The sequence below is a fragment of the Kaistella sp. CFF1-2 genome, assembly GCF_059509915.1.
On sequence record NZ_JCAKLF010000001.1, the window covers coordinates 806,944 to 864,614 of the forward strand.

53 protein-coding genes and 4 tRNA genes (2 of these 57 only partly in view) are annotated in these 57,671 nt (G+C 36.6%); 32 read left to right on the forward strand and 25 right to left on the reverse strand.

Features of this window, described 5'->3' with window-relative positions:
• Both AC5XHR_RS03750 and AC5XHR_RS03755 read right to left on the reverse strand, forming a co-directional pair.
• Positions 1-934: the 5' portion of an OmpP1/FadL family transporter gene (locus AC5XHR_RS03750; protein ID WP_495949438.1), read on the reverse strand. It extends 473 nt beyond the left edge of the window; the window shows 934 of its 1,407 coding nt (coding positions 1-934); it begins with the start codon at positions 932-934; the stop codon falls past the left edge of the window.
• A 34-nt stretch (positions 935-968) separates the two neighbouring features.
• A complete protein-coding gene (locus tag AC5XHR_RS03755; protein ID WP_495949439.1) occupies positions 969-2,012 on the reverse strand; it encodes a prolyl-tRNA synthetase in 1,044 nt (347 codons plus the stop codon).
• Between the two features lie 135 nt (positions 2,013-2,147).
• On the opposite strand from AC5XHR_RS03755, the gene proS reads away from it, so the two are divergent.
• The 5 genes from proS to dnaJ all read left to right on the forward strand — a co-directional run bounded on the left by proS (position 2,148) and on the right by dnaJ (position 8,245).
• Positions 2,148-3,623 carry a proline--tRNA ligase gene (gene proS, locus AC5XHR_RS03760; RefSeq protein WP_495949440.1) on the forward strand — a complete coding sequence of 492 codons (1,476 nt, stop codon included), beginning with the start codon at positions 2,148-2,150 and terminating at the stop codon, positions 3,621-3,623.
• Positions 3,624-3,708: 85 nt separating this feature from the next.
• Positions 3,709-5,031 carry a DUF937 domain-containing protein gene (locus AC5XHR_RS03765; RefSeq protein WP_495949441.1) on the forward strand — a complete coding sequence of 441 codons (1,323 nt, stop codon included), beginning with the start codon at positions 3,709-3,711 and terminating at the stop codon, positions 5,029-5,031.
• A 120-nt stretch (positions 5,032-5,151) separates the two neighbouring features.
• Entirely contained in the window at positions 5,152-6,471 is a 1,320-nt protein-coding gene (locus AC5XHR_RS03770) for an Nramp family divalent metal transporter (protein WP_495949442.1), read from the forward strand.
• Between the two features lie 73 nt (positions 6,472-6,544).
• Positions 6,545-7,084, forward strand: coding sequence for a nucleotide exchange factor GrpE (locus AC5XHR_RS03775; RefSeq protein WP_495949443.1), 540 nt, complete (start codon positions 6,545-6,547; stop codon positions 7,082-7,084).
• Between the two features lie 30 nt (positions 7,085-7,114).
• The gene (dnaJ, locus tag AC5XHR_RS03780; RefSeq protein WP_495949444.1) at positions 7,115-8,245 is read left to right on the forward strand and encodes a molecular chaperone DnaJ; all 1,131 of its coding nucleotides are present in this window, start codon (positions 7,115-7,117) and stop codon (positions 8,243-8,245) included.
• 93 nt (positions 8,246-8,338) lie between these two features.
• Here the strand turns inward: dnaJ and clpP are convergent, their stop codons facing one another.
• Together clpP and dnaG are read right to left on the reverse strand one after the other, a co-directional pair.
• The gene (gene clpP, locus AC5XHR_RS03785) at positions 8,339-9,016 is read right to left on the reverse strand and encodes an ATP-dependent Clp endopeptidase proteolytic subunit ClpP (protein ID WP_495949445.1); all 678 of its coding nucleotides are present in this window, start codon (positions 9,014-9,016) and stop codon (positions 8,339-8,341) included.
• A gap of 71 nt (positions 9,017-9,087) precedes the next feature.
• Positions 9,088-11,013 (reverse strand): DNA primase, encoded by a 1,926-nt coding sequence (gene dnaG, locus AC5XHR_RS03790; protein WP_495949446.1) that lies wholly within the window; start codon positions 11,011-11,013, stop codon positions 9,088-9,090.
• Between the two features lie 53 nt (positions 11,014-11,066).
• On the opposite strand from dnaG, the gene AC5XHR_RS03795 reads away from it, so the two are divergent.
• Positions 11,067-11,303, forward strand: coding sequence for a hypothetical protein (locus AC5XHR_RS03795; protein ID WP_495949447.1), 237 nt, complete (start codon positions 11,067-11,069; stop codon positions 11,301-11,303).
• Here the strand turns inward: AC5XHR_RS03795 and folP are convergent.
• A complete protein-coding gene (gene folP / locus AC5XHR_RS03800; RefSeq protein ID WP_495949448.1) occupies positions 11,300-12,157 on the reverse strand; it encodes a dihydropteroate synthase in 858 nt (285 codons plus the stop codon). The two genes, AC5XHR_RS03795 and folP, sit on opposite strands and share 4 nt — an antisense overlap.
• Positions 12,158-12,256: 99 nt before the next feature.
• Between folP and AC5XHR_RS03805 the strand changes: the two genes are divergently transcribed.
• The 7 genes from AC5XHR_RS03805 to AC5XHR_RS03835 all read left to right on the forward strand — a co-directional run bounded on the left by AC5XHR_RS03805 (position 12,257) and on the right by AC5XHR_RS03835 (position 17,940).
• Positions 12,257-12,796: a DUF1599 domain-containing protein gene (locus AC5XHR_RS03805; protein ID WP_495949449.1), complete on the forward strand. Its 540-nt coding sequence runs from the start codon at positions 12,257-12,259 to the stop codon at positions 12,794-12,796.
• A 5-nt stretch (positions 12,797-12,801) separates the two neighbouring features.
• Positions 12,802-13,869 (forward strand): sulfatase-like hydrolase/transferase, encoded by a 1,068-nt coding sequence (locus AC5XHR_RS03810; RefSeq protein WP_495949450.1) that lies wholly within the window; start codon positions 12,802-12,804, stop codon positions 13,867-13,869.
• Entirely contained in the window at positions 13,866-14,951 is a 1,086-nt protein-coding gene (locus AC5XHR_RS03815; RefSeq protein WP_495949451.1) for a BT_3928 family protein, read from the forward strand. Before AC5XHR_RS03810 ends, AC5XHR_RS03815 begins: the two co-directional genes overlap by 4 nt.
• A 30-nt stretch (positions 14,952-14,981) precedes the next feature.
• Positions 14,982-15,329, forward strand: coding sequence for a tellurite resistance TerB family protein (locus AC5XHR_RS03820; protein ID WP_495949452.1), 348 nt, complete (start codon positions 14,982-14,984; stop codon positions 15,327-15,329).
• 55 nt (positions 15,330-15,384) lie between these two features.
• Complete coding sequence (gene tpiA / locus AC5XHR_RS03825) at positions 15,385-16,143, forward strand: triose-phosphate isomerase (RefSeq protein WP_495949453.1); 759 nt, start codon at positions 15,385-15,387, stop codon at positions 16,141-16,143.
• Between the two features lie 113 nt (positions 16,144-16,256).
• Positions 16,257-17,084, forward strand: a complete 828-nt coding sequence (gene prmA / locus AC5XHR_RS03830) for a 50S ribosomal protein L11 methyltransferase (RefSeq protein WP_495949454.1) — start codon at positions 16,257-16,259, stop codon at positions 17,082-17,084.
• A 4-nt stretch (positions 17,085-17,088) separates the two neighbouring features.
• A complete protein-coding gene (locus AC5XHR_RS03835; RefSeq protein WP_495949455.1) occupies positions 17,089-17,940 on the forward strand; it encodes an SH3 domain-containing protein in 852 nt (283 codons plus the stop codon).
• Between the two features lie 24 nt (positions 17,941-17,964).
• On the opposite strand, the gene AC5XHR_RS03840 is transcribed toward AC5XHR_RS03835, so the two are convergent.
• The 4 genes from AC5XHR_RS03840 to AC5XHR_RS03855 form a co-directional block, all read right to left on the reverse strand.
• Positions 17,965-19,167 (reverse strand): glycosyltransferase, encoded by a 1,203-nt coding sequence (locus AC5XHR_RS03840; RefSeq protein WP_495949456.1) that lies wholly within the window; start codon positions 19,165-19,167, stop codon positions 17,965-17,967.
• Between the two features lie 61 nt (positions 19,168-19,228).
• A tRNA-Arg gene (locus AC5XHR_RS03845) sits at positions 19,229-19,302 on the reverse strand.
• Between the two features lie 45 nt (positions 19,303-19,347).
• Positions 19,348-19,422, reverse strand: a tRNA-Pro gene (locus tag AC5XHR_RS03850).
• 13 nt (positions 19,423-19,435) lie between these two features.
• Positions 19,436-19,520, reverse strand: a tRNA-Ser gene (locus tag AC5XHR_RS03855).
• A 126-nt stretch (positions 19,521-19,646) separates the two neighbouring features.
• On the opposite strand from AC5XHR_RS03855, the gene AC5XHR_RS03860 reads away from it, so the two are divergent.
• From AC5XHR_RS03860 to AC5XHR_RS03870, 3 genes are all read left to right on the forward strand, one after another.
• Complete coding sequence (locus AC5XHR_RS03860) at positions 19,647-20,678, forward strand: N-acetylmuramoyl-L-alanine amidase (RefSeq protein WP_495949457.1); 1,032 nt, start codon at positions 19,647-19,649, stop codon at positions 20,676-20,678.
• An 80-nt stretch (positions 20,679-20,758) separates the two neighbouring features.
• The gene (gene aspA, locus AC5XHR_RS03865; RefSeq protein ID WP_495949458.1) at positions 20,759-22,162 is read left to right on the forward strand and encodes an aspartate ammonia-lyase; all 1,404 of its coding nucleotides are present in this window, start codon (positions 20,759-20,761) and stop codon (positions 22,160-22,162) included.
• A gap of 61 nt (positions 22,163-22,223) precedes the next feature.
• Entirely contained in the window at positions 22,224-23,117 is an 894-nt protein-coding gene (locus AC5XHR_RS03870) for a glycosyltransferase family 2 protein (protein WP_495949459.1), read from the forward strand.
• Positions 23,118-23,120: 3 nt separating this feature from the next.
• On the opposite strand, the gene AC5XHR_RS03875 is transcribed toward AC5XHR_RS03870, so the two are convergent.
• The gene (locus AC5XHR_RS03875) at positions 23,121-23,849 is read right to left on the reverse strand and encodes a class I SAM-dependent methyltransferase (protein ID WP_495949460.1); all 729 of its coding nucleotides are present in this window, start codon (positions 23,847-23,849) and stop codon (positions 23,121-23,123) included.
• Between the two features lie 42 nt (positions 23,850-23,891).
• On the opposite strand from AC5XHR_RS03875, the gene AC5XHR_RS03880 reads away from it, so the two are divergent.
• Complete coding sequence (locus AC5XHR_RS03880; RefSeq protein WP_495949461.1) at positions 23,892-25,049, forward strand: THUMP domain-containing class I SAM-dependent RNA methyltransferase; 1,158 nt, start codon at positions 23,892-23,894, stop codon at positions 25,047-25,049.
• Between the two features lie 56 nt (positions 25,050-25,105).
• Positions 25,106-26,110 (forward strand): glycosyltransferase family 2 protein, encoded by a 1,005-nt coding sequence (locus AC5XHR_RS03885; protein ID WP_495949462.1) that lies wholly within the window; start codon positions 25,106-25,108, stop codon positions 26,108-26,110.
• A gap of 62 nt (positions 26,111-26,172) precedes the next feature.
• On the opposite strand, the gene AC5XHR_RS03890 is transcribed toward AC5XHR_RS03885, so the two are convergent.
• From AC5XHR_RS03890 to AC5XHR_RS03900, 3 genes are all read right to left on the reverse strand, one after another.
• Positions 26,173-26,619 carry a VOC family protein gene (locus AC5XHR_RS03890; RefSeq protein ID WP_495949463.1) on the reverse strand — a complete coding sequence of 149 codons (447 nt, stop codon included), beginning with the start codon at positions 26,617-26,619 and terminating at the stop codon, positions 26,173-26,175.
• A gap of 29 nt (positions 26,620-26,648) precedes the next feature.
• The gene (locus AC5XHR_RS03895) at positions 26,649-27,119 is read right to left on the reverse strand and encodes a hypothetical protein (RefSeq protein WP_495949464.1); all 471 of its coding nucleotides are present in this window, start codon (positions 27,117-27,119) and stop codon (positions 26,649-26,651) included.
• Between the two features lie 97 nt (positions 27,120-27,216).
• Complete coding sequence (locus tag AC5XHR_RS03900) at positions 27,217-33,072, reverse strand: alpha-2-macroglobulin family protein (RefSeq protein ID WP_495949465.1); 5,856 nt, start codon at positions 33,070-33,072, stop codon at positions 27,217-27,219.
• 58 nt (positions 33,073-33,130) lie between these two features.
• Between AC5XHR_RS03900 and AC5XHR_RS03905 the strand changes: the two genes are divergently transcribed.
• The 3 genes from AC5XHR_RS03905 to AC5XHR_RS03915 are packed head-to-tail and all read left to right on the forward strand — an operon-like array spanning position 33,131 to position 35,269.
• On the forward strand, positions 33,131-33,886 hold the full coding sequence (locus tag AC5XHR_RS03905) for a UbiA prenyltransferase family protein (protein WP_495949466.1): 756 nt from the start codon (positions 33,131-33,133) through the stop codon (positions 33,884-33,886).
• A gap of 3 nt (positions 33,887-33,889) precedes the next feature.
• Positions 33,890-34,969, forward strand: a complete 1,080-nt coding sequence (gene recF, locus AC5XHR_RS03910) for a DNA replication/repair protein RecF (protein WP_495949467.1) — start codon at positions 33,890-33,892, stop codon at positions 34,967-34,969.
• 3 nt (positions 34,970-34,972) lie between these two features.
• Positions 34,973-35,269 carry a hypothetical protein gene (locus AC5XHR_RS03915; RefSeq protein WP_495949468.1) on the forward strand — a complete coding sequence of 99 codons (297 nt, stop codon included), beginning with the start codon at positions 34,973-34,975 and terminating at the stop codon, positions 35,267-35,269.
• On the opposite strand, the gene AC5XHR_RS03920 is transcribed toward AC5XHR_RS03915, so the two are convergent.
• The 3 genes from AC5XHR_RS03920 to AC5XHR_RS03930 form a co-directional block, all read right to left on the reverse strand.
• Complete coding sequence (locus AC5XHR_RS03920) at positions 35,259-37,280, reverse strand: transporter-like protein (protein ID WP_495949469.1); 2,022 nt, start codon at positions 37,278-37,280, stop codon at positions 35,259-35,261. The two genes, AC5XHR_RS03915 and AC5XHR_RS03920, sit on opposite strands and share 11 nt — an antisense overlap.
• A gap of 18 nt (positions 37,281-37,298) precedes the next feature.
• On the reverse strand, positions 37,299-37,943 hold the full coding sequence (gene mtgA / locus AC5XHR_RS03925) for a monofunctional biosynthetic peptidoglycan transglycosylase (RefSeq protein WP_495949470.1): 645 nt from the start codon (positions 37,941-37,943) through the stop codon (positions 37,299-37,301).
• 81 nt (positions 37,944-38,024) lie between these two features.
• A complete protein-coding gene (locus AC5XHR_RS03930; RefSeq protein ID WP_495949471.1) occupies positions 38,025-39,071 on the reverse strand; it encodes an ABC transporter substrate-binding protein in 1,047 nt (348 codons plus the stop codon).
• Positions 39,072-39,116: 45 nt separating this feature from the next.
• Between AC5XHR_RS03930 and AC5XHR_RS03935 the strand changes: the two genes are divergently transcribed.
• Positions 39,117-39,190: transfer RNA gene (locus AC5XHR_RS03935), tRNA-Arg, on the forward strand.
• A gap of 59 nt (positions 39,191-39,249) precedes the next feature.
• A complete protein-coding gene (locus AC5XHR_RS03940; protein ID WP_495949472.1) occupies positions 39,250-39,945 on the forward strand; it encodes an ABC transporter ATP-binding protein in 696 nt (231 codons plus the stop codon).
• Positions 39,946-39,991: 46 nt separating this feature from the next.
• On the opposite strand, the gene AC5XHR_RS03945 is transcribed toward AC5XHR_RS03940, so the two are convergent.
• The 6 genes from AC5XHR_RS03945 to AC5XHR_RS03970 form a co-directional block, all read right to left on the reverse strand.
• Positions 39,992-40,324: a hypothetical protein gene (locus AC5XHR_RS03945; RefSeq protein ID WP_495949473.1), complete on the reverse strand. Its 333-nt coding sequence runs from the start codon at positions 40,322-40,324 to the stop codon at positions 39,992-39,994.
• A gap of 63 nt (positions 40,325-40,387) precedes the next feature.
• Positions 40,388-43,537: an efflux RND transporter permease subunit gene (locus AC5XHR_RS03950; protein ID WP_495949474.1), complete on the reverse strand. Its 3,150-nt coding sequence runs from the start codon at positions 43,535-43,537 to the stop codon at positions 40,388-40,390.
• A gap of 19 nt (positions 43,538-43,556) precedes the next feature.
• Positions 43,557-44,609: an efflux RND transporter periplasmic adaptor subunit gene (locus tag AC5XHR_RS03955; RefSeq protein WP_495949475.1), complete on the reverse strand. Its 1,053-nt coding sequence runs from the start codon at positions 44,607-44,609 to the stop codon at positions 43,557-43,559.
• 1 nt (position 44,610) lies between these two features.
• The gene (locus tag AC5XHR_RS03960; protein ID WP_495949476.1) at positions 44,611-45,957 is read right to left on the reverse strand and encodes a TolC family protein; all 1,347 of its coding nucleotides are present in this window, start codon (positions 45,955-45,957) and stop codon (positions 44,611-44,613) included.
• Positions 45,941-46,552 (reverse strand): TetR/AcrR family transcriptional regulator, encoded by a 612-nt coding sequence (locus AC5XHR_RS03965; RefSeq protein WP_495949477.1) that lies wholly within the window; start codon positions 46,550-46,552, stop codon positions 45,941-45,943. The genes AC5XHR_RS03960 and AC5XHR_RS03965 overlap by 17 nt, the downstream gene beginning before the upstream one ends.
• Positions 46,553-46,721: 169 nt before the next feature.
• Positions 46,722-47,345 carry an HdeD family acid-resistance protein gene (locus AC5XHR_RS03970; RefSeq protein ID WP_495949478.1) on the reverse strand — a complete coding sequence of 208 codons (624 nt, stop codon included), beginning with the start codon at positions 47,343-47,345 and terminating at the stop codon, positions 46,722-46,724.
• A gap of 235 nt (positions 47,346-47,580) precedes the next feature.
• Here AC5XHR_RS03970 and AC5XHR_RS03975 point away from each other — a divergent pair, with 235 nt between their 5' ends.
• The 7 genes from AC5XHR_RS03975 (at position 47,581) to AC5XHR_RS04005 (ending at position 52,955) form a co-directional block, all read left to right on the forward strand.
• Complete coding sequence (locus tag AC5XHR_RS03975) at positions 47,581-48,405, forward strand: hypothetical protein (protein WP_495949479.1); 825 nt, start codon at positions 47,581-47,583, stop codon at positions 48,403-48,405.
• Positions 48,406-48,491: 86 nt separating this feature from the next.
• A complete protein-coding gene (locus tag AC5XHR_RS03980) occupies positions 48,492-48,896 on the forward strand; it encodes a hypothetical protein (RefSeq protein ID WP_495949480.1) in 405 nt (134 codons plus the stop codon).
• A gap of 10 nt (positions 48,897-48,906) precedes the next feature.
• A complete protein-coding gene (gene csgH / locus AC5XHR_RS03985) occupies positions 48,907-49,332 on the forward strand; it encodes a curli-like amyloid fiber formation chaperone CsgH (RefSeq protein ID WP_495949481.1) in 426 nt (141 codons plus the stop codon).
• Positions 49,333-49,343: 11 nt separating this feature from the next.
• Complete coding sequence (locus tag AC5XHR_RS03990; RefSeq protein WP_495949711.1) at positions 49,344-49,631, forward strand: CsgE family curli-type amyloid fiber assembly protein; 288 nt, start codon at positions 49,344-49,346, stop codon at positions 49,629-49,631.
• An 11-nt stretch (positions 49,632-49,642) separates the two neighbouring features.
• Positions 49,643-50,044: a curli production assembly/transport component CsgF gene (locus tag AC5XHR_RS03995; RefSeq protein ID WP_495949482.1), complete on the forward strand. Its 402-nt coding sequence runs from the start codon at positions 49,643-49,645 to the stop codon at positions 50,042-50,044.
• Positions 50,045-50,052: 8 nt separating this feature from the next.
• Positions 50,053-51,450, forward strand: coding sequence for a CsgG/HfaB family protein (locus tag AC5XHR_RS04000; protein WP_495949483.1), 1,398 nt, complete (start codon positions 50,053-50,055; stop codon positions 51,448-51,450).
• A complete protein-coding gene (locus tag AC5XHR_RS04005) occupies positions 51,447-52,955 on the forward strand; it encodes a carboxypeptidase-like regulatory domain-containing protein (protein WP_495949484.1) in 1,509 nt (502 codons plus the stop codon). Before AC5XHR_RS04000 ends, AC5XHR_RS04005 begins: the two co-directional genes overlap by 4 nt.
• Positions 52,956-52,980: 25 nt before the next feature.
• Here the strand turns inward: AC5XHR_RS04005 and AC5XHR_RS04010 are convergent, their stop codons facing one another.
• Positions 52,981-53,625: a response regulator transcription factor gene (locus AC5XHR_RS04010; protein ID WP_495949485.1), complete on the reverse strand. Its 645-nt coding sequence runs from the start codon at positions 53,623-53,625 to the stop codon at positions 52,981-52,983.
• Between the two features lie 227 nt (positions 53,626-53,852).
• A complete protein-coding gene (hutU, locus tag AC5XHR_RS04015; RefSeq protein WP_495949486.1) occupies positions 53,853-55,856 on the reverse strand; it encodes a urocanate hydratase in 2,004 nt (667 codons plus the stop codon).
• A gap of 148 nt (positions 55,857-56,004) precedes the next feature.
• Between hutU and AC5XHR_RS04020 the strand changes: the two genes are divergently transcribed.
• Entirely contained in the window at positions 56,005-56,568 is a 564-nt protein-coding gene (locus tag AC5XHR_RS04020) for a hypothetical protein (protein WP_495949487.1), read from the forward strand.
• Positions 56,569-56,822: 254 nt separating this feature from the next.
• Positions 56,823-57,212 carry an acyl-CoA thioesterase gene (locus AC5XHR_RS04025; RefSeq protein ID WP_495949488.1) on the forward strand — a complete coding sequence of 130 codons (390 nt, stop codon included), beginning with the start codon at positions 56,823-56,825 and terminating at the stop codon, positions 57,210-57,212.
• 36 nt (positions 57,213-57,248) lie between these two features.
• On the opposite strand, the gene AC5XHR_RS04030 is transcribed toward AC5XHR_RS04025, so the two are convergent.
• A protein-coding gene (locus tag AC5XHR_RS04030) for a RagB/SusD family nutrient uptake outer membrane protein (protein WP_495949489.1) crosses the window boundary here: on the reverse strand, positions 57,249-57,671 show its 3' portion. It continues 1,248 nt past the right edge of the window; the window shows 423 of its 1,671 coding nt (coding positions 1,249-1,671); its start codon lies beyond the right edge, outside the window; it ends in the stop codon at positions 57,249-57,251.

A 57,671-nucleotide genomic window follows, 5' to 3' on the forward strand; every position in this document is an offset into this window, starting at 1 on the left:
CCAATGAATAATCAACATTTAACGCAAAATTCTTATTTGGAACGTAAGCAGCACTTACGGTTGCTTTAAAAGGCGATCTGAAATTACGAGATTCCGAATATTCGGTATCACCATTAACATCATAATACATATAAGCACGATCCATTTGCCACCAAGTTGGTGTTTCAATAGCAGCTCCCAAACGGAATTGATTATTCACTTTTCCAATAACCCCGATATTTGCAGAAAATCCCGAAGCATCTTCTAAATACGGTGTATATTGTTTTGAGAATTTTTCAGAAAAATTAGAGAAACCTGCATCTGAGGAACGGTGCGTCAATAAGGCTGTATCGTATTGATTTAACGAAGAAGAATAAACATTTACACCTGCTCCTACATAAAATCTATTGTCATAATTACCACCTACAGCAATACTCATTTTCGACATATCACCGTAACGATCGTATGCATGACCATCTAAAGTCACATATTCTGTCGAATTAACATCGTACGCAATATTCTGATTTCCTGGACTTTCAACGTAGTTTTCTAGAGATTTGGTTGCGAAGTTCACTCCAACATTCACAAATTTCCATGGAGATCTTCCATTCAATTCAAAAACAGCTACACCACCAACTTGACCTAACGTCGTTTGATTGGTTTTATATGAAATCGAATTTCCAAAAAGGTTACTTGTGTTCTTGTTATCCGTTATTGAAAGCGATCCCGAAATATCACTTGCAATAAAAACCCCAATTCCTGCTGGGTTGCTGTTGATTACGGATACATCACCGCCCAAAGCTCCCATAGAGCCAGCCATTGAATTGTATTTAGAAGAACCTCCTAAATCTGTATTGGAATAAACATCAATTGAATTTTTGATTCCAGATACATCTTGGGCTTGCGCAAAATACATTGCTGCAAGACCCAATATGCTTAACGATTTTTTTATCATTTCTTATTTGTAAAATAAACTTGTTATGTCAAAATTATCTACCACCACCGGTTCTCATACCGCCGCCACCTCTTGAGCCGCCGCCTGAGCTACCACCAGAGAATCCGCCACCGCTAGAACGGAATCCGCCACTTGAAGAGTTTTGGAAACTTCCAGAATTATTTCGGCTAGATTCATATGAATTGTTTCTAGGTGCTTGGTTAGAACGGTTGTTATTGTAGTTGTAATTATTTGTTCGGTTACCAACATTCGGGTTGTATTGACCATTTCTAGCAGATGGCTGCGTTCTATATTGCCCGTTCGGATTCATAGTTCCCATTCTGTTTGACTGTTGCGCAGGAACGCGATTGGTTGGTGTAAATCCAGGTCCTCTATTGGTATTGTAGTTTCTGCTGCTATAGTTGGAATTTCCATTAGATCCCATATAGTTTGGTCCAGAAGGTCTAGATGGCAAATAATGGTATGGTCTAGTGTAGCCATAATAACCGCCACCATACCACGGATTGTAATATCCGCCATACCATGGGCTATAATAACCACCACCGTACCAAGGACTTCCCCAACCCCAGTTGCTCCATCCCCAATTCCAGCTAAGACCCATATTCCAGCCCCATGATGATCCCCATCCCATGTTCCAACCATAGTAAGGCATTCCCCAACCGTAATATCCTCCATAATAACCGCCCCATGTTCTATAGAATCCCATATCCCAGTAGCCATTATCGGTATAATACGTTTCCGATCCAGAATACGTTCCAAAGTCAGATGTTGTCGATTTGGAGTCATTTTGCCAGTTCGAACCGTAGTAACGATTTTCACTTTCTGCTTGGTTTTGTTTATTCTTTTCAATGATCCCTGTATCTCGGTAATCATAATACTCGCCAACTTGGTTTTCAGAGTAATTTCCGTAGCCTTGCGGAAGCGTATCTTTATTAGGATCATAATAGACACCATCTGTCTCGCTATAACCTCCTGTGTAAACCACACACGATGTTAAAAGTAATGATGCTGACAAAGCCATTACAGCTGCTTTTACAGGTAGCATTCCTAAAACTTTTTTGTGTATATTTCTTTTCATGATGAATGAATAAAATTATATTTAAATTATATTTGCACTTTATACCAAAATTATACCATCAAAAAGGGTAAATCAGTGTATAAAATTACATCTTTTTTAATTAGATAAAAGTTTACATTAAAAGTTAAATCAAAAATGGCAAAATTAACATCAAGAAGTGAAGATTACAGCAAATGGTACAATGAACTTGTTGTAAAAGCAGACTTGGCAGAGAATTCGGGGGTACGTGGAAGCATGGTTATCAAACCCTACGGATATGCTATCTGGGAAAAAATGCGTGATGAGATGGATCGCAAATTCAAAGAAACGGGTCACGTAAATGCTTATTTTCCACTTTTTGTACCCAAAAGCCTTTTTGAAGCAGAAGAAAAAAATGCAGAAGGTTTTGCAAAAGAATGTGCCGTAGTTACTCACTATCGCCTAAAAACCGACCCGGACAATCCTCATAAATTAATCGTTGACCCAGAAGCGAAATTGGAAGAAGAACTTATCGTTCGTCCAACTTCAGAAGCTATTATTTGGAATACCTATAAAAGTTGGATTCAATCTTACAGAGATTTACCAATTTTGATTAACCAATGGGCGAACGTTGTTCGTTGGGAAATGAGAACAAGATTATTCCTTAGAACTTCAGAATTTTTATGGCAAGAAGGACATACTGCGCATGCAACACGTGATGAAGCCGTTGAAGAAACAGAAAAAATGCTAGAAGTTTATGCAGATTTTGCTGAAAACTTTATGGCTATTCCTGTCATTAAAGGAATAAAATCAGCATCTGAGCGTTTTGCTGGCGCTGATGAAACCTACTGTATTGAAGCATTAATGCAAGATGGAAAAGCGTTACAAGCGGGAACTTCTCACTTTTTAGGTCAGAATTTCGCAAAAGCATTTGATGTAAAATTCACCAACCGTGAAGGGAAAATGGAATACGCCTGGGCGACTTCTTGGGGAACATCAACTCGATTGATGGGTGCTTTAATTATGACGCATTCAGATGATTTAGGATTGGTATTACCTCCAACGTTGGCTCCAATTCAAGTGGTAATTGTTCCAATTTTCAAAGGCGAAGAGCAATTGCTAGAAATTAGCGGTGTTGCCAATCAAATCGTTGATAAATTAAAAGCGAAAGGAATTTCGGTAAAATTCGATAACGACACCCAAAACAAACCAGGTTGGAAATTCGCAGAATACGAATTAAAAGGAGTTCCATTGCGAATTGCGATTGGTCCAAAAGATTTAGAAAACGGAACGGTCGAAATCGCACGTCGAGATAATTTAACAAAAGAAACACAACCTATTGAAGGGGTTGAAAACTATATTGAAAACCTTTTAGCGGAAATGCAAAAAGCAATTTTCGAAAAAGCATTGAATTATAGAGACACACATATCACGAAGGTAGATTCGTACGATGAGTTCAAGAAAGTTTTAGAAGAAAAAGGCGGATTTATTTCAGCGCATTGGGACGGTACAGAAGAGGAAGAAGAGCAAATTAAAAACGAAACTAAAGCGACAATTCGTTGTATTCCTTTGAATAATGAATTGGAAGAAGGTGTTTCTTTAATCACTGGAAAACCATCCAAACAAAGAGTGGTATTTGCAAAATCTTATTAATTTCTTTTAAAATTTCACAATTTTGAATAGGATATAGTATTAATTTATATATTTGTTTGACACAAATCTTAAAAAATAAACTATTATGTCTTTGAACTTAATCGACCTTATTAAGGGGCAACTTGGTCCAGCCTTAGTTTCTCAAGCATCTGCTCAGTTGGGTGAAAATGAATCAGGAGTACAGAAAGCAATTTCTGGCTTACTTCCTGCGGTAATTGGTGGTTTAGCAAATAATGCTGACAATCCAAGTGTATTAAACTCTATTACAGGAGCTGCTTCATCCGGATTGTTGAGTAATCTTTTAGGAGGTTCTTCAAACAATTCAATGATTACAACCTTATTACAAAGTCTTTTTGGAGATAAAATTGGAGGATTAGTTAATTCCGTTGCAGGTTTTGCAGGAATTAGCAATAATTCAACAAACTCTATCTTAAACTTAGTAACAGGAGCTACTTTAGGTTCAGTTGGTAAATATGCAGCTGATAACAACCTTGATTCTAATGGAATCAGTAACTTATTAACAAGCCAAAAAGGAATTCTTTCTTCTTTACTTCCTGCAGGATTATCGCTAGCCTCTTTAGGTTTAGATTTCGATAACTGGTTTGGAAAAGCAAAAGAAGATGTTTCTTCAAGAGTTTCTACAGCTAAAGACAACTTCGCAGAAGATGTTGCTGTTGCTAAGGAAAAAATTGAAACAAAAACAACTGAAATCAGAAATGACATCAGAGAAGATAACAACGGCGGTGGCGGTGGATCTATCTGGAAATGGTTATTACCACTTCTTCTGGTTTGTCTTCTTGGATGGTTCCTATGGAAGCAATGCAGTAAAGAAACAACAGATTCTGCAGCAGGTACCGATACAATCACAGTAGTTGATGATTCTGTAAATGTAAACGCTCCTGGAGATACTACGGTTACCACAACAGTAACAAAAGTTGATTCTGACATCGACTTAAATGGAGTGAATCTTAAAGGATACAAAGGAGGTCTTGAAGATAGAATGATTACATTCTTGAAAACAGACGGTTATAAAAATGCAGCTAATGACGATGCTTTAAAAACAGTTTGGTACGACTTCGATAAAGTAAACTTCAAAATGGGTAGCAATAAAGAGTTAGAAGCTGGTTCTCAAGCACAGTTAGATAACTTAGTAGCTATTTTGAAAGCGTTCCCAGATGCTAAAATCAAAGTGGGTGGTTACACGGATAAAGTGGGTAACGAAGCTGCAAACAAAAAACTTTCTGGAGAAAGAGCAGTTTTCATCAAAGATTACTTAGCTAAAGCAGGTGTTGGTGCACAAGTAATAGGAGCTGACGGTTACGGAAGCGAATTTGCAACGCAACCAGCTGATGCTTCAGATGCACAAAGAGCAGTTGACAGAAAAATGGCTGTTCGTTTCGCAAAATAATTTCTATAAATTAGAGATATCAACCGCTTCCTAGGAAGCGGTTTTTTAATTTCAATTTCAAAAGATTAAGTTTATTCAAAAATATTTGTTAGTTCAAACTAACATTGATACATTTGTTCTATGAAACCAGCTTGGAGAAGAATAAAAAATAACAATTCCTTACCCGAAGTTCACGCATCCATCCCGATTCCTAAAAACGCAAGCGCTTGGAAAAAGTTCTTAGCCTTTTCAGGTCCTGGATTGTTAATTGCAGTGGGTTATATGGATCCCGGAAACTGGGCGACTGATATTGCAGGTGGTTCCGAATTTGGTTATACCCTACTTTCGGTTATTCTTATTTCCAATCTGTTTGCTATGGTTTTGCAACACCTTTCGTTAAAGCTAGGTATTGCTACGGAACGAGATTTAGCTCAAGCTTGTCGCGATCATTACAAGCCAAGAACCAATTTCATTCTATGGGTTCTTTGTGAAATAGCCATCGCCGCCTGCGATCTTGCGGAAGTTTTAGGCGCAGCCATTGCTTTGAATTTATTATTTGGAATTCCATTGACTTGGGGAATTGTCATTACTGTAATTGACGTCATGTTAATTTTACTCCTCCAGTCCAAAGGTTTTCGTTGGCTAGAAAGTATCATTGGAGCTTTAATGATCATCATTATCGGATGTTTTGCTTATGATATTATCTTAAGTAAACCCGAAATCTTCCCAATTATAAGTGGACTGCTTCCACAAAAAGAAATTGTGACCAATCCCGCAATGCTCTACATCGCGATTGGAATATTGGGCGCTACGGTAATGCCCCATAATTTGTATTTACACAGCAGTATCGTGCAAACTCGTGCTTACGAACGAACAGATGAAGGAAAAAAAGAAGCCATTAAATTTGCAACTTTAGATAGTACGCTTTCTTTACTAATAGCATTTTTCATTAATGCGGCTATCTTAATTGTTTCCGCAGCGACATTTCACTACAACGGCCATCATGATGTTGCCGATATTCATGATGCATACGAACTTCTTGCACCAATTCTAGGAACAACTTTAGCAAGTATTGTCTTTGGAGTTGCTTTGTTAGCTTCTGGTCAAAATTCAACAATTACAGGAACTTTAGCTGGACAAATCGTTATGGAAGGTTTTCTACACATTCGATTGAAACCTTGGTTACGAAGATTAATTACTCGATTAATCGCTGTTATTCCCGCCCTAATTGTTACCATATTATATGGTGAAAAAGGAACTTCAGATCTTTTGGTTTTTAGCCAAGTTATCCTTTCCATGCAATTAAGTTTTGCCGTGGTTCCACTTGTTATATTTACCAATGACAAAACGAAAATGGGAAAATTTGCTAATTCACTTTTGCTAAAAACCATCGCTTGGCTTATCGCCATAATCATCATGGTTCTAAACATCTACTTACTGTACCGAACATTCACCGACTAAAGTATCTGCCCATTTGTCCGTTTCTTGACCTTGGCAAAAGATTTGCGAATTAAAGTGAAAAATAAGTACTATTATGTCTGAAAATCACGATAAACACGAAGAAAATTTTGATTTCGAGCAGGAGAACGCGCAAGAAAATGCAGCAGAATCTAATCAAAATGTGACAAACGAAAAATCTGCAGAAGACCTTTTGGCAGAAGAAAAAGATCGTTATATCAGGTTGTATGCCGAATTCGAAAACTACAAAAAAAGAACTTCACGAGAAAAAATGGAGTTTTTTCAATATGCCAATCAAGATTTAATGATTTCATTATTAGCCGTTCTAGATGATTTTGAACGTGCGCTAAAAGAAATCGCTAAAAACGGAAACGAAGCCGATTTACGAGGTGTTGAATTAATCTATCAAAAGTTAAAATCAAAGCTTGAAGAAAAAGGATTGAATGTAATTCAAGTTCAACAAGGAGATGATTTTAATGTAGATTTCCACGAAGCAGTAACTCAAATTCCTGCTCCATCACCAGAATTAAAAGGAAAAGTGGTTGATGTGATTGAAAATGGATATCAACTTCACGATCGCGTTATTCGTTTCGCAAAAGTGGTTACTGGAAACTAATTCCCGATTGGTTCTTTACAAGAAATTACTATGACAAAGAGAGATTACTACGAAGTATTAGAAATAACCAAAACGGCTAGTACGGAAGAGATTAAGAAAGCCTATAGAAAAATGGCCATCAAATATCACCCAGATAAAAATCCAGGTGATAAATCTGCAGAAGACAAGTTTAAAGAAGCTGCAGAAGCATACGAAATCCTTAGTGACGACAACAAACGGGCTCGTTACGACCAATTCGGTCATGCCGGAGTAAGTGGTAACGGAGGATTCGGCGGTGGCGGCGGATTTGGTGGCGGAATGAGCATGGAAGATATTTTCTCCCAATTTGGAGATATTTTCGGTGGTCAATTTGGTGGCGGATTCGGTGGTTTTGGTGGCGGCGGAGGTCGTCAACAAGCGCGTGGTTCTAATTTAAGAGTTCGCATCAAGCTAAATCTTGAAGAAATGGTGAACGGAACGCAAAAAACCATCAAGGTTAAGAAGATGAAAGCTGCAGAAGGCGCAACTTCGAAAACCTGTCCTACATGTAACGGTACCGGAGCTCAAATTAAAGTGATGAATACCGTTTTCGGACAAATGCAATCTCAAACCACGTGTGGAACTTGTCAAGGTATCGGAAAAGTAGCCGATCATATTCCGGCAGGTGCAAATTCACAAGGTTTAATCAAGGATGACGAAGAAGTAACGATCAATATTCCAGCTGGTGCACGTGAAGGAATTCAGCTAAGTGTACGTGGAAAAGGAAACGACGCTCCTTTTGGAGGCGTTCCTGGAGATTTATTGGTTGTTGTTGAAGAGGAAGAAGATAAAACAATCAAGCGTGAAGGTGATAATCTTCACCAAGAATTATATATTTCATTTGCGGAAGCAGCTTTAGGAGCGAAAAAAGAAGTTCCTACCGTTGGTGGAAAAGTAAAAATCACGATTGATGAAGGAACGCAAAGCGGAAAAATCCTTCGTCTAGCAGGAAAAGGACTTCCAAGTCTTGATAGTTATGGTAAAGGTGATATGTTTATTCATATTAATGTTTGGACGCCTACGCATCTTACACCAGAGCAAAAAGAATTCTTCGAAAAGCAAATGAACAGCGGCGAAATGAACGCTGAACCTTCTGGAAAAGAAAAAACATTCTTTGAAAAAGTAAAAGATTTGTTTAGCTAAATAGAAAAGAGACCGATTAATTTTGGTCTCTTTTTTTTGTAATAAAATAAAGGCTGAATTTCTTCAGCCTTTATTTTATTCTTTAGTTTGGGATTATGATTTTTTCTCTAAAACCTCATCAACCATTCCATAGCTCTTCGCTTCTTCTGAAGTCATCCAGTAATCACGATCTGATGATTTCTCAACCCATTCGTAGTCTTGTCCAGAATGCAATGCGATAATTTCGTACAATTCTTTCTTCAATTTCAACATCTCTCTTAAGTTGATTTCCATATCCGAAGCAACACCTTGTGCTCCTCCAGATGGTTGGTGGATCATCACTCGAGAATGTTTCAAAGCAGAACGCTTTCCTTTTTCACCTGCAACAAGTAAAACTGCACCCATAGACGCTGCCATACCTGTACAAATTGTTGCAACATCAGGCTTGATAATTTGCATTGTATCGTAGATTCCTAAACCTGCGTAAACACTTCCACCAGGAGAGTTAATGTAAATTTGAATGTCTTTAGAAGGATCTGCACTTTCTAAGAAAAGCAACTGCGCCGTAACGATATTTGCTACTTGATCGTCGATTCCTGTTCCCAAAAAGATAATTCTATCCATCATCAAACGTGAGAAAACGTCCATTTGCGCCACGTTCATACGTCTTTCTTCCATAATGTACGGCGTCAAGTTGGTTGGGTTAAACGTTCCCATATATTGATCGGTAGCCAAACCACTGTTTCCCATATGCTTTACCGAAAAATCTCTAAATTCTTTGTTAATATCCATATTCTATATTTGCTTTAATTATGTGTTTGTAATTTTCAAAAACTGTTCCCATCTCAAATGTAGCCAATTTGTCATAAAACCCGATGCAATTCTTTGTCTATTTGGTTACGAATTTGGGTTAATTTAATTATCGTTAAGTAATTTTCATCGTTTGATTCTGCTTCACCAAGTTTTTTCTTGATATCTTCGATAAGCTTCATGATGTATTCTCGTTTGTGACGGAAAATAATGTCATTCACCAGTTTCGGAACAACTTGTTCTTCTGTTTTGAAGAAAATATTGTGTTTTCCCCAATCACTCGTATGATATTTTTCAACCAAAACATCAGCAATCTTTCCAGAAATTTCTTCATCCATCAATTTAACAAAGAAATTTTCCGTTCGCAATTCGCCCATTTCTAGACCGTCACGAATTTCTTTAACAATTGTGCCATTGATTGGCGAAAGCATCTGATACTCGTCTTCTAAGAAATAAGCTGATATTTCTTCGGCAACTGTTACTTGGAAAGGCGTTTTGTCATCCGCAACGCGATCAAGGACAAAATCTCCGTATTTCAAAAGCAATTCAACCAATTTTTCTTCTAAAACCAAAAGCGGATCCACCGAAAACTCTTGCGTTTCAGTAACAACTTGAAGTTTTACAGGCGCTTCCGCTTTCGTTCTATCAATCGGTTTTTGACCTGATAAAATTTGTTTCTGAACATTTAATTCATTGAACAAACTCTGCTCGCTAATTCCGAATTTATTAGAAACTTCTTTCAAATAAACTTCCTGTTTTAGGGCATTTTCAACATTCGCAACCGATTTTACAATATCGCGAATCGCTTCCGCCTTTTTAATCGGATCATTTTGCGCTTCTTTTAAAAGAATTTCGGCTTTAAAATCAATAAAATCTTGAGATTCGTTGGCAATAAATTCTTCAACATAGTCTTGTGGATGCTTTCTAGAAAAACTATCAGGATCGTCACCATCAGGAAAAAGCAAAACGCGAATATTCATCCCTTCGGAAAGAAGCATGTCAATACTTCTGAAACTCGCTTTAATTCCTGCTTTATCGCCATCGAACAAGATAATCACATTCTCCGTCAAACGACGGATCAATCGAATTTGTTCCACCGTTAAAGCCGTTCCAGAACTGGAAACCACGTTTTCAATTCCTGCTTGATGAAGCGAAATAACGTCCATATACCCTTCCACCAACAAGCACGAATCCTTCCTCGAAATCGCTTGCTTTCCTTGGTTTAAACCATAAAGAACATTGGACTTATGGTAAATTTCGGTTTCTGGCGAGTTTAAATACTTCGCTGTTTTAACATTCGATTTCAGAATTCGAGCTCCAAAACCTAAAACGCGACCCGAAAAACTATGAATCGGAAAAATCACCCGTTCCCGAAAACGATCGAGACCGTTTGGTGCACTTTCTGGAAAAATAGATAAGCCGGATTTCAACAAAATATCACTCGAATAGCCTTTATCTAAAGCGTATTCCGTAAAAGCGTTTTTCTTTTCAGGAGAGTATCCTAATTGAAATTTCTTGATGACGTGATCTTTCAGTTCACGTTCCTTGAAATACGAAAGTCCAATAAGTCTCCCTTCTTCTCCTTCCCACAACTGATCCTGAAAGAAATCATTCGCAACTTCATGAATCTTGTACAAAAGATCGCGTTCACTTTGTTGCTGCTTTTGCTCTTCGGAATAGACTTTTTTGTCTTCTTCAATTTCAATTCCGTATTTTTTTGCGGCGTGACGAAGCGCTTCTGGATAGGTAAAACCTTCCAACTCCATCAAAAACGAAATCGCCGTCCCACCCTTTCCAGACGAGAAATCTTTCCAAATTTGCTTACTAGGAGAAACCACAAAACTAGGCGACTTTTCATCCTGAAACGGACTTAAACCTTTCAGATTGGTTCCAGCGCGTTTCAGTTGAACATATTCGCCAACAATATCCTCAATTCGAACAATTGAGAAAATTTTGTCTATCGTTTCTTGTGAAATCATTCTGTAAAAATAAAGAAGTTTCGAGGATTAATAAAATGATTATTTTTGCAATTATGAAATCAGTACAAATTAAAGCTCAAGATTTTTTCGAAATTCTAAAATTACGCGACGCCTCCATGTGGGATATTTTCGCACAAATGATTGATGGTGAGGAGAAAGAACTTATTTTCCTTGATGAAGAGGAAAAAATTTTGTTCAACTACCGACTTCCAAAAACAATTGAGCAAATGCACGAAGATAAAAAAGTTTTCACAGAAGAATACACAGAAAAACTAAAAAACTTGAATTAATTTTTGTCTTCTAAGAATTTTTCAATCGTTCTTTTTGTAGAAGCGACGTCATGAACGCGTAGGACTTTCGATCCTTTTTCTAGAACTTTCAAATGCAATTTTTGCGTTAAATCATCAATTTCTGTTGGAAGCTTTCCTAATGGTTTATAGATAAATGATTTTCTCGAAATCCCGATTAACAAAGGAAGTTTTCCAAATCCAAAATATTGGCAATTATCCAACATAAAATGCTGCTGCTCTGTAGTTTTTCCAAATCCAAAACCCGGATCTAAAATCACATCGTTGACACCAAGTTGCTTTAAAACCTGCAATTTCTTTGAAAAATAACAATTAATTTCAACAACCATATCTCCTTGTACTTCTTTTTCATGCATCGTTTCGTAGGTTGGATTGATATGCATCAACACGTATGGAAGTTGCAGTTCTGCGACTGTAGGAAACATTTTTTCATCAAATTGACCTCCAGAAATATCGTTCACCAAATCCATTCCTTCATCAAATCCAAAACGAACCACTTCTGAATAAAACGTATCAACTGAAATCAACACTTCGGGAAACTCTTTTTTAATCAACGAAATAACATTTCCTAACCTTTGCATTTCACCTTCCGCAGAGATTTTTTCTGCATTGGGCCTCGTTGATTGCGCTCCAATATCTAAAATATCAGCACCTTCATTAACTAAACGTTCTATATGTTTTAAAGCCTCCGTTTCAGAAAAAAAATGACCGCCATCCGAGAAAGAATCAGGTGTCATATTCAGAATTCCCATGATTTTCGGTTTGCTTAAATCAACCAAACGACCGTGACAATTCAGCGATGGAAAATTAGTGGCTTCTAGTGAAAACGTATTCATAAAACAAAGGTAAAAATTGACATCAACATCCCAAAACCGAAACGCCCAAACTTAGCCTTTTTAGAGATTTTTCTTATCTTTGAGACAGTATAGCATGATATGAGAAATACCTCAGAACAATTTGAGAACGTTATTGCGCAGTGTCGCGATTTATTTGCAAAAAAAATGAAAGATTACGGAGCAGCATGGCGCGTTTTGCGACCAAGTTCCATCACCGATCAAATTTATATAAAAGTTAATCGTATTCGTACGCTGCAAATGGCGGAAGTTCGCATGGTTGATGAAAGTGAAGATGATGAATTTATCGCAATCGTAAACTACTCTATTATTGGACTGATCCAATTGCAGAAAGGCTTAACCGATGATCTCAACGAAAACGAAGAAGAAATCTTAAAACTTTACGATCATTTTGCAACCGAAGCTCGCTTGTTAATGGAAAAGAAAAACCATGATTACGGCGAAGCTTGGCGCGAAATGCGCATTTCTTCAATCACGGATTTAATCTATCAAAAAGTATTGCGCACGAAACAAATTGAGGACAATCAAGGAAAAACAATCGTTTCGGAAGGTTTGGACGCAAATTATTTTGACATGTTGAATTACGCCGTTTTCTGTTTGATAAAAATTTCTGAAAACTAAGTTCTATGAAAAAAATCGGCGCTTTTTTTCAAATTTTAGGATTCGTTTTATGTTCAACTTTGGTTTTTGGACAAAATAAAAAGCCCGAAAGATTGATCATTGTTACCATTGATGGTTTACGTTGGCAAGAGTTTTTTAAAGGATTGGATGATGAAATTATCGCAAATCCAGATACCAAAGGAAATCTAAAAAACATCAAAACGCTGTATCCAAATCGAGAAGCCATGATGCCTTTTTTCTGGAACGAACTTTCTAAAAAAGCGGCTTTATATGGAAATCGAGACAAGCAAAGCGACGTCAAAGTAGCGAATCCTTATCATTTTTCATATCCCGGTTATGCCGAACTACTTTCGGGTTGGGTTGATGAAAAAGTGAATTCCAACAACTATCCAGAAAATACAAATTTGAATATTTTGGATGTACTTCAATCCAAAAAATCATACGAAAACCAAGTGGTCGCTTTTGGCGCGTGGAATGCGTTCGCTAGAATTTTTCATAAATCAACAGCAAAATTTCCTGTTTTTGAAGCATTTTCAACCTACAAAAATGATAAAAGTCCAAACGTTGATTTGCTAAATACCATGCTGAAAAACTCGCACAAACCTTGGTATGGAAACGAAGCTTTGGATATTTTCACGCACACGATGGCGATGGATTATCTGAAAACGAAAAAACCAAAAATAGCCTTTATTAGTTACGGCGAAACCGATGAATGGGCACATTCGGAGAACTATCGTTACTATTTGGATGCGATGAAAAATACCGATCAATTTCTATCTGAAATCTGGAATTTCATTCAAACAACACCAGAATATAAAGACAATACGATTTTGTTAATTACGACCGATCATGGACGTGGTTCGGTAAAATCTTGGGGCGATCATGGAAATGATGTACCCGGAGCCGATGAAATTTGGTTTGCTTTGTATTATCCTAAACTAAAAGCAACAGGAGAAATTAAAACATCGAAAACCATTTATTTAAAGGAACTTGCTCCTACTTTATTAAAATTGATGGGAATCGGTCCAAAGGAACTTTCTCCAAAAACTGAATTTGTAAAAGAACTATTATGATAAAAGCTGTTTTAAGAATTGTAATTGCCCTTATTTTTATTGCTTCGGGCTTTGTAAAAGCGGTCGACCCGATTGGGTTTTCTTTTAAATTGGAAGAGTATTTCTCCGCGGGCGTTTTTAATATGCCTTTTTTAGAGCCATTTGCTTTACCAATTTCCATTTTTGTTGTGGCTTTGGAACTTATTTTAGGAGTTGCTCTTCTGTTTAACATCAAAACGAAAAAAGTGCTTGCTGTTCTTATTGCGTTATGCGTTTTCTTTGCGTTTTTAACGTTTTACTCAGCGTATTTTAATAAAGTAACCGATTGCGGATGTTTTGGTGACGCGATTAAATTCACGCCATGGCAAAGCTTTATTAAAGATATTATTTTACTTGTTGGACTTCTGATACTATGGGCTTTGTATAAAAAAGAATCCGCTGCACAGAAATCAAGTGGAATTCAAAAAATAGCTTTACTTTTTTCGATCTTTTTTACAGGATTTATCTTGGTTTATGGAATTATTCGAGAACCATTGATCGATTTCAGAAGCTATAAAATCGGAACGAATATGAAGGTTGAGCAACAAAAAATTGCACAAGACCCATCCGTTTACAAAGTGTTTTACACGGCTAAAAATGAAAAAACAGGTGAAGAAAAATCGTTGGATCAAGACGAATATGTGAATAACAAAATCTATTGGGAAGAAGGTTCGCCTTGGAAACTTTTAGATGACAAAACGGAATCCAAATTGGTGAAAGAAGGCTATAAATCGGAAATCAGCAAGTTTAAGTTAGACGGTCAAGATGGTTCAGATTGGACGCAGAAAGTTATTGCAGCGCCAAAAGCGATTGTGATTTTCAGTTATCACCCGAATTTGGCTGACAAAGCAGTGATTCAAAAAGCGCAAGAAAAAGCAAAAAAATCAGGAAACACTTTGGTTTTAGGCGTAGCACCCAATTTTGGAGTTTATCAAACAATTCCTGCGGCGACGATGGACGGAACCGCCATTAAAACCATTGCTAGAAGTAATCCATCAGTTTTAATTTTAGAAAACGGAACGATTGTAGATAAAGTCCCTGGACATGTTTTTGTTGAGAATTAATCGTACCTTTGACTAGCTAAAAAAGTTATAATGCAAAAATCAAATAAACCGATTGCCGGTTATCATTTATTAATGCTATTGGCAGCCGTTGACGGAGAAGTTGCTCCTGCCGAAGGTGTAAAAATCACAGAATATCTTAGAAATGAATTTCCATTCCGTATTAATTTGGATAACGAATTGGACGTAATTATCAACCTTCAACCGGAAGATTGGAAAGATCATTTTGAATTTCATGCAAGATGTTTCTTAGATGATTCAACAGAAAAAGAGAGAAAAGAGTTTGTGAAGTTTGCAAAATCTTTGATTAAAGCAGACGAAACAGTTTCTGATGAAGAACACCGTTTTTACAAGCTTCTTAAAAACCTTTGGAGTTTCTAATTCCAAACCTTGAATTCATTCACTAAATAAAAAATCAACAATACGACCTTAAATCATGAGAAAAAAAATCGTTGCCGGAAATTGGAAGATGAACAAAACCGCATCAGAAGCCGAATCTTTGATGCAACAATTAGCAGAATACAAGAAAAATAACACAACCAATTGTGAAATTTATATTGCGCCACCAGCGTTGTATTTAACGATGGCGGAATCTATTTTTCCAAATAAGGAAGTTGGTGTTTACGCTCAGGATGTTTCCGAATACGCTTCTGGAGCATATACCGGTGAAATTTCTGTAGACATGATTAAGGCTATTAACGTTGATGGTAGTTTGGTTTCTCATTCGGAACGAAGACAATATCACGGCGAAACGGATAGCCATGCAAACAAAAAGGTAAAAGCATTATTAGATGCTGGTTTAACGCCGATTTATTGCAACGGTGAAACAATAGATCAGAGAAAATCGGGTCAGCATTTCGAAGTGGTAAAAAACCAAACGGAAACGGCTCTTTTCACCCTTTCAGCTGATGAAATTAAAAAAGTAGTAATTGCCTATGAGCCGGTTTGGGCTATTGGAACGGGAGAAACGGCATCGCCAGAACAAGCACAAGAAATTCACTCACATATTCGTAGTTTGATCGCTGCTAAATACGGTCAAGAGGTTGCTGATGAAGTTTCTATCTTATACGGAGGTTCTGTAAAACCAGACAACGCGAAAGAAATTTTTTCGCAGCCTGATATCGATGGTGGTTTAATCGGTGGAGCCGCATTAAAACTAGAAGATTTCTCAAAAATTATCGAAGCTTTTAATTAAAATTAAAATGCATATAAATAAAAGTCCGCTCTTTTTGCGGACTTTTTTTATTGAAAACCGCCACAACCTTTTTCAAAATTGTAATTTTGTCGTATTCATAAAACAGAAAATTCATGACACCTTATTTGGAATTCAACTTTAAGATAAATCCACTTCAACCTTGGAACGAAATATTAATGGCCGAACTTATCGAAATTGGTTTTGATAGTTTCACCGAAGAGCACGACGGCATTTTAGGCTATATTCCGACAAACCTTTTTGACGAAAGCGCGTTGAAAGAGCTGCCTTTACTAAACAGTTCGGAAGTTTCCATTACATATACATTCGCAGAAATGCCAATTATTAATTGGAATGAAGAATGGGAAAAGAATTTCTCTCCGATTAATGTGGAAGATAAAGTGCTTATTCGTGCGGAATTCCATGAATCAAATCCAGAAATGCACGAAATTATTATTCAACCCAAAATGTCGTTCGGTACAGGACATCACCCAACAACGCATTTGATGATTCAGCAGATGTTGCATATGAATTTCGATGGCGAAACCGTTTTAGATATGGGTTGTGGAACGTCTGTATTGGCGATTTACGCAAAACAAAGAGGCGCAAAAGAAGTTGTTGCAATTGATATTGACGAGTGGTCTGTAGAAAATTCCATTGAAAATGCTGCTCGAAATCAAGTAGAACTTAAAATTTCCCAAGGAACAGCCGACAATCTTGGTGACCAGAATTTCGATACCATTTTAGCGAATATCAATAGAAACATTTTAATTTCGGATATTCCGACGTACGTTTCGGTACTAAATCAGGGAGGTTCGTTGCTGTTGTCTGGACTTTGCTTCTTTGATGTTGACGATATTTTGGAGGTTTGCACAGAGCAAAATTTAACCTTAGAAAGAAAACTTCAACGCGAAGAATGGGTAAGTTTATTACTAAAAAAATAATCTCATGAGAATTGTATTAGTGCTTTTCAGTCTTTTTACCATGCAATTTGGGATGGCTCAAGAATCGGGAGATTACGCTTACGGTATTTTCAATTTTGATGGAAAAAAAGCTGAAAAAATCTTCACCAACGATACCAGAATTCGGGAAACACCGAGTATTTCTGGAAAAATTTTAGATTCGCTAGCTGCAAATTCTTCCATACTAATTGTTAGTCAAAGTTCAGTGATTACAAGACTTGGTGAACGATCTGCAAATTGGTATAAAATATCCTATACGAAGAACAACACCGTTGGTGAAGGTTTCGTGTGGGGCGGAAATTTAGCCATCAAGTATTTGTCCAAAAGCGGACTTGACTTCCTATTTGGAATGCAAAAAAGCGGAAAAGAATGGGACCAAGAATCCCAAATGGACGTACCCGTGAATTACGCAGCAGTAAAAGCGTTCAACGGAAATGAATTGGTGAGCGAAGCCATATTTAAAAGCGGTATCGGCGAAAGCTTATCGTATGCTGATTTCGAAATTGAAGACAATCGAAAACTAAAAAACGTCGATTTCATTCTTAAATCGTTGGTATCTGGAGAAGCGTGCGGAATTCCATCCTATGAGCAAAGACTGTTATTCGCTAATAATGAATTGGTTCATTTACCGCTTCAAATGAGTATTGGTGATGCGGATATGTTCTATCATTCTGAAGATTTGGTCTTTCCAAATGATAAAGGCGGAAAACCCAATACCATCTTCTTAAAAATGGAAGAAATGGAAAAAGATGAAAAGGATAAAGAGCACTTTAAACGAAGACAAGACGAGTATCGATGGGACGGCAAAGTTCTTTCCCAAATACTTACATTAAAATAAAAAAGCCTCCGTTTGGAGGCTTTTTTACTTCTTATTTTTGGCCTCAATCCATTTCGACATGAATTTTGTCGAATTCAACGAGTGATGCTGTAAAATCTGTCCTAAAAAGTTCGCTTGACGATGCTTTTGTAAATCCTCGAATAGCGAATCAACTTTTTCCTCGAATTGCGTTTCGAAAGTCTCCCAATCAAACTGCTTCTTTGCAATTTCATATCCATTTTCTTGCGCTTGATTCCAATCTGATTCGGAAGTATATAATTGAACCGCTTTTTCTGTAAAATCCTCATCCGAATTAACTACAAAACCGTTCCACAAACCATTCCATTGCATACCTTCGGCGCCAACTTCTGTAGTAACATTCGGCAAACCATACAACATACTTTCCCAAAGTTTTCCTTTCAAACCAGCACCAAAAGGAATTGGAGCCAATAAAACGCGCGTCGAATTAAAAACATCGGTTACATTTTCAGCTCTACCTTTGATTAAAAAACCTTCTTTATCGTTATGCAACTGAAATACTTTTTCACTCGCATACGCACCGTAAATATGCATTTCCGCATCAGATAGTTGCTTTCGAATCGATTTCCACAATGATTTCAATTTCAAAACCGTTTGCCAATTAGGTTCGTGCAAGAAATTTCCAATGCTCATAAAGTTTTTTCTTTCGCTAAAACCAATCGTAGAAGGAATGACTTCACGATTCAAAAATGGTATGTACAAAAGATTTTGAGGTGCAATTTGAAAGGTTTCCGTCAAAAGTTGATATTCATACTGCGAAATAATCAAAGAAAGATCACAACGCAGGATTGAAGCTAGTTCACGTTTAAAAACCGTATTGATATAGTCGGAATATTCTAATTCTCGATTTTCTTTAAATGCAATTTGACGAGCGGTTCTTAAAAAATGCAGATCTTCGGTATCTAAAATCCGAATTACATTCGGACAATTCTCGGAAACGCGCCATCCAAACTGTTCTTCCGTAACGTACCGATCAAATAAAACAACATCCGGGGCAAGCTCTTTAATTCGCTCATCAAATGACGAGTCATTCATTTGAATCGTTTCAACATCCATCGTTGAAGAGAAATCTGAAGGTTGTGCCGAAGTTAAAAAAGTAATCTGATAATCCCAAGAACGAAACATTTCCAAAAGTTGCAGCATACGATGTCCAGCCGCCGTAGAAGCCGGTTCCGGAACCACCATACCAATAATTACAAGATGTTTCATAGTATAAAGATGAGAATATTAAAGCAAAAAAGAGAAACCAATAAATTGATTTCTCTTTTTGTGAGCGCGACAGGATTCGAACCTGTGACCGTCTGCTTAGAAGGCAGATGCTCTATCCAGCTGAGCTACGCACCCTAAAAAAAATGTGTAAAAAAAAATTCCCGAAGGAATTTTCTTTTGTCGGGGTGGCAGGATTCGAACCTGCGACCTCCTGGTCCCAAACCAGGCGCGATGACCGGACTACGCTACACCCCGTGTTTACCGGTTGCGGAGGGTGTGGGATTCGAACCCACGCGACACTTTCGCGTCGACAGTTTAGCAAACTGCTCCGTTAACCACTCCGGCAACCCTCCTTATGCAATATTTTTAAGAGCTTCTGTTCCGTAATTGCGAGTGCAAATATAGAACGTATTTTCGAAACCTCCAAATCTTTTTGAAAAAAAAAATGAGTATTTTTGGTGCCTAATTAACACGACACTATGAAGATTAACCCTAAAATCTTATACCTCACATCTTTAGCCTTAACATTAAGTTCATGTGCTACTCAAAAAAAAGTAACTCCGGTAAAACCAACTGCGCCTAAACCGGCTCAACCAACGGCACAAACTCCAAAACCAACGACTCCGGTACAAACAAAACCGCAAGTAAATCATATCGGAAATAATGATTTTTTTACAACCAATATTGCCGATGCTAGTAAAAATGACAACACCATTAGTTACGGTTCTATCGTTTCGGCGAAACCAAACGGCTATACGGTTACTAAAAATTACTTCCCTGCCGTTGCCCAAAACTTTAGACAACGTTTCATTATTCTTCACTATACGGCATTAAATAATGAAAAATCCATTTCGGTTCTTACGCAACAAAGTGTGAGTGCTCATTATCTAGTAAACGACACCAACGATCAAGAAATTTATCAGTTGGTTGACGAAAATAAACGTTCGTATCACGCAGGAATAAGTCATTGGAGAGGTTTTGAACAGTTAAATGACACTTCTATTGGAATTGAAATCGTAAACGCAGGCTACTCCACAATTGATGGGAAAAAAGTGTTTGTTGAGTTTCCAGACTGGCAGATTAAAAAAGTAGCTGCTTTGGTGAAAGACCTAGCTAATCGTTACCAAGTTCCACCAACGTACATTTTGGCGCATTCGGATATTGCTCCTACAAGAAAACAAGATCCAGGATCTACATTTCCTTGGAAAAGATTGTATGACGAATATCAAATCGGAATGTGGTATGATGAAGCAACCAAACAAAGCTTTGTAAACCAAACTCTTCCTGATGAATTTGCGATGCAAGTGAACACGTCACCATTTATCTTTAAAATCCAATCTATGTTAAAGAATTTCGGATACGGAATTGAACCATCGGGAACGTATGATGACGCTACGAAAAAAACAATTGAAGCCTTCCAATATCACTTCCGACCTCAATTATGTGACGGAATAATGGATGTAGAAACCTACGCAATTCTTCAAGCTTTACTTCAGAAATACCCTAAGTAACACCATTTAAGAATACATCTTCGGATGTATTTTTTTTTATGCCTTTTATTTTTACCTTTAACCTCAAAAAAAAGACAACTATGCAAGGCTACAGAATAGAAGCAGATTTGTTGGGCGAACTTCAAGTTCCAGAAAACGCGTATTACGGTGTACAAACGCAAAGAGCAATTAATAATTTCAAGATTTCGGGTCAGTTACTTTCCTCGTATCCAAGATTTATTCGTGGATTGGCGTTGGTAAAGAAAGCAGCTGCGAAAACCAATTATCAATTGGGATTTTTAGATGAGCAATTGTATTTTAAAATTGCAGAAGCGTGTGACGAAGTTGCGGCTGGAAAATTCAATGATCAGTTTCCTATCGACATGATTCAAGGAGGTGCAGGAACTTCAGTAAACATGAATGCTAACGAAGTTATTGCGAATATCGTTCTTGAAAAATTAGGAAAAGCAAAAGGAGATTATCAGTATTGTTCTCCGAATGACCATATCAACCTTTCACAATCTACGAACGACGCCTACCCTACGAGTATCAAAATTGCGTTGTTGCAATTGAACGATCATTTGGTAGAAAAATTAAAACTAATTGTAGCGGCATTTCGTGCAAAGGGCGTAGAATTCAACGATGTTCTTAAAATGGGAAGAACGCAGCTTCAGGATGCGGTTCCGATGACTTTAGGACAAGAGTTCGAAGCATATGCAGCAAATTTGGAAGAAGATCTTTCGAAATTAAATAATAACGCCAACCTTTTTGTTGAAGTAAATATGGGTGCAACGGCGATTGGAACAGGAATCAATGCGCCAGTTGGCTACGCAAATTTATGTGCTAAAAACCTTGCTGAAATTTCGGGATATCCAATTATTTCGGCTCCAAATTTAGTTGAAGCAACTCCTGATACAGGTTCGTACGTGATTTATTCATCTGTGATGAAGCGTCTTGCAGTGAAGCTTTCTAAAATTTGTAATGATTTGCGTTTGCTTTCATCAGGTCCACGCGCAGGTTTCTTTGAAATCAACCTTCCGCCAATGCAACCGGGATCGTCTATTATGCCTGGAAAAGTAAACCCTGTAGTTCCTGAAGTGGTGAACCAAGTTTGCTACAAAGTTATTGGGAACGACCTTACCGTAACTTTCGCTGCCGAAGCTGGACAATTGCAATTAAACGTGATGGAACCAGTACTTTCGCACGCAATTATGGAAAATGTACATTTCCTTTGCAACGCGATGGATACGCTTCGTGAAAAGTGCGTTACAGGCATTACCGCCAACCGTGAAGTATGTTTAAACATGGTGAAAAACAGCATCGGAATTGTAACCGCGTTGAATCCATATATCGGATACAAAAACTCAAGTAAAATCGCTAAAGAAGCTTTAGAAACAGGAAAAAGCGTTTATGATTTGGTATTAGAGCACGATCTTTTATCTCAAGAAAAACTAGATGCGATTTTGGATCCTGCCAATATGCTGAATCCACATTCTTTGATTTAATTTTCAATATAAAATAACCGAAGAACCAAGTGCAAACTTGGTTCTTTGATTCTAAAGTCCTATGAAATTCCTAATCATCATTCCCGTTCATAACGAAGAAAGAAACATTATCTATTGCTTAAAATCTTTGGAAATGCAAAGCTTTCAGAATTTTGAAATCATCGTGGTTAATGATGGTTCTACGGATCATTCACAGGAACGAATCGAAAAATTCACTTCAGAATCTTCGATTTCTAGAAAGATTTCATTGCTGAATCTCGAAAAATCAAAACATCAACCGGGTGCGAAAGTCGTTCGAACCTTCAACAAAGGCTTAGAAGATGCCGATTTAAGCCAATTTGATGTGATTTGTAAATACGATGCAGATATTATTTTTCCAAACGATTATTTGTATAAAATTAACTCTGTTTTTGAAAAAAATTCAAAAGCGGGAATGGTTTCAGGAATTGTAAAAATTAAAAACGATGTTCTCGATTATCAAAGCGCTTATGAATTTGATAACAAGAAAAAATATTGGCGATTCGAAGATATCTCGTCTAAAAACCATGTTCGTGGCCCCATTAAAGCCTATCGTAAGGAGTGCTTCCAACAAATGAACGGTTTGCGTCCCGTTTTAGGTTGGGATAATATTGATGTGATGCTTGCCGAAATGCACGGCTGGGAAGTGATTACGATTAAAGATCTTTGGGTAAAACATTTACGACCAACTGCTTTTCAATACAAAGCACAAAAAGCCGAAAAGCTAGGCGAATATTTTTACAATATTGGACTCAACTATCCTTTAACATTCACTTCTGCATTAAAATCTGCTTGGAAAAGCAAATCTTTTTCCGAGTTTTTTGGAATTATGAAATCGTATTCCAAACAAAAACATGAGCGAATTTTAACCAAAGAAGAAGTCAACTATATCCGAAGTCTCAGAAAAAAAGCCCTATTAGGAAAAATAGGACTTTAAATTTTATTTCTTTCGGAATAACGTGATGCATCGCGGTGATGTGTGAACATCAAAAGGGCTCAATTGATAATCGCCCCAAATTTTCACACGTTCAAACCCCGATTTTTCGGCATATTCTTTAATTTTCTCCGACGTATGCAGTTTCACACGCTCAAAATATTTGCGTTCTAAACCGTCTTGATCCTTGAAATTAATCTCTTTAACGATGTAGTTATTCTTGATTTCTTTGTGAATATGAAACGTTAAATCGTCTCGAATTTCATCATACGAATCAACAATTCCATTTTCAACAAATTCGCGATTCAGATAATCCAAAACAAATAAACCGCCGGATTTCAAGCCGTGATTCACCGATCGGAAAACATTCAAATCTTCATCTTCCGTTTCGAAATAACCAAAACTTGTAAACAAATTAAAAACTGCATCAAAATCCTTTATTGGAAGTGGATTTCGCATATCGTGAACCTCAAATTTTAGATGTTCATTTTCAAACTTTTTATCGTACGTAATACTTTGTTGCGACAAGTCTAAACCTAAAACATCAAAACCCAGCTTGTTCAAAAAAATGGAATGCCGCCCTTTTCCGCAAGCCAAATCCACAATTTTTGCCTTTTCTGGTAAATTTAAATCTTTTGTTAGTGCCGAAATAAAGCTTTCAGCCTCCTTATAATCACGATTATTGTATAAAATATGATAATATGGTGTATCAAACCACTCTTCAAACCAATCCATGCCGCAAAAATAGTTATTTTTGCACGTAAAGAAGAATTCCCAATGCAAACAGACGATTTAAAAATCCAGATAAAAACATTTTTTGGCTTAGAAAACATCCTTTTCGAGGAAATTAAAAAGCTCGGCGGCCGAAATGTCGAAATGAAAAACCGCGCCGTAAATTGCGAGGGCGATCTTGGATTTCTCTATAAAATCAATTATTCTGCGAGAACGGCTTTGAAAATTTTGGTTCCTATTTTCGAATTCAAAGCCTATAACGAGCACAAATATTACGAAAAACTATCTCGTTTCCCTTGGGATCAGTACATGAAAATCAACCAAACTTTTGCGATTGATGCAACAGTTCACTCCGAAAAATATACGCATTCTCAATTCATGACTTTAAAAATGAAGGATGCTATTGTCGATTTTTTCAATCATAAGTACGATAATCGTCCAAATATCGATACCAAACATCCTGACATCAAATTTCATTTGCATATTGACCGAGATTTGGTGACCATTTCAATGGATTCGTCTGGAGCGCCACTATACAAACGTGGCTACCGTCGTGAGCAAGGTGAAGCACCTATTAATGAAGTATTGGCTTCGGGAATGTTGCAAATTGCAGGTTGGGACGGAAAAGGAAATTTTCTGGACCCGATGTGCGGTAGTGGAACTATTTTGGTGGAAGCGGCGATGATTGCATTGGATTTACCGGCTCAAATTTTCAGAAAAAACTTTGCTTTCCAAAATTGGAATAATTACGACGACGAACTTTTCAAAAAAATAAAGGAATTCCGAATTAACAGAATTAAAGAATTTACGGGAAAAATCGTAGGATACGACATCGATAATCGCATGTTGAATTACGCTCGTGAGAATATCGAATCAGCAGAATTAGAAGAAGTTATCGAAGTGAAAAAGCAAGATTTCTTTGAAAGCAAGAAAGACCTTTTCCCTTTGTTGATGGTTTTCAATCCGCCGTATGACGAACGAATTACGATTCAATACGATGATTTTTACAAAAAAATTGGTGATACCTTCAAACAAAGTTATCCAAACACGTTGGCTTGGCTAATTTCTTCGGATTTGGAAGCCGTGAAAAAAGTAGGTTTGCGCCCTTCTCGAAAAGTAAAATTGTACAACGGAAAATTGGAAACTCGATTTTTGCAGTACGAAATGTACGAAGGAAGCAAAAAAGCCTCTAAAGAAAACTAAAAACGTAGATTTGATCTAATTTTGAATCTTCATTTTAATTGAAAACAAAACCTATTTTGAAACCGACTATTTCCATTGTTGTTGCCATTTTTAATCGAAAAGACGAACTTTTTGAGCTTTTGCAATCCTTATCATTTCAAACCGATAAAGACTTTGAAGTGATTATCGTGGATGACGGTTCCAAGATCGATTTACGCCCAACAATTGAATTATTTCAAGATCGAATGACGATTTTCTTTTATCGAAAAGACAATTCAGGACCGGGACTTTCTCGAAATTATGGAGCTCGAAGAGCCAATAACGATTGGTTGCTTTTTGTGGATTCCGATGTAATTGTTGAAAAAGATTACATCGAAAACATTAAAGAAAATATTGTTTCGAAACCTTGTGACGCTTTTGGTGGAGCTGATAAAGCCCATCGAGGATTCAACTTGATGCAAAAAGCCATCTCCTACTCGATGACATCGGTTTTCACAACAGGCGGAATTCGTGGAAGTAAAAAAGCGGTATCAAAATTCCAACCAAGAAGTTTCAATATGGGTGTTCGAAAAGCGGCTTTTGAAAAAGTTGGCGGTTTTTCCGAAATGCGAATTGGTGAAGATCCTGATTTGTCGATGACCTTATGGGAAAACGGATTTACAACGGCATTTTACGACAATATTGGCGTCTATCATAAGCGCAGAACGGACTTTGGAAGATTCTCGAAGCAGGTCTATCAATTTGGTTGTGCAAGACCGATTCTAAATCAAAGGCATCCCAATTATGTAAAGATTTCCTTCGCTTTTCCATCATTATTTTTGTTGGGGTACATTTGCGGATTTATCGAGTATTTCCTAATTGGAAACAAACTCATTTTGATGTGTTATGGTTTTTATACGTTTTTGGTATTTTTCCACGCTTTATGGAATACGAAAAACATCAGCATCGCAGCATTAGCTATTATTTCAACCTACATTCAGATGTTTTCATACGGTTATGGATTTTTAGAATCGTGGATTAAACTAAACGTTCTTCGAATGACGCCACAAGAAGCTTTTCCGAAGCATTTTCATCAAAATTAAAATTGAATACAACATAAAAAAACCGCTTAAAAGCGGTATTTTATTTTGACTAGTTGTTTTGATTAGTGCGGTTTTGTAGTCGCTGGATCGTCGTAATTCACCATCCAATTGATTCCGAATTTATCCGTCCACATTCCGAAAAATGCGCCCCAAAACGTATCTTGAAGTTCCATTGTTACTTTTCCACCCGCAGAAAGCTTGTTGAATAAATCCGTCGCTTCTTCACGAGAATTGGTATTTAACGAAAGAGAAAAATTATTTCCTTCTTTGTACTCATGCATTCCTGGCATCGTATCGCTACCCATCAAAACCGTTTCCGCAGAAATTGGTAACGAAACGTGCATGATTCTGTTTTTAACCTCATCACTCATCGGCGGCATATTTTCTTCTGGCGGAACATCACCAAATCTTCCCATAAAAGGAATTTCCGTTCCGAAAACCGATTGATAAAAATTGAACGCTTCTTCGCAATTTCCGTCGAATGTTAGGTAAACATTTAATTGTGCCATAGTTTGTTGTATTTGTTTGTAATTCGTGTTTATTTATTGGTCCACTTTGTGGGAAAAGACAAGGTTCCATCGTAGCTTTTCCATGTTCCTTCAAAGGAAATTTGATGATTTTCTATTGCTTCATCTTTATCATTCCAATTAAAAGTATAAACGAAAGTTCCTTTGAAAATTCCGCTATGTTTTCCTTTTGGTTCTTCTGCCATTTCGTATTCACCGTAAACTTTGCCTTTCTTTTTACTGTCTTTGTACTTGGTAATTTTTAGCTTTCCTTCGAAATTGGCAACGGTAGTATCTACCACCGAATTTCCAGAAATAAAATACGCTTGATCGTTTTTCTTGTCTTGTTCGGAAAGATTAATCTTCAGCTTCAAACCTTGATTTTCTTTACCAATTGTCCCCAAATACGGTTTGCTATTATTCAACCAAACGCTTTCAATATTCGGCATTTGTCCAAAAGCAAAACTGCTCATCAAGATCAATACGAGTGCTAGTTTCTTCATTAACTTGTGTTTTAAATTTTTAATTTGTGTTCCGACAAATATACTTAAAAAAAGGTTCGAAAAAATAAAAGGAGAAGTAAAAACTTCTCCTTTTTTGTTATGGTGTAATGGTCACTTTCGTGCCCTTCGTATGCGAGTTCATTTGAGGCGCATAGTAGTTTTGCAAGGTTGTAATTCCGTTGCTAAACGTTCCTGCAGCATTACAAATATAATCGTACTCGAAAACGTATTTTCCTTTCGGCATTACTTCCACATAGAAATTGGTTGAGGCATCTTTCGTTGATTGATAGTAACCCAAATTATTTTTCCATTGGTAGCTTGACAATACATCTACTGGCTCGAAACCAGCAGCACGCATATCTTTAATATGCACAAACTCCATATTACGATCGGTGTTCAAAATCATACGAACCGTTACTTTATCTCCGATTTTAAGCGGTGTATTGGCTGTAATTTTTTGAAGTTCTTCGCCATTCGTTGTTTTCACTTTTTTGTACAGTTCTTTAACCACAGAAACATACGTTTCAGATGATTTAATTTTATCCAAATCTTCGTAATACTGCCAGAAAACACCACCTTGAACAACTCCAGGACTTGTTTTCTTAACCGTTACGGTAGACAAATCACGATTCAACTGATCCGAAACAACAGCTTGTTTCACATATCCCGTTGCTTGCGTTTGAGGTTGCAATTGTTTTCCTCCCCAAGTGATTTCCGCTTTATCGCTTTCAGCCGTTGTCCATGATTTTCCAGAATTTAAGATGGTATAAATCACTTCCGCTGTACTTCGAGACGTATCCCAAGAATTCACTTCTTTCTGGGTAATCAACCAGATTTTCATTTCTTCAATGAAATTCATATCCTGAGGTTGCAATTTTTGGAACGCTTCTAAAGCTCCTGCATGATTCACTGTTTTCACGCTATACCATCCCCAATCGTTCAAATTCTGCTTCCAATAAACACCTTGCGTTTCCGATTGAACCGAAGTTTCTTTCAAATACGTCATTAGTTTTTTAGACACATTTTTCAACCCGTATTGATCAAACAACATCGCGGCACGATGCAATCCGAAGAACGTGAAATCTTTAATTTCCGTTGTTGGTGCTTTTTTAATCACCGCCGCTTTCAACGTTGCTCCTTTTCCTTTCAATGGATATTGAGACTCCCAATACTGACGCGTATCTAAATAATCCAGCACAAAGTTGTTCCAAATATGATCTTTATCGGTACGATAATACGTGTTTACTTGATCATCAACATATCGAATTAAGTTACCCACCATTTGGCTTTGAGAATCCGATTGATAATCGGCAACATTCGCTTTCAACCATTGGTTTAATCTTCCCAAATTCTTCAAAATATACAACGAGTTGTAGTATGAACTTGGATACCCACGATACCAACTGAATCCACCATCTGGGTTTTGCAATTGAAGCAATTCATCCCAATCCGAATGAATTGATTGTCGCATTGTATTGGCGTCAAACAAACGAGCCAATTTTTGCATTTGCTCTGTTTCCGATTTACTATCCAAAACCCAAGGCGTTTCTTCTAGTAAAAGTTGTTTCAATTCTTGGTTTTTCTCCAAATTAGAAACCAACAAACCTTTTGACTGATATTCATCGAACACTTGCTTCATTCTTGGATTTGCTTTGAAAATTTCCGAAGCAATCACATCCGCAAACCATTTGTTGAAAACTACATCCGCAGAAAGTGATAAATCATCTTTCAAGCTTGGTAATGCAAACATGATTTCCCAAATTGGGTTGGTTGTTAATTCCAACGTATTCGAAACATTTGATAATGTTTTTGAATTGGAATTTTTCAACGCATCTAATGTGAATGTTTTGGTTTGACCTTCTTTTACGAAAATCGGTAAGGCATCTGTAACCAACATTCTGTTTGGTAAAATGGCAATTCCTTTTTGTTCTCCGTCCGAGAAACTTCCAGCCTTCGCTATAATTTTGAAAACCACAGATGAAACATTATTTGGGACTTTCAGATTCCAAAATACCATTTCACTTGCATTTCCATCCAATTTAAATGCTTGTTCGAAATTATGACCTGTCACTTGAGTTAGCTGACTTAAACCAAATTTCTCACTAATATCTTCGTTCGTAAACGCATCTAAAATCTGCAACTGAGCCGAACCTGATAAAACTTGAGTTGTAATATTACTTAACTTCGTTTGCAACTGAATTTCATCACCTTCACGTAAGAAACGAGGATAGTTTGGTGTAATTGAAAACTCTTTTTGCGTAACCACTTCTTTTTCCAAAACAGCTCCACGAGCATCTTTTGTATGTGCTAAAAACATCACTTTCCATTGCGTAAGCGCTTCTGGAGATGTAAATTCAAAATGCACATTTCCTTGCTCGTCTGTTTTTAGATTTGGATAAAAGAAAGCCGTTTCATTAAAATTCTGGCGCAATGGAACTTTTCCTTTGTCGTCCTTAACTGCAACTGCAGAATCTGTAACCGCATCCACTTCTTGATCAGCAGCTTTTGCCATTGGTGCGGCTGGAGCTGCCATATTCGCGGTTTTCATTTGAACACCTGCTACCTTTCCCTGAAATTCCTCATCGACCGCTGTTTCATAAACGGCAGATTCAACTGACATATTGGAGCGTAACATTCTTGTATAACCTAAACCGCCATCATACCAAGAAAATGAAGGTGCAAAAATTGGTTTTGTTTTCAAATGATTGACTTTACGACTAAAATATTTTCTCAACAAATTATTTCCAATCGCATACGAATCAAAATATCTTGGCGGCACATACGAACTCCATGAATAGGTATTCACAGCGAACTGATCCAAAGACATATCGTACATATTAGCCAAAACTTCGGCATTGATTTTTTCTTGATCATTTCCTGTAACTTTTACCGACCAATGTTCTTTTTGTCCTGGTTGAAGCTTGTCTCTAAAGGTCGTTGTTTCAATTTTAAGAGGTTTGGTTTCAGATTTTACCGACACACTAATTTCTTGCGTTTGTACATCGTTATACGAAGCCAACTGGAATTGCAAATTCACATAAGAAATTGATTTATCTTGAGGCATATCAATCGTATAAGGAAGAACGCCTTTCGTAATTTCTTTTTCTTCAATACGAATTCCACCTTTTCCATCTTGAATGTAAATACGCACCAAAGCTTTTGGAATCGCCGAATAAATTAAAAACTTCGCTTTTGCATTGCGCTCCACTTCAGGAGTTAAGGTTTTAACATACAAGAACGGATTTTGATCTTTAGCTAAAGTTTTATCATCCCAAACATCAAATTGGTCAACCGCTTTGATCGTGTCTGTACCTTCGATATTATACACTTCAAGAAGATACTTTCCAGCTTCGAGTTTTCCTAAATTCAACTCGTCACCTGATTGATTTTTCTTGTCCCAAATTTGTTTTTCAATTCTATTTTTGTACGATTTTTCCGTTGCCAAATACGCATCATGAGGGAAAAGTTTCACAAACTCTTCTTTAGAAAATTTCGGTGTATCTTGAATGGAATACGAGAAGTTATTTCGTAAAACACGCTCTTCGCCTTTCAACTTTGAAAGTTTCACTTGATACGACTTTTTCAACGGCTGATCGTTGTAATTGTTAGTAGCAACTTTCGTTTTAATTTCTTTATCTGTAGAAGCTTCTTTAATATCGTCCACCTTGATGTAATGCGATACAGACGCTACTTTAACCGATGTTTCGTTAGATTGCGTTTCACCGTTCAAGTCCGTCACCGAAGCATTAATTTGATAGTTATCAATTTGGATTCCTTCAATTTTTTGGTCTTTTTCAAGCTTTACTTTAATTGTAAATTCTCCTTTTTCATTGGTAACAGCTTCGCCCAAAATGGAGTTCTGAAGTTCATCCACACGTGGATACCACCAGAAATAACGCCAACGGATATTTTGTTTTTTAATTTCGTAATTCACTTTCGAATTACTCATCGGAACACCAGAAAACATCATCGCTTTTCCTTTCACTTCAATGGTTTGTCCGTATTTGTATTCGTCTTTAATTGGTTCAAACGTTACTTCAAACTTTGGGCGTTTGTATTCTTCCACAGCGAAGCTTGCATACATATCCAAACCCGTTTCATCAACTTGAAGGGAATATTGTCCGTTTAATTTTCCTTTAGGCAAGGTAAAACTTCCGTTATACGAACCAAATTCATTGGTTTTGAACGTTTGCTTACTTACTTCTTCACCATTTGCATCACGTAAAATTATGGTTTGCGAATCGTTTGTGAGTACGGTTTCTTTTTGATCTTCAATTTTACGGGCAATCACTTTGAAATAAACGATTTGTCCAGGTCTGTAAATAGCACGATCTAAGAAAATCTGTCCCCATTTTCTTACACGATCTTCCGTTGAACGATACGAGTTTCTTCGATTTAAATTGAAAAGGTTGAAGTTTTGCGTTCCTGCTTCTTGAATCAATACATCTTGATAATAGGTTTCCGAATCCATTGGAACAACAAACGTACTTTCCTTAGAAACCGAAACCGTAGAAGTTACCGGTGGTTTTGAGTACACAATTGTTTTTGCAATCACCGATTTTGCTTGGGTAGCTTGTCCATTTTCATTTTTCACCAATCGCAATTGCATTCCTACATCTTTACTTCGGTCGCCATATAAAATTTTGTTATCCGAAACTAAAAAGTAAAAATCTCCCGCAACAGCGTTGTTCACCAAATATTCTACCATATAGATCCCGGCAGGAAGTGGCTTGATTTCCAAAGACGTTTTATGAACTTTGTAATCTTTAGGATCGGTTAGATCAAATTGATCTTTTCGAAATAATGTTTTTTTCACCGACTTAAACGGCGTTCTGTATGAATCTTGGGAATATTTGAAAAATCCATCAATATCAGAAGTTACCGCATAAATATTTAAAGAAAAAGCGGATGTATTTTTCGTCTCTGCTACAATATGGATAGGCTTGGAAACTTGCGTTTGTTCTTCATAATTGATGACCAAAGACGATGATTTAATGTTGTTTTCTAAATTGATAACCTCATTAATAAAACGGGTGTCTTTGTATTTTGCTTTGGCATCTTCAGCAATTGCAATCGCCTCTTTAAATTCACTCTTATTCATATATTGCTGCATAATTTCTGCCGCAATTTTTCCTTTGAAATCTTTTCCTGTTTCCGATTTGTAAAGTGCTTTCAGTTTGTCTAGACGATCTTTGCATTGATTTTTTTCGCAATCGTAATCAATTTTATATAATTGATTCATCAACCAAGCATCGCCTTTGCTAGAATTGGCTAAATCATCAACGATTTGATCCGCTTTTTTACGATTTGCAGAAACTTCGTCAGGCGTAAATAGACTTTGATTTTTCAAAAACGATATATAGTCTTTAGCGTACCAATCGTACAAATACGGATAATACACTTCATCAATTTTTTCGCCTTCGAAAATACCTTTGTATTTGGAAAGCGAAATGGATTTTAATTTATCTTTCTGTGCGTAAAGTTTTGCGTATTCTTGACCAAGATAATTTTTGTAATCTAGTTTACTCCATGTTTCAATACTCGCTAAATCGAGTTTATCAATATTGGTTCTTTGATTAATTTCCCATTGTTCTTGCTCATAAAATTGCTGAACAAATTCAATTTTTAAAACTTGAAAAAGCAGCAGGTCATCTCCTGAAAGTCCTTTTTCGACTTCAACTAGACGGGCAAAATATTGCGAGACGGCATCATTCTGCGTGTCGTCTTCTGTTAAAGAGAAAATACTGAATTCCCCTTTTAGGGCCTTTACAAGTTGTACGGTGTTATTGTCTTTCATGGCTTGGTTTTTAATTTCTTTTAGAATGGGAAGATTGGAGCTGTACTTGCCCAATTTGTAATTCTCTTGAATTTTCTTCCACTGGGTATCGTAATACGACTGCGACCAAGCAAATATCGATACGAATAACAATAAAAAAAGACCAATTTTTTTCATATTTTTGGTTGTTTAAATCTCAAAATTAGGAACAAAAGTATTCTTTTGAACCTCCAAAATGAACCTCTTAAATTTATTAAAAAAAACGTTTGTTGATAGCCAAATTTACGTTTCCTTAATGGGAAGTTTATTGGCAACGTTTTTTATGCTTGAACAAAATACGTTCCGTTTTCCCTCGTTCTTACTCATCTTCATCACCTATTTCTGCGGTTATCTCTACACAAAATATCAGTACACACCTTATTTTTACACCATTTTGGGCATCAATGCCGTTGCAGGCATAGGTTGCGCCTATTTAATTATTGAAAATCACAACAGCCAGCGCCTTCTTCATTGGTTAATCATTGTGATATTAGGACTGCTTTATAACAGTCAATTTTTAGCTTTATATATCCGGAAAATTCCGCTATTAAAAATATTCTATGTCGGTTTTGTTTGGGGTTTAATGAACTCTTGGCTCACACAAACCACACCCAATTTCCCTATTTTCTTCATTACTTTTTTATGGATCACCGCTTTGGTTTTACCATTTGACATCCGAGATATGAAACAAGATGATGTACTGACGTTCCCAAAACTCATTGGTGTAAAAAAAACAAAGCTTTTAGCCATCCTATTTTTAGTAACAGCATGCATCATTTCTGTATTTTGGTTGTCTTCCCCTTATATTTGGGCTATATTAATTTCAACATTACTCACAATTCCTTTGATACTCTATGCTTCTCCAGAAAAATCAGATGCATATTTTTCGGTTGGCGTAGAAACATGTTGCGGCCTACCGTTTTTAATTCTGATTTTATTGGAGTATTTTTGACGAATGATTGTCCGAAAACTAACCTTAACGCATTTTAAAAACCACTCCGAAAAGCATTTTGAGCTCTCTCCACAAATCAATTGTTTTGTTGGAAACAACGGAGTTGGGAAAACTAATATATTAGATGCATTATATTACCTTTCGGTTGGAAAAAGTTTTTTAGGAAATACAGATTCTCAAAATATTGAGAATGATGAAGACTTTTTTGCCATTCATGCCGAGGTTGAAAATCAAGATAAAGAAGACCTTATCAAGATTATTTATTCCAAAGAGGCGAAAAAGTCTATTAAGAAAAATGAAAAGGCTTATGATCGCATGGCAGACCATGTTGGTTATTTACCTAGTGTGATTATTTCGCCTTACGATTCCAATTTAATTTCGGATTCTGGGGAAAGTAGACGTCGGTTTCTCGATTCGATGATTTCGCAAACCGATTCGGAGTATTTGTATGATTTAATTCAATATCAAAAAACTATTCAGCAAAGAAATGCTTTGTTGAAATACTTCAGTAAAAACCGAACTTACGATCAGGATTCTTTGGATATTTACAACGATCCGATAACGCAATTTGGAACCAAAATTTTCGCAAAGAGAAAAGCATTTGTTGATCAACTAAACCCAATAATTCAGCATTTTTATGAGATTATTTCGGGAGGAAAAGAAAAAATAGATGTTACGTACGAATCGGATTTGTCCGAAGCAAATTTCACCCAACTTTTAGAAGAAAACAGAGAGCGTGACCGTCAATTGACCTACACTTCGAAAGGAATTCATAAAGATGATTTGGTTTTCGAGATGAATAAAAATTTGATCAAAAAAATTGGTTCCCAAGGACAACAAAAATCGTTTCTAATTTCATTAAAACTTGCTCAGATAAACAGAATCAAAGAACTAACAGGAAAATCTCCTATCCTCCTTTTAGACGATATTTTTGATAAATTGGATGACCACCGCGTTTCCCAATTAATTTCGTTGGTGAATAAGGAAAATTTCGGACAGATGTTTATTTCGGATACGCATCGTGAACGAACAGAGAGTGTTGTAAAAAGAATTAATGAAGAAAGTAAAATCTTTGAAATTTAAGCCATGAAATACAAGAAGAAACGCGAATATCAGTCTTCGGAACTCGTGCAATCATTGGCACGTCTTTATGGTTTTGAAGATAAACTGAAAGCTTTTGAAATCAAAGATTTCCTAGAAGAATATCTTGACGAAACCTTTTTCAAAGAAATAATTCAGGTGGATTTTAAAGATAAAGTCGTGAGTATCAGAATTCAATCAGACTTAATGCGTCATGATTTCAACATGAGAAAATCTTTTTTCTTGAAGAAATTCAAAGAAAAATTTGGTGAAGATTTCGTAAACGAAGTATTTATTTTTTAGAAACCGTTTGATCAAGAATTTCCTTGGCAGATGAATCCAAATTTGAACGAATCGGAATAAAAAAGCGAACCGGATTTTGCATAAAATACGTTCCGATAGCTTTGAAAATCTGCACAAACTCAGAAAAATCAATTTTTCGAGACCGGAATGCCAACAACATAGAAAGTCCAAAACTCACAATAAAGTTGAAGAACCCAATTAAGAAAACGGTAAAGAAACAAATCAAAAAGACATTAATTTCTACATCAAAATCTTTCCCATAAAGGCCTAAAGCTAGGTTTCCAGCGGCGAACGTAATGTGGCGAATATCCAAATCCAATCCTAGAAACTTCCCAATTGTTCCTGTTGCACCAAGACAAATCCCGAACCAAAAATTAGAAACAATTCCTGCCCAATTTTTGGAATAATACTCAGAAACTGCATTCGCAAATTTCTGTCCAAACACCTGATTTACTAAAGGGTTTTTAGCAATCCGTAATGGAATTTTATAAAAAACCGAGTTGTTCCCGACATTTCCAGCAATAATCCCAGAAATAAAAAGGTAAAAACCAGCGATTGATGCGTGAAGAATTGCTTTAGACTCAAATGGGTTGAGATCTTTCAGCAAAGTATCCGATTTTTCAACGGCAAAATTTTGATTTAACAATACATCCAAACCGTAAATAATCGCTAAAGCTACAGGAAATGCCCACAAGACGTTCCCCACAAAGGCAATGAATTGAGAACGGAACATTTTGGCAACTACGGATGCAAATGAGGAGTAATTTTTTTCTGTATTTTGTCCATACGATAATACTTTAGCCATCGTAGCAGCGGTCATTGCAGGCTGTTTCGTTGCTAAGGTATAACGCATTAAATAAATCATAATGAAACCCATCGCATAATTGAATGAGTACAAAAAAGCGTGAGAAAATTCGCTTCCTGGCGTGTATGAATACATGATTTTCAGCACACAAAGTGCACCAACAATCACACCTCCGCCACTCGCCTTCCAAAACATACTGTTGTAGCCTTTCCAGCCTGATGTAATATAATGCGAACCTGTTTCTGCGGTATGATTCGTAATCAAATGCGAAAGCAAACGTGTACTATCATCAGCAAAATCTCGAAGGTTATTTTTATGCGATTTATATTCTAAAATATTGAGAAACAAAGCTTTCGAATTATTAACAACATCTTCCGGTTTATCAATTGCTAAAAGAGGAAGAATATCCTGCATCCGATTAATCTGTTGCTGAATTTTTAAAAGCGACTGATTAATTTTCCCCGAAATCCCGTAAGTAGCCGAATTTTTAAAAGCCGTATTAACGAACTCTTGACACTGCTCAATATAAATTTTCAGCTGTTTGTAGCTGTCACTTTTTGTTGTTAAATCAATATTTCCTTCTTTTTTGAACTGATTGGTCAATAAATCCAATTCATCTTGAAGCGCTACAAATGGATTATCAAAATTTCGATATTCCGGAACCATTCGTAAAACTTGAACGTCCATCGCATTTCCGATAACGCGCCAAGCCAAAATATTGAGAGAAAATAACAAATCCCGTTTTACCCCAGGATTCAAAATAAACGAATCAATCCCTAAAAGCTTGAAAAATAGACTCAACTCTTCGGGATCAATATTTTTAAAATAATTTAAATCCGCCTTTGGACGAACCGTTACGTTATCAATAACATACCAAACCGTTTTTTCATCTTCAACAGACGGCAAAATAGTTTCAAGGACACGTTTTTTAAGTTCTGGAAAAAAAGCGTTTTCGGATAAAATATTGGCTTCGGTAAGCGAAAGATTGAATGGTTTTCCTTTGAAAACATTCTGAATATAATAGCCAAAATTAGAGGCAAGTTCAGGGTTCAGGCTTAGAAAACCTAAGATATTCGTAAAATTCTCACGTCTGAAGCTACGGAGAATTTCCATAATGGGTTCCAAGGTACTGGTCTCGTTTCGAAGCGTAAAATACTTCTTGAGAACTTCTTGGAAATTATCTTTTTTAAACTGAAGTAAAGCCATAAACAATGGACAAATATACTATTTCAAAACGACATTGTTCATTTGTCGCATAATCCAATTATGTTTTTTCGATAAATATGCCGATGGATTTTTAGGATCATACTTTTTCGGATTCGGCAAAACGGCCGCTATCCAAGCGGCTTCGCTCTTAGTAAGATCTTTCGACGATTTCCCAAAATAATATTTGGATGCCGCTTCAACACCAAAAACGCCTTGTCCCATTTCAATGGAATTCAAATAGCGTTCTAGTATAACGTCTTTCCCCCAAACCAACTCAATGATAAAGGTATAAACGGTTTCTAAACCTTTTCTAAACCAGCTTCTACCTTGCCAAAGAAAAATATTCTTCGCCGTTTGCTGCGAAATTGTACTTCCTCCTCTAATTTTTTTTCCTTTTTGATTGTGGTCTATCGCTTTTTCAATCGCCGCATAATCAAAACCGTTATGAGTAAAGAACTTTTGATCCTCGGAAGCAATAACTGCTTTCTTGACATTAGAACCAATATCTTCGTTGGAAACATAATCTCTTTTCAGCTTTCCGTATTCGAAAAGTCCTCCTAATTGCGTCAAAGTAATGGGTGGATTGAAAAATTTCCCCCAAAAAATAAATAAAATATTTGCTAAAATAACGATATAAATCAGTCTTTTAATAAATTTCCACATAAGCAAAAAATCCTTTTTTCAACGTTGATTTCAAGAATCAAAATTTTCAAAATAACTCCGCAAAGATACTATTTACATAGATTAGTTGAGCTCTTTCAAGTATTTCAATTGTTGATCTGGGAAAAGATTGGGATAAAATATTTTGATGTAATCTCGTAAAACCAAATCGGAACGAACCACGCCACTTTCAAAATAATCGTTCGCTTTTCCTTTTACAGAACCTTCTACCGTAAAGAGTTTCCCTTTGTTGAAGACTTCCATTTTCGCGTAATTCGGGTTGATGGCTAACATGGACATTTTGGTATCGTGATATCCTAGATTCACCCAAAATTGCGCATCTTTTGCCTTTACATAAACCTCTTCAAAACTTAGTGGAATGCTTATTTCTTGGGCATTATCTTGTAAAATATAATTGGCATTGGCATCTTTAATTAGTTGCGCCACATAGGATTTTCCGCCTGGTAAAAACCATTGATTTCCATACATTTCATTCGTAAGAACCATTGGTTTGGTGTTTTGCTCTGCCGCCACATGCATCCAATCTTTATAATTCTTTTCAATTTGTTCGTAACGCTTTATCGCAGCATCCTTATTTCCTAAAAGCACGCCAAAAAGCTCTAAAATTCGGCTTTTTCCTAAAGGTTCTTGCTCCAAATAATCATCAATAAAAATAAGTTCGATTCCTGATTTTCGTAGAACTTCGTAGGTATTCTCAAAACTTTCGACATAATTGGTAAAAATAGCGTCTGGTTTTAAAGCAATAATCTTCTCGATATTGTATTTCTGCTCGTTTCCGATATTCGCGATTGTTTTATCTTCAATTTTTGCGCGAATACTATCCGAAAAAACATATTCTGGACTGGAAACTCCCGCCAAAGCCGAGATCATATCCAGCTCAATAAAGTAGCCCGTTAAACTTGAATTAAGTAAAACGACTTTTTTAAACGGCAATTTTGATTTTTTTATGGAATATGTGAATTTTCCTGACTTTATCTGAATATCGTCCTTACCTTCCAGATAGTGAACACGTTGAGAAATTTCCACCCACTCATTTTGGGTAATTTGAACTTCTTTTTTACACGAAAGAAGTGTTAAAATGAGAAAAAAATAAAAGATTTTTGCTTTCATCTTTCAAAGAAAACAAAATTATGCTATATTTGCAAACCGAAAAACGGGTGCGTAGCTCAATTGGATAGAGCGTTAGATTACGGCTCTAAAGGTTGGGGGTTCGACTCCTCCCGCGCTCACAAAGAGAAATTCTAGTAGAATTTCTCTTTTTTATTTTACTTTTGTAAAAACATCAAGCATGTCTTTAGAAATTACGCAGCTTACGAAAAAATTTGGCGAACAAACCGCTTTAGATCACGTATCCATCCATATTAACCGCAACGAGATTATTGGTCTTCTTGGCCCAAATGGTGCCGGAAAATCAACGTTAATGAAGTCCATCGTTGGGGCTTTGCAGATTGATGAAGGTGAAATCGTTTTCAACGAGCAAAATATCCAAGCAAACCCTATTGAAGCGAAGAAAAAGATGGGTTTCCTTCCCGAAAATAATCCGCTTTATCACGATATGTACATTCACGAATATCTTCGTTTTGTTGCAGATTTGCATCAAATAAAAAACGATCGTGTAGAAGAAGTGATTGAATTGGTTGGTTTAACGCCCGAAATTTCTAAAAAAATCGGTCAACTTTCTAAAGGATATAAACAACGTGTTGGCCTTGCACAAGCCATTTTACACGAACCCGATTTGCTGATTCTCGATGAACCTACAAACGGTTTGGATCCGAATCAAATTATCGATATTCGAAATGTTATTCGAGAAATTGGAAAAGAGAAAACCGTGATTCTTTCCACACACATTATGCAAGAAGTGGAAGCGCTTTGCTCCCGAGTTATATTAATTCATCAAGGGAAAATCGTTCAAGATTCGCCGATTGATGAGTTTAAAAATAAATTTTCAAGTTTAGAAGAAGCTTTCCAAAGCTATACCAAATAAAAAAAGTCCCAATTAAGGGACTTTTTTATTGGAATCTACATTTAGATTAATGCAATTCTAGTAAAGAATTGTGACTTTCGAAATGCCAATTTTCAGGTTCACGAGAATCTAAAATTTGATATTCCATTATATAATGTCTAAAAATAGATTTCAACTCACTCATTTGTAAAGGAAGTTTTGAACTCAATCGAAGGTTTTGAAACGTTTCGTCAACAAACTCACAGTTCACATCAGGAAGCGTTTCTTCAATATCTTCAATAAGCCAATACGCATCTAATTTGGTTTCAACACGAATTTCTAACAAATAACAAAACCCTTGCTCATGGCGTGTTCCTCTAAAATGGCTGCATCTTCCGGCTGCATTATTTTGAATATTCATTTTTGTACAAATTTTATTTTAGAATCGGAAATCGACCTAAAGATCGATTTCCGACTTTTTTATTTAATGTGCGTGCCCTTCTTCGATAGGATCGTAATCTTCAACGATTAGCGCATCATAATCTTCGTTTTTGTGACCTAGGAAACGCTCTTCCCAACCTACCAAGATCATGTAAACTACCGGTACAATTACTAAAGTCAAGAATAATGACGACATTAGACCACCGATAATTACAATAGCAAGACCGTTGTTCATTGAAGCAGCTTCACCACTAGCCATCGCAATTGGCAACATACCAAATACCATCGCAATCGTGGTCATCAAAATCGGACGAAGACGCGCGTGGTTTGCTTGTACAAGCGCATTGAACGTTGTTTCACCTGCATCTTTTCTATGGTTTGCAAAGTCTACCAATAGAATCGCGTTTTTCGCAACAAGACCAATCAACATAATGATCCCGAGAATGGTGAAAATGTTTAACGATTGATTTGTTAAAGCTAATCCCCAAAGTGCTCCAATAAAGGAAAGCGGAATTGAGAACATCACGATAAACGGACGAATAAAGTCATCATACAAGATTACCATAATCATATACACCAACATTAACGCCGCTAATAAAGCTACTCCTAACGTACCAAAACCTTCACTTTGGTTTTCCATGTTACCGCCCCAAAGCCAGTTTACACCCGTTGGTTTTTTAAGCGCTTCCACTTTTGTTTGCCACTCTTGAGCCACTTCACCCGTCGTTCTACCAACAACCTGAGATTGTACGGTTACCGATGGTGAACGGTCATATCTTTCTAGTAATGACGGTCCAGAAGCATAATGAACATCAGCAAACTGAGAAAGATTTACTCGCATTCCTTGCGGATTTACGAAGCTCATATTTCTAATTTCGTCAATATCAGTACGGAAAACATCATCTAAAATAATATTGATATCGTATTCGGTATTTCCTGTTCTGAATTTAGAATCCGTGTTTCCACTAAATGCGGTTCTCAAGGTTTGACCAACCGTTGCAACGTTAAGACCTAAAGACGTCATCTTATCACGATCTACATCGATTGCAATTTCTGGGTTACCATCTTCCACACTTAAATCAACCTCAGCAGCGCCATCAATTGTACGTAGTTGCTTTTCTGCATCGAGTGCAAATTTCATCGCATCATCTAGTGTATTTGCCGTAATCGTCATCTGTAATGGTGCCATTTCTGCTCCCATCATCCCCATCGGAATTGACGTAACTTTCACACCAACCAATTCTTTTTCAAGACTTCGTTTGAGTTTGGCTGCAAATACTTTAGGATCGTCTGTTCTTTCCTTTTCATCAATCATCTCAACGGTGATTTCTGATTTGTTTGAAGTCGCTTGAGACGCTCCCATCCCACCACTGGATTGACCAACGGTTGTAATCATACTTTTCACCTGAGGATCTTTGCTCATGAATTTCTCGGCTTTCAACGTTGCAAAGTTGGTTTGCTCGATTGAAGCATCTTTCGGTAATTCAAATTGCATTAAGAATTTCCCTCTGTTAGACGCTGGGAAGAAATCGGAACCGATGAATCCGAAGACCATCAACATGATAGAAGACGCAAATAAGGCAACAGCAACTAGGATTGTCCAACGTTTGTGATTCAGACACCACTTTAACAAGCCACTGATCCAGTTTGTGAATTTATCTAATTGATTTTCAAAACCATAAATAATTTTCCCAAAGAAGGAATGCTCGCTAATATGCTCTAGTTTTCCGTAACGTGAGAACAACCAAGGAACCACGGTAAATGAAACCAATAATGACAATAATGTTGATATAATTACTACCACACAGAACTGGGTGATAATATCGGATACCAAACCTGTACTCATCGCAATCGGAAGGAATACCACGACAATTACCATAGTAATTGCAACTACCGTAAATCCGATTTCTTTTGCACCATCATACGCCGCTCTAACTTTGTTTTTACCCATTTCGAGATGCCTGTGGATGTTTTCAATAACAACAATTGCATCATCCACGAGGATACCTACAACGAGTGAAAGCGCCAATAAACTCATCAAGTTTAAGGAATATCCGAAGATCATAATTCCGATAAACGTTGCTACCAACGACGTTGGAATGGCAACCATTACGATTAATGCGTTTCGGAATGAGTGTAAGAAGAATAGCATCACGAATGCTACCAATCCTACCGCGATAAATAAATCCTTGATTACAGAACTCGCCGCTTCTAAGGTAAATACCGACGTATCATCTGCTAAATCCAGTTTTACACCTTGATTTTTATATTCTGCTTCTACGTCTAGAATTTTCTTTTGAACCAACTCACTCACCTCAACCGCATTGGCATCCGATTGCTTTTGAACTTGCAATAGCAATGTACTTTTTTGATCGATACGAGCGATTTTTTCCACTTTCTTTTGCGTATCTTGAACATCCGCAATGTCTGATAACAACACGTTTCTACCGTCTTTTGAAGAAATCGTTAAGCTACGTAATTGCTCTACCGATTTTAAGTTTCCAGAAAGACGAATTAAGATTTTGTTATCACGCGTTTTCAAATCTCCCGTTGGGAAATCCATATTCGACATCGCAATCGTTTGCTGAACCTCTGGAATTGATAATCCATACGCTTCCACTTTATACGGATCAAGACTGATTTTAATCTCACGCTCTTGTCCACCCACGATGTTTACTTGGGCAACCCCAGGAATTCTTGAGAAACTTGGCTGAATTTTTTGATCTACTAAATCATACAATTCGGCTTCTGTTAAATTCGCGGTAATACCCATCGTTGCTACAGGAAGATCGGAAAGCGAAAACTTCGTCAATGAAGGTTCTTCGGCGTCATCCGGCAACTCGGAACGAATTGCGTTAATCTTTCTCTGAGCATCATTCAAGGCATAATCCACATCGGCATCGTTGTTAAAGGTGATAATAACCACCGATAAACTTTCGTAGGATTTGGACTGAATTTTCTTAATATTTTCAAGTGAAGACACGGCGTCCTCTACTTTTTTCGATACGGTATTTTCTACTTCCGAAGGCGCAGCCCCAGGATAAATCGTAGAAATAGTCAATACTTTGACTTCAAATTTTGGAATAAGCTCGTAGCTGAGCTGCTTATAACTAAAGATCCCCCCGATAATGAGCAACGCCAACATGACGATGACCAAACTGGGTCTCTTTATGGATACTTCTGCTAACTTCATAATAAATTCTTCTGCTTAATTATTTCAAAACGGATACAGGTGTACCATCGATCAAGTTGATCTGTCCACTGGTTACTACCATATCACCTTCTTTTAATCCGCTGATGATTTCTACTTTATCACCGTAATTCATCCCACTTTGCACTTTTACCATGTACGCTTTTTTGTCTCTAACAACAAAAACTTCGTTTTGGCTTACACTTCCTACAAAAGCGTCTCTCGGGATTACTAAAGGCTTAGCAGCCGTTCCTTCATTAAAGATTGCCGTACCATACATTCCCGCTTTTAGTTTGTTTAAACCATTTGGAACTGTTATTTCCACTGGAAATTTCAAAGCTCCTGTTGAAGCTGGTGCGATGAAGGTAATTCTACCATCAACAGAACCTTCTTCTACACTTGGTTGTACTTTTACAATTTGTCCTAAAGCTAGTTTCGCAACCATCGCTTCATCCACATCTACTTTCAATTTTACTTGAGAAATATCAACGATTTCAACAATCGCCGTTCCTGGACTTACGATTGATCCAACTTCTAGAAATTTCTGATTTACGATTCCACCCACTTTTGCACGGATCGTTGTATCACCCGAATTCAAGTTTGCGCTTTGAACTTGCGCTCTTGCGTTTTTCACTTGCAATCTCGCTTGATCTAATTGTAAAGCAGTAACACCACCTGTTTTATAAGCCATTTCGTAACGGCTAAGTGCTGCTTGTGCATTATCTAAATTTGCTTGTGCATTGGTTACATTTACATTCAGTTTATCCCCTTTTAGCCGAGCGATAACTTGTCCTGCACCAACATGACTTCCTTCTTTTACGTAAAGAGCCGAAATTTGACCAGAAACTTCAGACGCAATATTCGCTGTTCTATTCGCTAGAAAAGAACCATTAACACTAAATCCGTCGTTAATTTCTTGATGCGAAACTTGAGCAACACGAACGACCACATCCGGATTTTTCGCAGCAACTTGCTCTACCTTCTCTTGATTCTTCTTTTTGTTGCCCGTTAGGATAAAATAAATTCCCGCGGCTACGGCAACTAAGATGATTATTGTTGTAATTATTCTTTTCATTTTACAGCGTATTTCCGTTTAAAGTTTTGAGTTTTCCTTGTGATTTTAAATATTCTATTTCAGCTAGTTTGTAGTCTAATTTGGATGATGTTAAATTATTTTTAGCATCAGCCAAATCTCTCTCGGCATCTAGCAAGTCGTTTAATGTAGCCAAACCATATTGGTAATTGCTTCGTGTATTCGAAAGAACATCTTCCGCCAATTTTAGGTTGGTTTCTTGATTTTCAATTGCAATCTGGCTGTTTTTAAGTGATGAAAGTGCGTTTTCATACGCCATATCCAATGATAATTGGGTTTCTTGCAAGTCCATTTGTGCTTTTTCAATTTCGATTTGATTCAATTCTTCTTTTGCTTTTGTTGCGAAACCTTTGAAAATCGGAATATTCACATTCAAACCGATAGATAAAGCATCACTCCAATTCACCCCATTTTCGAATCCTGAATTGAACCAAGGCATTTTTTTACCCAAACCGTACCAGCCGTAGCTTCCACTAAGCGATGCCGTTGGATAATACTCCGCAATCGTCGCTTTTTTCTGCCATTCTAAAAGTTCGATTTGTTTGTTTAAAACTTTCAATTCTGTTCTTTCAGATGTATGACTTCCTTCGGTATCGTTAGGTAAAACTGAAGCATCAAAACTATTTTCAGGAAGCTCAATTTCTTGATTCATTGGCATCCCGATAATAAATTTCAATGTGTTTTCACTGATCTCTTTTTGATTAATCAATTGCTGCTTGTTCGCTCTAATATTGTTAATACCAACAACACTTCGATCGTAATCAATTTTCTTTGCTAAACCCGCATCGTACAAACCTTTAATAATCTTAATTGTTTGCTCTGAAATTTGAAGATTACTATCCAAATTCTCCAACATTTGATCTGCTTTGTAAACTTGATAGTACGTATTCGCCACTTTATCGATGATTTGCTCATCGGTAAGGTTTTTATTTAATTCGTAAAATTCCTTCGTGGATTTAGCCGCCTTTAAACCGGTAAAAACCGCTTGGTTAAAAAGCGTTTGGTTTACTTGCAACAAATGCGTTGATTGCCATTTTTGACCCATTTCAACAATCATAGGCGCTTGACCTTGCATAGCAAACATCATTTGCTGAATAATTGGGTTGTACGTCGTGTTGTTTACGATATCCACTTTAGGCAAAGCACCTGCTTTTGCCTGCATAATTTGTGCATCTCCTTTTTTAAGATCCAAAGAGGCCTTTTGCGCTGCAGCTTTGTTAAGCAAAGCATAATCTATGGCTTCCTTCAGACTAAGATTTTGCACATTCTGCGCCTGCATTGCTCCCGCAAATGCTAGTGCACAGATCGCTAGATTAATCTTCTTTATCATTTTCTTTCAGTTCTTTCAATTTTAATTTTCCTTTTTCCGTTAGGATGGCATTGAGATAAAATCCATCAATACCTGAACGTATCGTTGCTCGTTGTTCGAACGCATTTTCGAAAAATGGAGATTCAATAGCAGATTGATTTAAAATCATCACGAATTTAGAGTACGTTCTGATATCAAAATCTTCGCGAATCATTCCTTTTTTTCTTCCCTCAATAATTATTTCTGTTAAGAAAGCATTGATTTCCTCAAAAACAGATAGCGAATGTTCTCTAAAAATTTCTGGGTAATAGCGCGACATTTGCAACATGAAAATATCTCGATCCTCTACCATAAACTCAGCAAAACTAGCTTCCGTACGAAGAAACAATTGTAGTGGATGATCCACTTCCTTCATTCTACGTTTTACATCATTAATTACATTGCGTACAATGTCGAACAAAACGGCTTTCAACAACTCGTCTTTATTTGCATAGAGCTGATACAATGTCTTTTTAGACATCCCAAACTCTTTTGCCACATCATCCATAGTCACTGTTTTGGGACCATATTTGAGAAACAAAGCCGTTGCTTTTTCTAAAAAATTGTTGTTTTCCATCATAATCGGCTGCAAAAATACGCAAAGAAAACTAAAAAACAAAAAAAGTTTCCAAGTTTATTTTCTCTTTCCATTCCTTTAGACGAACCAAATTCTGAATTACTTTAAAACATTTTAAAAAAAATTATTAAACAAAAACAAGCCTTTCTTTAGAAAGACTTGCTGGAATTTATTTTGATAAAGCATTTAATTTTTTGAGACTAAATGCTAATAAAATTTGAAATAGTCCAATAAAAAATAAGGACATGGCGGTGTAAAAAATAATGGTAAAGCCTCCAAATGCGGGATTAAAAATCATTATTGCGGCCAATATCAATCCTAAGATTCCAAAAATCAACGGTCCAACCCACGATTTTACGCCCATATCTTTCAAATCGGTAGCAAAACCAATACTTGAAATCGACCGAAACATTAAGATAAAACCAACATATAGTATTAATGCCGATGCGCTTAAGGAAGGATTGGAAAGTAGCAATACGCCAAATATGACATCCACAATACCGAATGTTAAACTCCACCCCCATCCTTTGGATCCAGAATTATTTAATGCCCGAAAAACTTCTAGTAAACCACCGATCATAAATAGACTTGCAAAAAATATGGATAAGGCGAGATAGGATTCAACCGGTGTTTTGAATACCCAGAAACTGAGAAGAATAAAAAGAACCCCCGAAATTAATGGTAAATACCAATACTTCCCTGCAGAAAAAGTAGTTTGATTATTCATTTTGTTGTGTTTTTCTGGCGACAAAATTACTTCTAAAACCCTGAATGCTTGTTTTTTAAAATTCATTTTCTTTTATATTATTTTCAGTAAGAAAAAATGAAAAGTAGTCAAAACTACGATAAAATGGCTTTTTTATAAAGAATAGGAAATTGCAACCGTGTTTTACGCAGAAAAAAGGGGAAATTCCCCCATGTGGTAGTTAGAAATGGTGATATTTTACAATTCACAATTTATGGTGATGTTTTGGTTTTGGAGGATACAGACATTTGTACCACATACTAACCAAAAAAAACTTATTATCATGAAAAAAGTATTAGCAAGTGCAATCGCACTTATGGCAGTAACATTTTCTTATGCACAGCAAAATCACGATGTTACAAAGCAAGTGGGAAATTCTAATGAGGCAAAAATTACTCAGACAGGATTTATGAACGACAACAACACGCTTCAAGACGGAGATCGTAACAAAGCTACAGTTGAACAATGGAATAAGAGAAATGAAAACACCATTAAAACTTACGGTAACGATAACGAAGTAGATGTTTTACAAAAAGGGAATAAAAACTCAAACTTCACTTTTCAAGATGGAAAAGAAAACACAGCCGAAACAAAACAATATGGTAAAGACAATTCTGTACAACAATATCAGTATGGTAGTAAAAATGCTGTTTACGCAATGCAATGTGGTACAGCCAATGAAGCTGTTCAATTCCAAGATGGAAAAGGAAACGACGCTAAATCTACTCAATACGGAGATAAAAATTTAGTTGGGCAAGCACAAATTGGGAAAAAGAATGAAGCAGTAGCATGGCAAAATGGAGCGGGAAACAAAACGGGACAATTACAAATTGGTGATTTCAACTACGCAGATTCAAAACAAGAAGGTTATGACAACACAGTTGCTCAACTTCAATGGGGTGATCACAACAGAGCTTATGCAATTCAAGACGGAGATAGAAACTCAATCTCACAATCTCAATTTGGAGATGGACATTATTCTAAAGACACACAAATTGGTTGCGACAATAGTATTATCGTAGTACAACAACCTGGTACTGCTAGTACTGATTGTTGTGCACCTCCAATGCCAACTCCTAAATGCCCTAAAGGACAACCTGGTTGCTAAAACAACATCATACCAAAATCATTTATCTACTAAATGAGACCTTGGAGAAGCCTTCGGGCTTCTCCTTTTAACCTTAAATACAGATTATGAAAACTTTATTTATTATGCTTTTATTCACTTTTATCAGTATTGAAGCGCAACAAGTTTCCTTTTCTGAAATCAACAGTAAAAATATTCTGCAATTATTGACAACACCTACCCAAACAACTAAGGAAAATGCGACTCACGCAACCGAAATCCTTCAAGTGGGGAATCAAAATAAAATAGAAGTTTTTAACCGCAGTCAGAGAAGCAATTTAGAGTTTACCCAATTGGGAAATTATAACACAACATTCTTTATTAATCCGGATGCAACCAAAAATGTAGAAACTAAGGTTAATGTTAATGGGTTTAATAATCATGTAGATGTTACCGGATCCAATAGTATTTCAGACAAAATACAACTGAATATTAAAGGTGATAATAAGATGATTTTCATGCGAAACTATTAATCGAAAAAACATGAAACTACGAACCAAATTAGCAATTGTACTAAATACTTTGATGATGTTTTCACTAACCCCCGCGCAAACTACGCCCAGCGTAACAGCAAAGATTGAGAAAAAAGAAGTTGAAGGTTTGTTCATACTCGAAGCCGTCGCAAACAACTCTTCCAAAGTATTTCAATCATTAACATATCAGCTCTTGGCGGTGAAGGAAAGCGGAACGGGTAATTTGTCTTCCAATCAGCAATCTGGAAAGTTCACATTGCAACCCAATGAAACCAAAAAACTTTCTGAAATAAGCCTCAACATTGATAAAAAAGACGCTTTAAAAGTCTTTCTTTTCATCCGTGATGAAAAAAACTATACCGTAAGCCAAGACAGTTTGATTTACAATAACAAGATGGCAAATCTTGAAAAAAAAAATTTCAAGAAGAAGACATAAAACTACGCGGAATTACAATTGATGAAACCAAAACTCGAGTAGGATCCGACTTTTACAGCAGATTGCAAAACAAAATGATGCTCAACGAAATTCAAGTTGATTTTATCTTAAAAGTTGCTGAGCTACCCTTTCGAGGAACCAATACCATCATCCAAATTCTTGCAGACGACACGCCTATCTATTCCTTTTTATCTAAACCCGAAGACGATTATTTAGAAGAATCTCTTCGCGCAACACTACAAAGCATCTTTAGTTATCAGGAACAGAAAAACACCGCAGATACAGGATTTATTTATTAAAAACATAAACCATGAAAAAACTACTATCCATCTTAGCATGCATGCTATGTTTTTGTGCTTTTGGACAACAGTTTAGCTACAAACCAATCAACCCAGCATTTGGAGGTGACACATTCAATTACCAATGGTTGATGAGCTCGGCAGTAGCCCAAAGCCAGTTCAAAACAAGTACAGGATCTTCTTCACTTTCTAACCTCAATTCTTTAGGAAGTTTTACAGAAAGCATGAACCGACAGTTGCTTAGTCAACTATCGCAAAAATTATTCGGAAATCAATTTGAAGACGGAATCAAACCTGGAACATACATGTTTGGTTCACTTTATTTGAAAGTCACCGAAAGTGACAAAGGATTAATCATCAATATCTTGGACACAAGTACAGGTGAACAATCGGAAATAATAATACCTAAATAACTAACGCCATGAAAAGGTCTCCTATTTTTAGAACGATTTTGGTAATCATCAGCCTTTCAACGGTTAGCAGCTGCGCGGGATTATTTAATTTTCCTTCAGAAAGCGAAAAATCTACGGTCGGAGAAATCACTCCGATTACCAAAAAACTACTCAATCTCCCTCCACCACGAGAAAAAATCGTCATTGGAGTTTACAAATTCAAGGACCAAACTGGTCAATACAAAATGCAAGAAAATGGAAGCGGATGGAGTACCGCCATTCCGCAAGGAACCACCAGCATTTTATTAAAAGCTTTAGAGGATACGAAATGGTTTCGCCCAATAGAACGGGAAAACATTGGTGATATCCTTAATGAAAGACAAATCATTAGAACCACACGAAAAGAATATAAAGTACAAGAAGACGGCAAAACGGCTATTGACGACCAATTGCCACCACTTCTGTACGCAGGAATTTTACTAGAGGGAGGAATTATCTCTTACGACACCAATGTCGTTACTGGAGGTGCCGGCGCCCGTTATTTCGGTATTGGCGCAAATACGCAATACCGTCAAGATCGAGTGACGGTTTATTTACGATTGGTTTCCAGTATGAGTGGTGAAATTCTTAAAACGGTTTATACCTCAAAAAACATTTTATCTACTACGGCTAGTGGTGGATTATTTCGGTATGTTGATGCGGATAAAATTCTTGAAGCAGAATTAGGCGTTACCCAAAATGAACCCGTTTCCCTTGCTGTAACACAAGCAATTGAGAAAGCCGTTCACTCTTTAATTTTAGAAGGAATTAAAGAAGGAATTTGGGATGCAGATGCCAATTATAGCAATAAAGTAGAGAAACTTATCCAAGGGCAGGACGAAGAAATTGTAAGCAACTACGCGCGAGAAGTTGGTAATAAAACACCAAGATTTTATAGAACAGGAATGTCATTATTAGCCTTAGGAAATTCCGATGAAATCAAAGGCGATTATGTGGATAGCAAATCCCATATCGGAGGAAAAATTGGTTTGAAATATTATGTCAACGAATATTTCAATTTGGAATTCAATACCAATTTTGCAACGTTTGAAAATGTAGGAATCTTAAAACGAAATTTTGTGACTACAGAGCTCAATCTGGAAACCACTTTGCTTCCACAGTACAAATTTTCACCTTACCTCTACGCAGGAATTGGAAGTATGTTTTCTAACGCTAATAATACAAAATTCAGAACCCAATTTGGCGGTGGCTTAGAATATATGATCACGCAAAAACTCGCAATTCGTACTAATGCTCAATTCGATTACGGATTCACAGACGATTGGGACGATTTCAAAAATGGAAAACGAAAAGATCAAGCCTTCCACATTGGAGCAGGAATCAATTGGTTTTTAGGAAAAACACAAACTAAAAAGAAATTACCATGAAAACACTATTTCTCTATATAAGTCTGCTACTTCTATTTGTTTCACATTCGTGTAGCGAAGACACCGTTGCACTTACCCAAAAAGGTAGTGTAAAAGGCAAAGTGATAAAAAAAGGAACCAATGAGCCTATTCCTAATGTGAAAATCACAACTTCTCCATCTACAGAAACCGTAATTTCTGGCGCCGACGGAACCTTTATTATAGAAAATATTCCTATCGGAGATTATTCTGTAAAAGCTGAATTAACAGGTTACGTTGCAACGTTCGAAGGTATCAACATCAAAAAAAGTGACCAAGTTGTTAGTGTTCTTTTTGAATTGTCGGATGATAATTCTTTAAACTCGCCACCTTCAACACCAACTTTACTTTCGCCAACTGATGCTTCGGTGAATCAACCAACATCGGTTACCTTAACTTGGAATGCGATTGATCCTGATAAAAAAGATAGCTTAACGTATCGTCTTTTAGTGAAAACCAGTATCAACACCAATGTTTTGGAGGTTAAAGACATCAAGGAAAAAAATTATAACCTTACTAATTTAGTATTTGGAGCAAGCTATTTTTGGCAAGTTGGTGTAAGCGATGGAATTAACAAAGAGGTTTTGAGTCCTGTCTTTAGTTTTAAAGTATCAGCAAATCCAAATAATCGTTTTCATTTTGCACGAAAAATGAATGGAAACTATTACATAATTTCAAGCAACGATCAAGGTCAAAGTTTTCAATTTACAGATCCATCCGTTAATTCTTTCAGACCGAGACTGAATAACAACGCAAATCTAATTGCGTTTCTACGAACCGTTGATGGAAATAATCAAATCTTTACGGCAAATCGTGATGGCTCCAATGTAAAACAGGTAACAACCTATCCCGTAACGGGGTTCAACATGAAGGAATTGGATTATTCTTGGAACCCTTCTGGAAGCCAATTTATCTATCCGAGTTTTGACAAATTATATAAAATTAATAAAGACGGAAGTGGTTTAACCTTAGTCTATCAAACGCCTGATGGAAGTTTCATCAGCGAATGCGAATGGAGTTATGATTCTAGTAAAATCGCAATCAAAACCAATAATGTACTAGGCTACGGAGTAAAAATTCAAATTATTGATATGGTTGGAAGTGTTATGAAAACAATACTTTCTGGAGTTACAGGCGGAGCTGGAGGTTTAAATTTCTCCATCGATGGAAACTCTTTGTTATATACTCGTGATTTTTCAGGCTATGAAGATTCTTCGTATCGACAATTGGATTCACGAATTTTCTTGATCAATCTAACCACGAATGTTATTCAAGATATTTCAGCTTTGAGTCAAAAACCAGCGGGAACAAACGATCTCGATCCAAGATTTGCTCCAAATGATGCGGATATTATCTTCACTAATACATCCAATGACCAAATATCACCTTCGAATATAGTTAAAGTCACCTTAAATTTTTCAAACAACAATTCAAGTACCAACAGAACCGTTCTATTCTCGAATGCAGAAATGGCGGATTGGGAATAAAAATTGAAAAAAATAAAATGCTGGATTACTCCAGCATTTTGTTTTCTACAGCGTATTTAAAAATACCCACTGAATTTTTTACATTCAGTTTGAGTAAAATTTTCTTTCGATGCGTTTCTACCGTATTCAAACTTATAAAAAGTTTTTCTGAAATACATTTGCTGCTAAAGCCATCGCAAATAAGTTTCATAACTTCCAATTCCCGTTTCGTTAACGGTTCAGAAGTGTTTTTCAAACAATTATCCTGGAAGCTAATGTAATTGAGCATACGCTCTTTTGCACTATTACAAATGTAGACGTTTCCGCATACGATGGATTGTAATCCAGAAATTAATTCTCGTAATTCAACATCAGACTCAAAGTAGCCAATCACACCATGTTCAAACAATTTTCGGATGTGCCGAATTTCATCGGCGTCTCCTAAGAAAATAAATTTTGAATCTCTAATTTTCGGTTGCTCCTCATTAATTAATTCGCACAAGTCTTTACAAGACAATACCCGATCACTTGTAATAATAAAATCAAAATTCTGGGTGGAGATCAATCTTAAAAACTCTTCAACGTTATTAGAATACACTATCTCATCGAAAAGTTTTTGTTCTTTTAGACTAATTTTCAAAGTCTCAATATAAAATTGAGCATAGTCATAAATTAACAATGAACATTTCACGGCAATTAGTTTTGACTAAAAGTACGAAAAAAACGCTAAAAAATTTAAACTATCTATGTTAAATTTTAAATTCAGGAAGAACACCTATTCAAAGTTTGATTTTTAATAAATCTATCTAACACCCTCAAAATCACCATGAATTATGAAAAAAAAGCCAAAAAGAAAATCTTAAAATAAACAAAAAAAGAGACAAAAAGCCTCTTTATATATTTCGTAAAATTAATCCTTTACAATAAACTCTCATCCACCAAATTCGGCAGCGTTACTTTTAAGTTGGGTTCCGCTTCCATCGAGCGTTTGATCGCGAAAATAGCACCTTCATTTCTTGCCCAACTTCTTCTGGAAATCCCGTTATTAACGTCCCAGAAAAGCATGGATTTCAATCGTCTGTCTGCATCATCGCTTCCATCCAATAACATTCCGAAACCACCGTTGATCACTTCGCCCCAACCAACGCCACCACCGTTGTGGATAGAAACCCAAGTCGCTCCTCTGAAACTATCGCCAATCACGTTGTGAATCGCCATATCCGCTGTAAATCTCGAACCATCGTAAATATTGGATGTTTCACGATACGGAGAATCTGTTCCCGAAACATCGTGATGATCTCTTCCCAAAACTACCGCTCCAATTTCACCATTTTTGATGGCTTTGTTAAAGGCTTCCGCAATTTTCATTCGTCCTTCTGCGTCGGCATATAAAATTCGAGCTTGAGAACCAACCACCAACTTATTTTCTTGAGCGCCTTTTATCCATTGGATATTGTCTTTCATTTGTTGTTGAATTTCAATCGGAGAATTCTGAATCATCTCTTCTAAAACCGCGCAAGCAATATCATCTGTTTTTTGTAAATCTTCAGGTTTTCCGCTTGTACAAACCCAACGGAACGGTCCAAAACCATAATCGAAACACATGGGTCCCATAATATCTTGAACATAGCTCGGATATTTGAATTCTCTTCCTAAAGTTGGCGTTGCAGACATCACATCCGCTCCCGCGCGAGACGCTTCCAATAAAAAGGCATTTCCATAATCGAAGAAATAGGTTCCCACATCCTGAGTATGTCGAAGGGCAGTATGTTTATTAATTGCTGCAGCGTGTCTTCTCAAAGTTTCCTGAACTTTTTCTTTGAATAATTCTGGATTTTCAGCCATCATCGTGTTGGATTCTTCAAAAGAAATTCCAGCTGGATAATAACCACCTGCCCAAGGATTATGCAAAGAAGTTTGGTCGGAACCGATATCGATTTTCAAACCTGCATCAGCAAATTTCTCCCAAACATCAACAATATTTCCAAGGTAAGCCAAAGAAACGGTTTCTTGATTTTCTTGAGCTTTTCTTACTCTTTCAATCAATTCATCCATATTTTTATGGATTTCGTTAACCCACTTTTGGTCGTGACGAATTTTCGTGATTTTAGGATTCACCTCAGCACAAACCGTTACACAACCTGCAATATTTCCTGCTTTTGGCTGCGCACCCGACATTCCTCCCAATCCAGAAGTTACAAAAAGTCCTCCTTTTGGCGATTTATTGATTTTTCTAAAGGCATTCAGAACCGTAATCGTCGTTCCGTGCACAATTCCTTGTGGACCAATGTACATATAACTTCCCGCCGTCATTTGTCCGTATTGCGTAACACCCAAAGCATTGAATTTCTCCCAATCATCAGGTTTTGAATAATTTGGGATCATCATTCCATTGGTTACCACAACTCTCGGCGCATCTTTATGAGAAGGGAAAAGTCCCATCGGATGCCCAGAATACATCACCAAAGTCTGCTCATCCGTCATTTCCGACAAATATTGCATCGTCAAAAGATATTGCGCCCAATTGGAAAAAACCGCACCATTTCCACCATAAGTAATCAATTCGTGCGGATGTTGAGCCACGGCATAATCCAAATTATTCTGAATCATCAACATAATCGCCGCAGCTTGTTGAGATTTCGCTGGATAATCGGTTATCGGACGCGCTTTCATCTCATAATCTGGACGAAAACGATACATATATATTCTTCCAAAATCCTCTAATTCTTTCTTGAATTCAGGGATTAAAGTCGCATGAAATTGAGGTTCGAAATAACGTAACGCATTTTGTAAAGCCAATTTCTTTTCCTCGTCGGTTAAGATTTCTTTACGCTTCGGAGCGTGATTGATATTAGGTTCGAAAACTTTTGGTTGAGGAAGCTCTGTAGGAATCCCTTGTTTTATTTGTTCTTGAAATGTCATTATTTAATTTGAAATTTGAGATTTGAAATTCAAAATTGGTTTTAAAGATATTTAAAACAAAGACTTAAACCAATATTTTACGAGGGAATTTGACTCTAAAAAATATCCGTATCTTCCGAATTCATCTACAAAATTCAAGTTTATACCTATGAAAACTTTTTTAGTAGCAGGTTTTGTACTTTGCTCCATTCTCAATTTTGCACAAGAATCAAAAAGTATTGAGTTCAAAAAGAAAATAGAAACCCATTGTGGAAAATCCTACATGGGCGAGATTACAGAAGGGGGAAAGCCTGGAGATCAATTCACTGGAAAAAAATTGGTAATGCAAGTTCTCTCTTGTGAAGAAAATCAAATAAAAATTCCGTTTTATGTAGGTGATGATCAGTCTAGAACTTGGGTTTTAACTTTTAAAGACGATGTAATTCAATTAAAACACGATCATCGTTTAGAAAATGGAACGCCCGATAAAGTCACCATGTACGGCGGTACGTCGCCCAATACGGGACATGCAAACAAACAATTTTTCCCTGCCGATCAGGAAACATGTACGCTTTTAGACTACGCTTGTTCCAATGTTTGGTGGATGACCATTGATGACAAATCGTTTACCTACAATTTACGCGTGGTTGGTTCGGAACGCCAATTTTCAGTAAAATTTGATTTAACAAAACCTATTGAATTCAACAAAAAACCATGGGGATGGGGAAAATAACCTCCAAAAAATGTCGTAAAATCATGAGTTTAAAAAATAATTAGGTGAAAGTAAAATAAGTTTTGAAAACGAAGCTTATCTTTGCAGTCTCAAAAAATTAGGGTGAATCGTGTGCAAATCACGAACTGTCGCGCAACCGTAAGGCCAAAAGCTAAGTCGGATCCCCAAAACCTTTCGCGAGTTGAAGTAGAAAGCATTATGCACTTTCTATGAATACTAAAAATTAGAATGTTTAATGCTAAAAAATTAAAAAAATGAATTACGACGACAAAATCAAAGCATCAGAAACCCACGTTTTTAAAGTAGTTTTCCCAAACACGACCAATCATCACAAAACCATGTTTGGTGGAAAAGTTATGGAAATGATGGATGAGGTTGCTTTTATGACAGCAACTCGATTTGCAAGAAAATCTTTTGTAACCGTGAGTTGCGACCGAATTGATTTTAAAAAACCAATTCCTGCAGATACTCTAGTTGAGCTTATTGGAAAAGTAAAATACGTAGGAAACTCCAGCTTAAAAGTGAATATCGAAATTTTTATTGAAGAAATGTACGCCGACACTCGAGAAAAAGCGGTTGCTGGCGATTTTACATTGGTAGCGATTGATGAAAACAAAAAGCCCATCAAGATTTTTGAAAATTAAAACAATAAAAAAGCCTTGTAATGCAAGGCTTTTTTATTAGTCATTCTGCTGTAATTCAGGTTGAAGTGTAACTTCTCGCTGCGGAACAAACTGAATAGTTTCTGGATCTCCTGGATTAATCGTGAATTTACTCAACGAAATTCCTGCAAAAGATCGATCAATCGATTTTTTATTTCTCAACAAGTCGAATTTTCGATGTCCTTCAAAAGATAGTTCAACCCATCTTTCTTCTAGAACTAAATCCAAAATTGTTTTACCAGTTGGCACTGAAGTATATTCTGGCGCGCCAGCTCTTTTTCTAATGATATTAATTTGTGCTAATGCTGTTGCCACATCGTTTTTCTTAGCTGCAACTTCGGCACGAATTAAATATAACTCTCCTAATCTTGAAATAATTGGTGAAAATAAATGTCCAATTTTTTCTTGATACGATACCTTATTAATGTAAAACTTAGGGAA

Bases quoted from the DNA above. Each gene is read 5' to 3' on its own strand.
- AC5XHR_RS03755 (WP_495949439.1), bottom strand. From the start codon at position 2,012: ATGAAAAGAAATATACACAAAAAAGTTTTAGGAATGCTACCTGTAAAA.
- proS (WP_495949440.1), top strand. From the start codon at position 2,148: ATGGCAAAATTAACATCAAGAAGTGAAGATTACAGCAAATGGTACAAT.
- AC5XHR_RS03765 (WP_495949441.1), top strand. From the start codon at position 3,709: ATGTCTTTGAACTTAATCGACCTTATTAAGGGGCAACTTGGTCCAGCC.
- AC5XHR_RS03770 (WP_495949442.1), top strand. From the start codon at position 5,152: ATGAAACCAGCTTGGAGAAGAATAAAAAATAACAATTCCTTACCCGAA.
- AC5XHR_RS03775 (WP_495949443.1), top strand. From the start codon at position 6,545: ATGTCTGAAAATCACGATAAACACGAAGAAAATTTTGATTTCGAGCAG.
- dnaJ (WP_495949444.1), top strand. From the start codon at position 7,115: ATGACAAAGAGAGATTACTACGAAGTATTAGAAATAACCAAAACGGCT.
- clpP (WP_495949445.1), bottom strand. From the start codon at position 9,016: ATGGATATTAACAAAGAATTTAGAGATTTTTCGGTAAAGCATATGGGA.
- dnaG (WP_495949446.1), bottom strand. From the start codon at position 11,013: ATGATTTCACAAGAAACGATAGACAAAATTTTCTCAATTGTTCGAATT.
- AC5XHR_RS03795 (WP_495949447.1), top strand. From the start codon at position 11,067: ATGAAATCAGTACAAATTAAAGCTCAAGATTTTTTCGAAATTCTAAAA.
- folP (WP_495949448.1), bottom strand. From the start codon at position 12,157: ATGAATACGTTTTCACTAGAAGCCACTAATTTTCCATCGCTGAATTGT.
- AC5XHR_RS03805 (WP_495949449.1), top strand. From the start codon at position 12,257: ATGAGAAATACCTCAGAACAATTTGAGAACGTTATTGCGCAGTGTCGC.
- AC5XHR_RS03810 (WP_495949450.1), top strand. From the start codon at position 12,802: ATGAAAAAAATCGGCGCTTTTTTTCAAATTTTAGGATTCGTTTTATGT.
- AC5XHR_RS03815 (WP_495949451.1), top strand. From the start codon at position 13,866: ATGATAAAAGCTGTTTTAAGAATTGTAATTGCCCTTATTTTTATTGCT.
- AC5XHR_RS03820 (WP_495949452.1), top strand. From the start codon at position 14,982: ATGCAAAAATCAAATAAACCGATTGCCGGTTATCATTTATTAATGCTA.
- tpiA (WP_495949453.1), top strand. From the start codon at position 15,385: ATGAGAAAAAAAATCGTTGCCGGAAATTGGAAGATGAACAAAACCGCA.
- prmA (WP_495949454.1), top strand. From the start codon at position 16,257: ATGACACCTTATTTGGAATTCAACTTTAAGATAAATCCACTTCAACCT.
- AC5XHR_RS03835 (WP_495949455.1), top strand. From the start codon at position 17,089: ATGAGAATTGTATTAGTGCTTTTCAGTCTTTTTACCATGCAATTTGGG.
- AC5XHR_RS03840 (WP_495949456.1), bottom strand. From the start codon at position 19,167: ATGAAACATCTTGTAATTATTGGTATGGTGGTTCCGGAACCGGCTTCT.
- AC5XHR_RS03860 (WP_495949457.1), top strand. From the start codon at position 19,647: ATGAAGATTAACCCTAAAATCTTATACCTCACATCTTTAGCCTTAACA.
- aspA (WP_495949458.1), top strand. From the start codon at position 20,759: ATGCAAGGCTACAGAATAGAAGCAGATTTGTTGGGCGAACTTCAAGTT.
- AC5XHR_RS03870 (WP_495949459.1), top strand. From the start codon at position 22,224: ATGAAATTCCTAATCATCATTCCCGTTCATAACGAAGAAAGAAACATT.
- AC5XHR_RS03875 (WP_495949460.1), bottom strand. From the start codon at position 23,849: ATGGATTGGTTTGAAGAGTGGTTTGATACACCATATTATCATATTTTA.
- AC5XHR_RS03880 (WP_495949461.1), top strand. From the start codon at position 23,892: ATGCAAACAGACGATTTAAAAATCCAGATAAAAACATTTTTTGGCTTA.
- AC5XHR_RS03890 (WP_495949463.1), bottom strand. From the start codon at position 26,619: ATGGCACAATTAAATGTTTACCTAACATTCGACGGAAATTGCGAAGAA.
- AC5XHR_RS03895 (WP_495949464.1), bottom strand. From the start codon at position 27,119: ATGAAGAAACTAGCACTCGTATTGATCTTGATGAGCAGTTTTGCTTTT.
- AC5XHR_RS03900 (WP_495949465.1), bottom strand. From the start codon at position 33,072: ATGAAAAAAATTGGTCTTTTTTTATTGTTATTCGTATCGATATTTGCT.
- AC5XHR_RS03905 (WP_495949466.1), top strand. From the start codon at position 33,131: ATGAACCTCTTAAATTTATTAAAAAAAACGTTTGTTGATAGCCAAATT.
- recF (WP_495949467.1), top strand. From the start codon at position 33,890: ATGATTGTCCGAAAACTAACCTTAACGCATTTTAAAAACCACTCCGAA.
- AC5XHR_RS03915 (WP_495949468.1), top strand. From the start codon at position 34,973: ATGAAATACAAGAAGAAACGCGAATATCAGTCTTCGGAACTCGTGCAA.
- AC5XHR_RS03920 (WP_495949469.1), bottom strand. From the start codon at position 37,280: ATGGCTTTACTTCAGTTTAAAAAAGATAATTTCCAAGAAGTTCTCAAG.
- mtgA (WP_495949470.1), bottom strand. From the start codon at position 37,943: ATGTGGAAATTTATTAAAAGACTGATTTATATCGTTATTTTAGCAAAT.
- AC5XHR_RS03930 (WP_495949471.1), bottom strand. From the start codon at position 39,071: ATGAAAGCAAAAATCTTTTATTTTTTTCTCATTTTAACACTTCTTTCG.
- AC5XHR_RS03940 (WP_495949472.1), top strand. From the start codon at position 39,250: ATGTCTTTAGAAATTACGCAGCTTACGAAAAAATTTGGCGAACAAACC.
- AC5XHR_RS03945 (WP_495949473.1), bottom strand. From the start codon at position 40,324: ATGAATATTCAAAATAATGCAGCCGGAAGATGCAGCCATTTTAGAGGA.
- AC5XHR_RS03950 (WP_495949474.1), bottom strand. From the start codon at position 43,537: ATGAAGTTAGCAGAAGTATCCATAAAGAGACCCAGTTTGGTCATCGTC.
- AC5XHR_RS03955 (WP_495949475.1), bottom strand. From the start codon at position 44,609: ATGAAAAGAATAATTACAACAATAATCATCTTAGTTGCCGTAGCCGCG.
- AC5XHR_RS03960 (WP_495949476.1), bottom strand. From the start codon at position 45,957: ATGATAAAGAAGATTAATCTAGCGATCTGTGCACTAGCATTTGCGGGA.
- AC5XHR_RS03965 (WP_495949477.1), bottom strand. From the start codon at position 46,552: ATGGAAAACAACAATTTTTTAGAAAAAGCAACGGCTTTGTTTCTCAAA.
- AC5XHR_RS03970 (WP_495949478.1), bottom strand. From the start codon at position 47,345: ATGAATTTTAAAAAACAAGCATTCAGGGTTTTAGAAGTAATTTTGTCG.
- AC5XHR_RS03975 (WP_495949479.1), top strand. From the start codon at position 47,581: ATGAAAAAAGTATTAGCAAGTGCAATCGCACTTATGGCAGTAACATTT.
- AC5XHR_RS03980 (WP_495949480.1), top strand. From the start codon at position 48,492: ATGAAAACTTTATTTATTATGCTTTTATTCACTTTTATCAGTATTGAA.
- csgH (WP_495949481.1), top strand. From the start codon at position 48,907: ATGAAACTACGAACCAAATTAGCAATTGTACTAAATACTTTGATGATG.
- AC5XHR_RS03995 (WP_495949482.1), top strand. From the start codon at position 49,643: ATGAAAAAACTACTATCCATCTTAGCATGCATGCTATGTTTTTGTGCT.
- AC5XHR_RS04000 (WP_495949483.1), top strand. From the start codon at position 50,053: ATGAAAAGGTCTCCTATTTTTAGAACGATTTTGGTAATCATCAGCCTT.
- AC5XHR_RS04005 (WP_495949484.1), top strand. From the start codon at position 51,447: ATGAAAACACTATTTCTCTATATAAGTCTGCTACTTCTATTTGTTTCA.
- hutU (WP_495949486.1), bottom strand. From the start codon at position 55,856: ATGACATTTCAAGAACAAATAAAACAAGGGATTCCTACAGAGCTTCCT.
- AC5XHR_RS04020 (WP_495949487.1), top strand. From the start codon at position 56,005: ATGAAAACTTTTTTAGTAGCAGGTTTTGTACTTTGCTCCATTCTCAAT.
- AC5XHR_RS04025 (WP_495949488.1), top strand. From the start codon at position 56,823: ATGAATTACGACGACAAAATCAAAGCATCAGAAACCCACGTTTTTAAA.